Here is a 54,263-nt window from a genome sequence, read left to right as displayed (position 1 = left end):
CCGGCGAGACGATCCGCGCGGAGCACCGGCCGATCGTCATCATCACCTCCAACAACGAGAAGGAATTGCCCGACGCGTTCCTGCGCCGCTGTTTCTTCCACTACATCAAGTTCCCGGACATGGAGACGCTGCAGGCGATCGTCGACGTCCACTATCCCGGCATCAAGCAGAACCTTGTACGCGCCGCGCTGACGCGGTTCTACGAGATCCGCGAGGTCGCCGGGCTGAAGAAGAAACCGTCGACCTCCGAGGCGCTCGACTGGATCCGCCTGCTGGTCGCCGACGACGTCGAACCGGAAGCGCTGCGCACCGACGCCAAGAACGCCCTGCCGAACTTGCATGGCGCCCTCCTGAAGAACGAGCAGGACGTGCACCTGTTCGAGCGGCTGGCATTCCTGGCCCGCCAGCGCGGCGCCTGATCCTTCACTTGCCGGCGGTCACGATCAGCGCCGGATGTGCGAACCGCACCGTGCCGTTTTCCCCGGCGAAGGCCGCCAGCGCTGTCTGCGCCTCGCGTCGCAGCTGCGCGTATTGCGCATCGTCGATCGCGTCCGCCAGCGTCCATCCCCGGATGTCCGTGTGAACCCATTCCGCGATAGAGGGGAATTCCGCCACACTGTCATGCCGAACAATCTGCGCATCGGCCATGCCCGCTTCCGCGAAAAGCGCCCGCAATGCATTCGCGTCACCGAGGCAGTAGGGCGCATTCAGCGCGCTTGCCGTCTCGGCGCCGAACAACCGGTCGAGCAGTTCCACCATCGCCGAATAGCCGGGCGTGTCCTTCAGCGCCCCCCACACGGCGACCGCCATACGCCCGCCCGGCTTCAGCACGCGCCGCATCTCGCGAAGCGCCCCGACACGGTCCTCGAAAAACATCAGGCCGAATTGCGAGACAACGGCATCGAAAGTGGCATCCCGCATCGGCAGGCTCTCGGCCATCCCCTCCACCCAGTCGATATCGCCCGCCTTGGTCCGGGCGACGGCGAGCATCTCCGCATTGCGGTCGAGACCGGTGACGGCGGTGCCACGCCGTTTCGCCTCGAGCGTCAGCGCACCGGTTCCGCAGGCGACATCGAGCACCCTGTCCCCGGCCGCGATCCCCGCAGCCTCCGCCACCGGCGCGGCGCAGCGGGAAAACAGGGCCGGCAGGAAAAACCGGTCGTAGATCTCCGCCGCGCTCGTCGAAACCTGTCCGCGTTCGCTGTCGTTTGTCCCTGGATTGGTCAGGTCGGTCTGCATGTCCCGTCTCCTTTGCCTTGGTCGCCCCGCGACGAAACTAGGAATGCGGATGCTCACGAAATAGTGCAGAAAATGCACTAACCGACCGAAGCCGACCCTTGGTATTCTGACCGAAGGAGGAAGGTGCCATGAAGAGCTACGGCCAGTTCTGCCCCGTCGCCAAGGCGTCCGAACTGTTCTGCGAGCGGTGGACCCCGCTGATCATCCGCGACCTGTCGGCGGGCGCGACGCATTTCTCCGAGATCAGGCGCGGCGTCCCGCTGATGTCGCAGACCATGCTGAGCCGCCGCCTGAAACAGCTCGAGGCCGAGGGTGTCGTGGAGAGGCGGCGCGGTCCCGGCGGAAGGGGAGCGACCTACCACCTGACCGAACAGGGCCGCGAGTTCGTGCCGGTCATCGAATTGCTGGGCCGCTGGGGACAGCGGTGGTCGCGGCGCGAGCTCGCCGAGGGCGAAATCGACCTGAGCCTCCTGATCTGGACCCTCGAGCGCAGCGTCCTCGCCGACGCCTTCGGACCGAGCCGCACCGTCGTCCGCCTGCATGTGACCGACCAGGCCGAAGGCGACGACATCTACTGGTTCGTCAACGAAAACGGCAAATGCGAACTCTGCGTGCGCGATCCCGGCTATGACGTGGACCTCTATCTCGCCTGCACGCTGCCGGACATCATCTACATCGTGCGCGGCGACCTCGCCCTCGAAAGGGCGATCTCGGCCGACCGGCTGGAAGTGATCGGCGACAAAGCCGCCCGCGACCGCTTGCGCCGCTGGCTGAACCTCGGCCCCCTCGCCGCCATCCCGCCGGCGCGGCCGGTAATAACCTGTTGAGCCTCCACAGCTAGGCCAGCATCGCCTCGGCGACACGCAGCGACATGAGAGGCGCCCGCAGATAGCCATCCGACATATGGCCGAGCGAGTAGAAAAGCCCCTCGATACCCGGCGCCGCGCCCGACACGCTGACGTCGCCTTCCAGATAAGGCCGGAAACCGACATTGACTTCCGTCAGGGGAAGCCCCTCCAATGCCGGAACCGCCCGCACCGCGCTTTCCAGGATCGTCCGCACCGCGCCCGCCGCGGGAAGCGGCGTGGTATCGCGGACATGGCGTGTCACGCCAACGATCAACCGGCCGTCATTGCGCGGACAGATCACGCCTTGCGGCGTCTTGACCAGATGTTTGACGAGGGGGCGGTCGGTCTTCAGCGTCAGGATGACGCCCTTAACGCTGTAGGAAGCGGGCAGATCGGCCGGCAGGCCGGCAATATCATTTGTCAGGTGGCCCGAAGCGACCAAAACCCGGTCCGCCGGCATCGGGCCGCCGGATGTCTCGACGCCGCTGACGCGGCCGTCGCGGATGGTCAGACGCTCAACGCGGACACCCTCGACAATTCGTCCGCCACGCGCCTCGATCGCGGCGGCCAGCGCGGCACAGGCCTTGCGGCCATCGACCCATGATACCTGCGGAAGAAGAACGGCGGCGCTCACCTCTTCGGACAGGCCTGGTTCCAGCACACGCGCCTCGCTGCCGCTCAGCACGCGGACCTGCCATCCGAGTTCGCGGCGGCGCGCCGTATCGGCCAGCAGCTCGGCCTCGGTATCCGGATAGGCGATGCGCAACTGGCCATCGGTTCGAAAATCGATCTCGCAGTTGGTCTCGGCCTCGAGTTCCTTCGCCATTTGTGGCCAGAGGCGCAGGCTTTCCCATTCCATGGCGGAGATTTCGTCGGGCTCCAGCCCCGGCTCGCAGTATCCGGCGGCAACACGGCTCGCGCCGTTTCCGGTTTTTCCCGCCTCGACGACGGTGCAGGCGTGCCCTTCCCGGCAAAGCCGCCAGGCGGCAGACAGGCCGGCGATTCCTCCGCCAATGACAATCGTTTCACTCATGCTTCGACGGCCCGCTTCGCCTTCAATTTGGAAAAGTCATCCCTGTCGCGCCGCATTCGGGGAAGACGCGGCCCCCTTTCCGCTGCGCGATGGTTGGAAGGTGACGCTGGTGCCCCCCCGCCCGTCCGCGACCTCCACAGCCGCCACGGCTCCCGCGGCCATGCCATTTCCGGTATCGATTCCTGATACCGGAGAATCCGGGCGACTGGCGAAGAAATCGCACCATCGTCGGATCATCCGAAATTCAGGAACAACTTCGAATAAGGAACCTTGAGCCCCTTCACGGCCGCCGCCGCAGCCTCCGCATCGTCGTCGCGAGCCGCCTTCGTCAGCGCGGCCACGCTGTCCATCATCGCTGAAAGCAGTTTCCCGAAGGCGGGGTCCGACGCTTCAGCCGGCGGATGGCTGGAAATCTGTTCGGCGAGATAGCCGAGCACGGCGGCGTCCTCGCACAACATGCTCATGCCCTTCGCATCGAAGCCGACATAATCCTTGCTGAGGATCTCTTCCATTTTCGCGTGATAGGCATTCATGCGGTCGGAAAAGGAAACGATGTCGTTGCGTTCGTGCAGCGCGCCGATCTCGTTACGAATGGCTTCGAGGGTTTCGTGCGCTTCGGCAAGCTCGCCGTCTTTCGCCTGGTCGCCCGCTGTCTCCGCGATCTCCGAGACCCGTTCCATCGTTGCCGCATAGTCCGGATCGTCGGCATATTGCGGCGGCGGCTGCATGTTGGCGCCCGCAAGCGTATCCCACGTCGCCTTGAAGCCGGCGATCGCACCCGTCGATTTTTCCGCATTGCCGGAATTGGTCGCGAACAGCGCGGCGCGATAATCGCCATAGGCCTGCCGCATCGCCGCCTCGAAATCGCCAACCGGCCCGGCATGTGCCGCGTGAACGAGGCCTCCGATCACACCCAGAGCGATAGCCAGTTTTTTCCAGCCCGTCATTTTCCGTCTCCGATTTGCGGCGATCCTAGCGAACGCACCATCGCCGGCCTTGATTCGCATCAAAGCCGGCCCGCGACCGGATTGACCATGCCCGGTTTCCACCCGTGCATTTTCGCATGCTGGGCCGGACAGGTGGAAAAGATTTCGTGCGACCGAAACCGCGCCGGCAATCAGCCGCAGATACGCCCGTGCGGCACGCCATACATCAGCCGGCCGAACTCGTCGCCCGCGACATGTACGAGGCTCTTGTGGTCGCCGCCCTCGAAATAGATGTCGTCACGGCCCTCGAGCCGTTCGTCCACCACGCAGCTGACCCGGTACGGCACGCCGAGCGGCGGAACCGCGCCGGCATCGCAATCGGGAAACAGCATGCTTGCCTCGTCCTCGGTCGCCAGTTCCACATTGTCGCCGACCATCGAGCGGATTCGCTCAAGATCGATCTGCCGCGACGCAGGCACAACGGCGAGCATATAGCCTTGGTCCCACTTGAGGACCACGCCCTTGGCCAGGTTGTCGCCGGAGATATGGCTGGCTTCCGCCGTCCCGCTGGCGTTTGCCGTCTTGCGATGCTTCATCACCTCGAACGGAATGTGGTTGTCGTCGAGATATTCCTGGATTGTCAAAGCGACTGCCATGGCCGTTCTCCCTTGTTGCGCCTCGTTGCGAGGCCGCCGGATTGACGGATGTGCGGGCCACGGGACGCGGCGCGCGCACGGCCGTCTTGCCGGCCGGTTGGTGCCCTTGCCCCTGGAATGCGAATTGATTTTTTAAAATACACCCGCCGGGAAATCGCGGCAATGACGTATCTAGGTCCGGCGCCGATCCGCATGCGAGTTGACCGCGAAAACGTTCGGGCCTATTGAATTCGGCGTGGTGATTTGGCCGGCCGGCTTGCAGCCACGTTAAACAAGTCGCTAAAAGGGCCGAGGGCAAAATCCCATCCGGACCGGCAGCGGCAAATCCCGTTGGCCGGTTTTGTTTTGGAGTTTCGACAATGCCGATCCGTATTCCCGACCAGCTTCCCGCCCGCGACATCCTCGTGCGCGAGGGCGTGATGGTCATGGACGACACGACGGCGCTGCGCCAGGACATTCGTCCGATGCAGATCGGCCTGCTCAACCTGATGCCGAACAAGATCAAGACCGAGACCCAGATCGCCCGGCTGATCGGCACGACGCCGCTGCAGGTGGAACTGACGCTGGTGCGCATCGGCGGCCACAAGGCCAAGAACACGCCGGAAGATCACCTGATCTCCTTCTATCACACCTGGGACGAGATAAAGCACCGCAAGTTCGACGGCTTCATCATCACCGGCGCGCCGATCGAGACCCTGCCCTTCGAGGACGTCACCTATTGGGACGAGCTGACGCAGATCCTCGACTGGACCAAAACCCATGTCCATTCGACCTTCAACATCTGTTGGGGCGCGATGGCGGCGATCTGGCACTTCCACGGCGTGCCGAAATACACGCTTCCAAAAAAGGCCTTCGGCGTCTATCGCCACCGCAATCTCGCGCCCGCCTCGCCCTATCTGGCGGGCTTTTCCGACGACTTCTCGATCTCGGTCTCGCGCTGGACCGAGGTCCGCGCCGACGACATCTCCCAGGACATGGGGCTTGAGGTGCTGATGGATTCGCCGGAGACCGGCCTTTGCCTTGTCGCCGAGAAGACATGCAACCGGCTCTACATCTTCAACCACGTGGAATACGACTCGACCTCGCTCGCCGAGGAATATTTCCGCGATGTCGCCAACGGCACGCCGATCGAGGTGCCGGCCAATTACTTCCCGGACGACGACCCGGACAACAAGCCGCTGAACCGCTGGCGCAGCCACGCCTTCCTGCTGTTCGGCAACTGGATCAACCAAGTTTACCAGACCACCCCCTATGACCTTGCGGAGATCGGAAAACATCATGACTGACAAGCTGGAGATCCGCCCGTTGCAACGCGGCGACGAGGCCGAATGGCGCCGCCTGTGGACCGCCTATCTGGAATTCTACGAATCCTCGGTGCCCGAGGAGGTCTACAAATCCTCCTTCGAGCGCATGCTGGCCGGCAATGACGGTGCGCCGAACGAGTTCCGCGGTCTGATCGCGACGCTTGGCGGCAAGCCGGTCGGACTGGTGCATTACCTGTTCCACCGCCATGGCTGGCGCATTGAAAATGTCTGCTATTTGCAGGACCTCTATGCCGACCCGGACGTGCGCGGAACAGGCATCGGCCGGGCGCTGATCGAGGCCGTCTATGCCGCCGCCGACAAGGAAGGCTGCCCGAACGTCTACTGGCTGACGCAGGACTTCAACGAAACGGCGCGCAAGCTCTACGACCGCATCGGCAAGCTGACGCCGTTCATCAAATATTCGCGATAGGGCGTCACCCGGGCACGCGCCGGGTCCCCGGCGGCTCACGACGTATCCAGCCGCTGCGCGTCAAACGCCAGCGCGTGGCATTCCCTCAGCACGTCGTCGACCTCGTGAAAGGCCCGCTTGCGGTAGCCCGGCGGCCGGCCCGGACGCATGGGATTGAAGCGGGGCGAGCTGTTGAGGCCGAGATCGCGCTTCGCTTTCCAGCGGGCGAAACGTTTGGCGTGACCGTCGAGATCGTCCAGCGCGCGCTTCAGCGATATCAGCCGGCGGCCGATCGGCGCGGCGTCGATCTCGTCGTCGGGCGAGGGAATCCAGTCGTCGGGAATCGGAGTCGGCTCGGTCAGGCCGATGAAGGTGATGCGCGGGAAGGACCGGGCGCGGCGCCTCCGGGGCCGGAAATCGAAACGCTTGAGCGGATCGATGAGGGGGAGCGCCGGGATGGCGGCGGCGGGTTTGCCTGTTGTGGGTGTTGTTGTGGTTGGCGTGGCGGCTTTTTTGCGGCGCGCCGGCGCCACCACAACAACAAGATCGCGCGCGGCGATGATGACAAGACGCCGGACGGCGGCTTCGGCGGGGCGCAGGATCCGGATCACGCAATTGCGCAGATGGCGCGGCAGCGTCGCGGCCACTTCGCCATCGGCCAGCCCGACCATGGCGAACAGCGCCGCGACGATACGCAAAAGTGCGTCGCGGTTGCGGGCAATAGCCCGCGCCCAGTTGATCGATTGTCCTTGCGCCATCGTCATCGGGCAAGGATAAGGCAAGCGGCGGGGCGGTGGATTACATTTTGCTTTGGCCGCTTCGCGGCGCTTCCGTTTCATCCTTCCCCGCGGGCGGGAGATCGGACGCGCGTATTGCGTTTCTCGGGACCGTCGCGCCGGGAGGAACGACGCTGAAAACGGCAATCAAGCCTCCGCGCTTGTGATGGCGGCATCCGTCGCCGCAATCGCGCTGGCCTGCCGCTGCGGCACCCGGCGTGGACCAGCGGGCCGTCCAGGCGTTGCGCCGATCGCTCGGCAAACGCGCGAACGGGCGCTCCGGGACGGCCCGGACCGCCGATCCGCGTATCTGCTTGAAATTTCCCGGATTTGCGCCTATATACGGCCATCGTTTACTTGGCCAGGTTTGGCTATTCGCGGCGTCACAGGCTTTCGACCCGCCAATATCTTTCCAATTCTCGATAGTGGATCGCGTCCGCAAATCTCGCGGCGCGGCAATTTTCGTCTGAGGACTACTTAAATGCAGACTGGTACAGTGAAGTTTTATAATGGCCAGAAGGGCTTTGGATTTATCCAGCCGGAAGATGGCAGCAAAGACGTTTTCGTCCATATCAGCGCACTCGATCGCGCCGGTCTCGGCGGCCTCGTCGAGGGCCAGAAGGTCGAGTTCGAACTCGAAACCGGCCGTGATGGCCGCACCTCGGCCGCCAATCTCAAGGCGCTCTGATTTCACGCGGATCCGACCGCACCGGACGCTGACGTCCGGCGGGCCCGGGATCCGGCCGAAACCGAAAGCGGGGGCGCTTCCCCGCTTTTTCATTTCCTGGAAAGATGACCATGGCTCTACATCGCTATCCGCTAGGCCAGACTGTCCGGTTCAAGAGCCGGTCCGGAATGCCGCTCAAGACGCCGGATACATTCGAGATCGTCGGGCTGCTGCCGCCGCAAAACGGGACCTGCCAGTACCGCATGCGCAGCGAAGAGGAACGCCATGAGCGCGTCGCCCAGGAAGACGACATAGAAGCTGTCGAAGATACCTCGCCGAAACAGGCGGACAACAGCAACACCCCGGGCACTGCACATCTTCGGTAACGCCCGAACACCAACGAAGTGAGGAAGCCATTGCAAGTTCTCGTCAGAGATAACAACGTCGACCAGGCCCTTCGGGTCCTCAAGAAGAAGATGCAGCGCGAAGGCCTGTTTCGCGAAATGAAGGCGCGCCGCGCCTATGAGAAGCCTTCCGAAAAGCGCGCCCGCGAAAAGGGCGAGGCCGTTCGCCGCAGCCGCAAGGCCGCGCGCAAGCAGGCGCAGCGCGAGGGGCTGATCCCCGGACCGAAGCGCAAGCCGCGCGAAACGGGCGCACGCTGATTGACGGGCGATGACCGGCAGCGGACGGGATTCCCGGCCGCGCCGGCCGATGCCCTGAAAGGAGATCCATGTCGAAACTGACAAAAGACACCTTGTTCAAGCCGTCGACGCGCGCGAACGACAAGTGGGAAGTCACCAACACGGTGGCGCGGTCCATGACCGAGGCCGAAGCGACGGCCCGCGAGAAGAAGACCGAGCGGCTGCGCAAACTGCGCATGGAAGCCGGTCCGCAGGAAGAGGCTCCCAAGCCGAAGCGCGCCTCCCGGAAGCCCTCCGCCGCGAAAAAGACCGCTTCCTCCAAAACCGCCTGAACCGCCTTCGCGAGGGCTCGCGCCCCGCGAATCTCGCCGATTGATCTCGCCCGCCGATTGGCCGATTGTCATGTCGACCATGTCAGGGAGGGTCCGATGCTCGGACGATGCACATGCGGCGAAGTCCGCTACCGGCTCAACGCGAAACCGCTTTTCGTCCACTGCTGCCATTGCCGCTGGTGCCAGCGCGAAACCGGCTCGGCCTTTGCGCTCAATGCGCTGATCGAGGCCGGGGAGGTGGAGCTGCTTGCCGGAACGCCCGCCGAGATCGCGATTCCCAGCGAAAGCGGCAATGGCCAGGTCGTCAGCCGCTGCCCGACCTGCCAGATCGCCCTGTGGAGCGTCTATTCCAGTCCCGCCTTCCGCTTCGTGCGCGTCGGCACGCTGGAGGATCCGGACGCCTGCCCGCCCGATGTCCACATCTACACCGAGAGTAAGCAGCCCTGGGTGGTTCTGCCCCAGGAAACACCGGCCTTCCCGCAATATTACCGCCGGTCGCAGCACTGGCCGGCCGAAAGCCTGAAACGGCGCGAGGCGGCGCTGGCGCTGACCAATCCGGACGGCTAGGACGCGTCAGCGGGAAGGATGACAGAACCCTTTTCGCGCTCTAAGAATGACGTATGTTCATTCCGTTCTTTCTCGAACTGAAAGCCGCCAAGGTTCCAGTCTCGCTGCGCGAATATCTGTCGCTGCTCGAGGGGCTGGAGGCCGATCTCGTCACCTATGACGTCGAGGGCTTCTACTATCTCGCCCGCACCGCGCTGGTGAAGGACGAGCGCCATATCGACCGGTTCGACCAGGTGTTCTCGCATGTCTTCAAGGGCGTCGAGGCGGTCTCCGGCGAGGGCGGCATCGATCCGATGGCGCTGCCGGAGGAATGGCTGCGCAAGCTCGCCGAAAAGCACCTCACCGACGAGGAAAAGAAGCTGGTCGAGGCGCTGGGCGGCTTCGACAAGCTGATGGAGACGCTGAAACAGCGGCTCGAGGAGCAGAAGGACCGCCACCAGGGCGGCTCGAAATGGATCGGCACCGCCGGCACCTCGCCCTTCGGCGCCTATGGCTACAATCCCGAAGGCGTGCGCATCGGCCAGCACGAAAGCCGCCACCGCCGCGCGGTCAAGGTCTGGGACAAGCGCGAGTTCAGGAATTTCGACGACAGCGTCGAGCTCGGCACCCGCAATATCAAGGTCGCGCTGAAACGCCTGCGCCGCTGGGCGCGCCAGGGCGCTCATGACGAGTTCGACCTCGACGGCACGATTCGGTCGACCGCCGAGCACGGCTATCTCGACGTGCAGATGCGCCCCGAGCGCCGCAACGCGGTGAAGCTCTTGATGTTCTTCGATGTCGGCGGCTCGATGGACGACCATATCCGCTCCGTCGAGGAGCTGTTTTCCGCCGCGCGCGCCGAGTTCAAGCACCTCGAATATTACTACTTCCACAACTGCCTTTACGAATCGGTCTGGAAGGACAACCGCCGCCGCCACGGCGAGCGTATCCCGACCTTCGACGTGCTGCACACCTACGGACCGGACTATCGCGTCGTCTTCGTCGGCGACGCCGCGATGAGCCCCTACGAGATTGCCTATCCGGGTGGCTCGGTGGAGCACTGGAACGAGGAGACGGGCGCCGTGTGGATGCAGCGTGTTCTGGAAAAGTTCCCGAAATCCGTCTGGCTCAACCCGGAAAGCCAGGACCGCTGGCGCTATACGCAGTCGACCGCGATGCTGACCGAGATCATGGGCGGGAAGATGTATCCCCTGACGCTGAAGGGGCTGGACGAGGCGACGCGGGAATTGTCGCGGTAGTGTCCGCCTATCCCTCTCCCCGCAAGCAGGCCGGGGAAGTGGCGGTCACCCCAGCAGCAGGACCTGCAAATCGGCCACATTGGTGCCGGTCGCGCCCGTCTTCAGCAGGGCGCCGGCTTCGTTGAGCGCGTGATAGGCGTCGTTGTTTGCGAGATAGGTCTCGACCGACAGACCCTTTGCCTCCAGCGCCGGGATTGTCCGCGCCGTCACCAGACCGCCCGCCGCGTCTGTCGGCCCGTCGCGGCCGTCCGTTCCGCCGGAAAGGAACGCCCAGTCCCCCGGCAGAGAATTGGTTTCGCACAGCGCGGCGAAGCGCAGCGCCATTTCCTGGTTGCGGCCGCCCTTGCCGGAGCCGATGACCTGCACGCTGGTCTCGCCGCCGGCGAGGATCGCGACCGGCTTGCCGGACGGCGCGGTGCCGGCGGCATCGCGGAAGGCCTGGGCGGCATCCTGCACGTCGCCTTCCAGCCATTCCGACAGGATGACGGTGTCGTAGCCCTTATGCTTTGCCGCGCCTTCCATGGCATGCAGGCTGATCGAGTTGGAGCCGACGAGGATGTTCTCCGTCGTCTGCACGAAATCCTGTTTTTGCGCGGAGGCGCGTTTCTCCAGATGCGCCATGACGCTTGCCGGCATCTCACCTTCGAGGCCGAAGGCGCGCACGATCTCCAGCGCTTTTCCCGGCTCCGCCGGATCGGGCACGGTCGGCCCCGAGGCGATGATGGCGAGATCGTCGCCGGGCACGTCGGAAAGGATCAGCGCCAGCCCCTGCGCCGGCACGATCGCCCGCGCCAGCCCGCCGCCCTTCAGCCGCGACAACGCCTTGCGCACTGTGTTCATGGCGACGATGTCGGCGCCGGATTTAAGCAACAGGTCATTGGCGCGGATCTTTTCGGCGAGCGTAATGCCCTCGGGCGGCGCGGGCAGCAGCGCCGAGGCGCCGCCGGATATCAGGCAGAGCACGAGATCGCTGGCGCCGGCCGCATGCGCGATCGCCTCGATCCGCCGCGCGCCCTCCGCGCCGTTTTCGTCGGGCAGCGGATGCGATGCGCCGATGACGGTGACGCCCTCGACGTCGCGGACATTCTCGTAATTGGTGACGGCCAGCGCATCGGCGATCTTGCCGTGCGGCAGGAATTCCAGCGCCGCCTCGATCATCGGAATGGCGCCCTTGCCCGCCGCGATGACGTGCACCCTGGCCGCTTTCGACCATTCGCCGTCGTGGATTTCGAGCGCGTTCAGCACGGCGTGATAGGGATCGGCGGCGGCGACGCCAGCTTGGAAGATCGCGCGCGCATCGCTTGAGAGAGTGTCGGTCGTGTTCATGGGTTTGTCCATGGCCGCTCGTTTCCGCGCGGTCAAGATGCCGCGCAAGGCCGCTCCGTCACGTCGGCAGATGTCAGGAGGGACGCGCGCGCCGGCCCGCGCTGCTTCCCGTCGTCCGGAAATCGACTAGAATTGCGCCATGGCTTACGACGAGGAACTGGCTGCCCGCATGCGCGACCGTTTCGACGGCATGCCCGGCGTGTCGGAAAAGAAGATGATGGGTGGCGTCTGCTTCATGATCGACGGCAACATGCTCGGCGCGGCGCGGCGCATGAAGTCCGGCGACGCCCACTTCATGTTCCGGGTGGGCAAGGACAACGAGGCGGAAGCGCTTCGCCTTCCCGGCACGCGGCCGATGACGCATGGCGGGCGCAAGATGGGCGGCTTCATCTATCTCGACGAGGAGGCCGCCGATGAGGCGGCGATGCGGGCGCTCACCTCGCTGACGCTCGCCTATGTCACCACCCTGCCGCCGAAATAGGAGGGCGCGATGCCGGCACCGGATTTCACCGGCTTCACCGGCCGGACGATTGCCTTCCTGTCCGACCTCGAAGCGAACAACAACCGCGAATGGTTCAACGCCAACCGGCCGCTCTACGAGGCCGCCGTGAAGAAACCGGCAAACGCCTTCGCCGAACTGATGGCCGGCGAGATCGAAAGCCTCACCGGCCTGGCCCAGAAGCCGAAGATATTCCGCATCAACCGCGACATCCGCTTTTCCAGGGACAAGACGCCCTATAACGCCCATATCCACATCGCGTGGACGCCGCTCGACGCCGGTGCCAGCCCGCCTGCCTTCATGTTCGGCCTGTCGACCGGGTACTGCACCGTCGGCTGCGGCGTGTTCGAATTCGCCGTGCCGGCGCTCGAAACCTACCGCCGCAGGATCGCGGGGCCCGAGGGCGACGATCTTGGCCGGATGATCGCCGCGCTGAAGGACAAGGGCTTCCGCCTGCAGGAGCCGGCGCTGAAGCGGATTCCGGCGGGCTTTCCCGCCGACCACGCCTATGTGGAGCTGTCGCTGCACAAGGGCATCGCCGTCTGGCGCGACTTCGAGGGCCCGCAGGCGGCGGCCGGGCCGGACATCATGGCGCGCAGCCTGTCTTGCTTCGAGGAACTCCTGCCGCTGTGGCGGTTCCTGCGCGAACTCGACGGCGCGTGAGACGGGGCGCCGGTTGCCGGTCCGGTGCGAATGGACAACCTCCGGAAAGCTCACACCTAGACGACGTTGCGCTCGCGATAGGTCTGCAGGAAGGAGCGGATGCGGGGATCGGCGGGGTCGGCGCCGAAGATCTCGGGCGGCGGCACGCAGGCGACCAGGCGGCCGTGATCGAGGAAGGCGACGCGGCTGGCGACATGGGCGGCGAAGCCCATTTCGTGGGTGACGACGACCATGGTCATGCCTTCCGTCGCCATCGCCTTCATGACGTTCAGCACCTCGCCGACAAGCTCCGGATCGAGCGCCGAGGTCGGCTCGTCGAACAGGATGACGCGCGGCTCCATGGCGATGGCGCGGGCGATCGCGACGCGCTGCTGCTGCCCGCCGGACAGCGCCGAGGGATAATTGCCGGCCTTGTCCTTGAGATTGACCTTTTCGAGCGCGGCCATCGCGCGGCCGTTCGCCTCGGCCTTCGTCATCCCCTGCACCTGGACGAGGGCCTCGGCGACGTTTTCGAGCGCGGACATGTGCGGCCACAGGTTGAACTGCTGGAAGACCATGCCGATGTGGCGGCGCTGCTCGCGCAGCCGGCGCCCCGGCAGCGGCCGGCGCGGACCGCTGGAGCCCTCCTGCCAGCCGATCAGCTCGCCGTCGAGGCGGACCTCGCCTTCCTCGTAGGCTTCGAGGAAGTTCATGCAGCGCAGAAGCGTGCTCTTGCCCGAGCCGGACGGACCGATCAGGCAGGTGACCTCCGACTTGCGCACGTCGAGGTCGACTCCTGTCAACGCCTGGAAGTCGCCATAGCGCTTGCCGAGGCCGCGCACGGTGATGATGGATTCGGCGGATGTCGCGGTGTCGGGCATGGTCTATTTCCGGTTTGCCGTATCGGGCCGGTCAGGCGCGGCGGAGATGGCGCGTCACGCGCAACTCCACCCGCCGGCCGAGCCAGGAGGTGAATTCCACCATCGCCCAGTAGAAGAGCGACAGCACGAGGAAGGGTTCGACATAGGTGAAGGTTTCGGCGGCCATGGTCTGCGTCTCGTAGAGCAGTTCCGGCACCGTCACGACCGACAGGATCGCCGTTTCCTTGGTGAGGATGATGACGAAATTCGTCAGCGGAGCGGTGATCGAGACCAGCATCTGCGGCAGCACGATACGGCGAACGATGGTCCATTCGGAAAAGCCCATGCAGCGCGCCGCCTCGAACTGGCCCTTCGGCGTCGAAGCGAAGCCCGCGCGGAAGATCTCCGCGAAATAGGGGCTGCCATAGACGACGAAACCGGCGATGCCGGCCTCGACCGGAGACAGCAGCAGGCCGAAATGCGGTCCGCCGTAATAGAGGATGAAGAGCTGGATCATGAACGGCGTGCCGCGCACGATTTCGATATAGGCCTGCAGCAGGCCGCGAATCCAGCGGCCGGACCACTGGTAGATGCAGGCGATCAGGAAACCGAGCGCCATGCCGCCGAGCGATCCGGCGATCCAGCACAGGATGGTGATGCCGAAACCGTGCAGCAGGGCGGGGCCGTAGCGAACGAAGAGGTCGAGTTCCATCGCGCCGTCCCTACGCTCCGCCGACGTTCAGCCGCCGCTCGGCCATTCGCCCCGCATAGGCGAGGATCGCGTTGATGACGAAATAGACGCAGGCCGCCGCGAGATAGATCTCCAGCGGGCGGTAGGTCTGGCCGGTGATGTTCTGGGCGACGCGGGTAAGCTCCCCGATGCCCACCACCGAAGCGAGCGAGGACACCTTCACCAGCAGGATCAGTTCGTTGACATGCGAGGGCAGGCCGATGCGCAGCGCCTGCGGGACGAGGATGCGGCGCCACAGCGCGAAGGGCGCGATGCCGAGCGCATCGGCGGCCTCCTTCTGGCCGGCCGGGATCGCCTGCAGCGAGCCGCGCAGGATCTCCGCGTTATAGGCTGCCGAACACATGCCGATCGAAAGGAAGGCGGCGACCGTGGCGGGCAGATCGATACCGGCGTAGGGCAGGATGTAGAAGAAGGCGAGAAGCTGGACCAGCAGCGGGACGCCGCGGAAGAAGCTGACATAGAGCGCCGCAAACGACGACAGCCAGCGATGGCGCGACAACCGCGCGGCGCAGACAAGGATGCCGAGGCCGAGACCGACCAGCATGCCGGCAAAGGAGATGATCAGCGTCCAGCGTGCCGCCGCCAGCAGATAGGGCAGGTTGTGCGTGATCGTCGAAAAGGAAAAATCCACTCCCGTCTCCCCGGTTCAGGCGATTGGCGGCCGGCCCGGCGCTGTCGCGCCGGGCCGGGATCGTGCGGTTGCGTCAGTTGACGGCCGGCATTTCGGTCGGCAGTTCCGGCGCGGTGCCGAGCCACTTCTCGTTGATGGCGTCGAGGCGGCCGTCCTCGTGCATCTTCAGGAGCGCGTCGTTGATCGCAGCGACGAGACTTGCGCTGTCGTCGCCCTTGCGCGCGACCCATGCGAAATATTTCGGATCGCCGAAAGGCGGGGTGACAAGGGCGAAGGTCTCCGGGCGCTCGACGGCGGCGTAGCCCATCAGCGGCATGGAGTTGGCGACGGCCTGGATGCGGCCGGCGGCGAGGTCGGCGAGCGCCTCGTCGATATTGACATATTCGCGGATGTCGACCGGCTGCGGAAGCTTCGCGGAGAAGGCCTTGAGCTGTTCGAGCTGGGCGGAGCCCTTCTGCGAACCGGCTGCCTTGCCGGCGATGTCCTCGGGCTTCATGATCGTGTCGTCGCCGGCCTTCTTGGCGAGGGCGACGGTGGCGTTGCCCATCGGCAGGGTGAACGAGTAACGCTGCACGCGTTCGGCGGTGATCGTCACCGGCGCGTTGACGATGTCGAACTTGCCGGCTTCGAGGCCCGGCAGGATCGATTGCCAGGGCAGGTCGAGGAACTCGACCTCGACGCCCAGTTCCTTGGCGACCTCGGTGAACAGGTCGTGGCAGATGCCCTCATATTCGCCATCCTTGAGGATGTCGAAGGGAGCGAAATGCATCTCGGTTGCGGCAACGATCTTGCCCTTGGCCTTGATGTCGGCGAGCTGGTCGGCTTGCGCATAGCCGGTCATGCCGAGCGCGACGGCGCCGGCGGCGAGCATTCCAATGATTTTCCGCAGTCTCATGACGTTGTTCCCTCTGTAAGTTGTACTCGGGTTTCGGACCGAGCGACTGTGATGTTTTCCGGGTTCTTGTGCAACGCACAATCCGCCATTGTCAGTTTCCGAGGATCGCGGGGAGCCTCAGACCCTGTTCACGCGCACAGTCGAGCGCGATTTCGTAGCCGGCGTCGGCATGACGCATCACGCCGGTCGCCGGGTCATTCCACAGCACGCGGGCGATGCGTGCGTCGGCTTCCTTCGTGCCGTCGCAGCAGATCACCATGCCGGAGTGCTGCGAGAACCCCATGCCGACGCCGCCGCCATGATGCAGCGACACCCAGGTCGCGCCCGAGGCGCAGTTGAGCAGCGCGTTGAGCAGCGGCCAGTCGGACACGGCGTCGGAGCCGTCCTTCATGGATTCGGTTTCGCGGTTGGGCGAGGCGACTGAGCCGGAATCGAGGTGGTCGCGGCCGATCACGATCGGCGCCGACAATTCGCCGCTGCGCACCATCTCGTTGAAGGCGAGGCCGAGCTTGTCGCGCACCCCGAGGCCGACCCAGCAGATGCGCGCCGGCAGGCCCTGGAAAGCGATGCGCTCGCGCGCCATGTCGAGCCAGTTGTGCAGATGCGGGTCGTCGACCAGTTCCTTCACCTTGGCGTCGGTCTTGTAAATGTCCTCCGGGTCGCCGGACAGCGCGCACCAGCGGAACGGCCCGATGCCGCGGCAGAACAGCGGCCGGATATAGGCGGGAACGAAACCGGGGAAGGCAAAGGCGTTCTCGAAGCCTTCTTCCTTGGCGACCTGGCGGATGTTGTTGCCGTAGTCGAGCGTCGGCACGCCGGCGTTCCAGAAGTCGACCATCGCCTCGACATGGATCTTCATCGAGGCGCGCGCCGCCTTTTCGACCGCCTTGGGGTCGCTTTCCTGCTTTTCGCGCCATTCGCCGACCGTCCAGCCCTGCGGCAGGTAGCCATGGATCGGATCATGCGCGGAGGTCTGGTCGGTGACGATGTCCGGGCGGACGCCGCCGGCCTTCATGCGCGCCACCAGTTCCGGGAAGATGTCCGCCGCGTTGCCGATCAGCGCGACCGATTTCGCCTCTCCGGCCTTGGTCCATCCGTCGATCATCGCCAGCGCCTCGTCGAGCGTGTGCGCCTTGGCGTCGACATAGCGGGTGCGCAGCCGGAAATCGGCGCGGGTCTCGTCGCATTCGACGGCGAGGCAGCAGGCGCCGGCCATCACTGCCGCGAGCGGCTGGGCGCCGCCCATGCCGCCGAGGCCGGCCGTCAGGATCCATTTGCCGGTGAGGTCGCCGCCATAATGCTGGCGGCCGGCCTCGGCGAAGGTCTCGTAGGTGCCCTGAACGATGCCCTGAGAGCCGATATAGATCCACGAGCCGGCCGTCATCTGGCCGTACATGGCGAGGCCTTTTTTATCCAGCTCGTTGAAATGGTCCCACGTCGCCCAGTGCGGCACCAGGTTGGAATTGGCGATCAGCACGCGCGGGGCGTCCGCATGGGTGCGGAAGACGCCGACGGGCTTGCCGGACTGGACCAACAGCGTCTCGTCCTCGTTCAGCGTCTTCAGCGTCGCGACGATGCGGTCGAAATCGTCCCAGGTGCGCGCGGCGCGGCCGATACCGCCATAGACGACCAGTTCGTGCGGGTTCTCGGCGACGTCGGGATGCAGATTGTTCATCAGCATCCGCATCGGTGCCTCGGTGAGCCAGGATTTGGCGGTGATTTCCGGCCCGGTCGGCGGGTAGATGTCGCGCATGTTGTGACGGGGGTTCGTCATGGCGCCTGGTCCTTTCAATGTCGTGCGAGCGCGCCGGAAAGCGCGAGATCGTTCAGGCTCTTCAGGATTTCCTTGAGGTGGACGCGCAGCTTTCGCGCCTTGCCGGCGTCGTAGTCGAAGGGCAGATCCTCCGAAGCGAGGTGGGTTGACTGGGCGAGTTCCATCTGGATGGCGTGGACGCCGTCCGCCGGCCTGCCGTAGTGGCGCGTGGTCCACCCGCCCTTGAACCGGCCGTTGACGACCGAGGTGTAACCCTCGGCGCGCGCGCATATCGACGCGACAGCGTCCTCGATCGCGGGCGCGCAGGTCGTTCCGCCATTGGTGCCGATGTTGAAATCGGGCAGCACGCCGTCGAGCAGGAACGGTATCTCGGACCGGATCGAGTGGCAATCGTAGAGGATCGCGACGCCGTGGCGCTTCTTCACGCGCGCGATCTCTCTTGCCAGCCGGCGGTGATAGACGGCGTGGTAGCTCTCCAGCCGCCGGGCGATCTCGGCCGCGTCTGGCTCCTCCCCGCCGCGATAGAGCGGCGCGCCGTCGAAATCCGTCAGCGGGCAGAGACCGGTCGTGTTCTGGCCCGGATAGAGGCTCTGGCCGGAAGGATCGCGGTTCGCGTCGATGACGTAGCGATGGAACGTCGCCTTGACCGTGGTCGCGCCGGGCAGCAGCGCCGCGTAGAGCCGATGCATGTGCCAGTCGGTGTCGCGAAGCGTCTTTCCTTCATCGTTCAGACGGGAAAGGGCCGACGGATCGATCGCCGTTCCCGCATGCGGGATGGCGAGAATGACCGGACCGGCCCCTTGTGTGACGGAAACCGGGATCATGCGGCTTCTCCGAGCCGGAAATCGCCGAGGCCAGCGACCGGCAGCAGCACGCCGTCGCGCATCATCCCGGCGGCGGCCTCGATGTCGGGCGCCATGTAGCGATCGCTGCCGAGCGCCGGCACGATACCGCGCAGCGCCACGAGCACCGCCTGCAGCCGCCCGCTGGTAACGAGCGGCGTACGAAATTCGATGCCCTGCGCGGCGCAGAGCAGTTCGACGCCGAGAATGACCGACAGGTTGCGGTTCATCTGGATCAGCCGCCGCGCGCCATGCGCCGCCATCGAAACATGGTCTTCCTGATTGGCCGAGGTCGGCGTCGAATCCGTGGTGCATGGATTGGCGAGATGCTTGTTCTCGCTCATCAGCGCGGCGGTCGTCACCTCGGCAATCATGAATCCGGAATTCAGCCCCGGCTCGGGCGTCAGGAACGGCGGCAGATCGAAGGAGAGCGTCGGATCGACCATCAGCGCGACGCGGCGCTGCGCGATGGCGCCGATCTCGGCAACGGCGAGCGCGATCTGGTCGGCGGCGAAGCCGACCGGCTCGGCATGGAAGTTGCCGCCGGAGACGATCCTGTCGGCGTCCATCAGCACCAGCGGATTGTCGGTCACCGCATTGGCCTCGATTTCGAGCGACCGGCCCGCGAAGCGCAGCAGGTCGACCGCGGCGCCGACGACCTGCGGCTGACAGCGGATGCAATAGGGGTCCTGAACGCGACTGTCGCCATCGCGATGGCTCTCGCGGATCTCGGACCCTTCCATCAGGGCGCGCATCGCCGCGGCGACCTCGATCTGGCCGGCATGGCCGCGCAACGCATGGATCTCCGGCAGGAGCGGCGCTGTCGATCCCATGATGGCGTCGGTGGACAGAACGGCGGTCAGGATCGAGTTGGAGGCGTTGCGCCAGGCATCGAACAGGCCGACCAGCGCCAGCGCCGTCGAGAACTGCGTTCCGTTGATCAGCGCCAGCCCTTCCTTCGGCCCGAGCACGACCGGTTGCAGCCCCGCCTTGGCGAGCGCCTCGGCCGCCGGCATGACCGCGCCGCCGGTCTCCACCTCGCCCTCGCCGAGCATCGCGGCGGCCATGTGGGCGAGCGGCGCGAGATCGCCGGACGCGCCGACCGAGCCCTGGCCCGGCACCACCGGCGTCAGGCCCTTGGCGAGCATCGCCTCGATCATCGCGACGATCTCCCAGCGCACGCCCGATGCGCCGCGCCCGAGCGACAGCAGTTTCAACGCCATCATCAGCCGCGTGGTGTTGCGATCGAGCGGGTCGCCGACGCCGCAGCAATGCGACAGGATCAGGTTGCTCTGCAGTGTCTCGGTGTCTTCCGCCGCGATGCGCACCGAAGCGAGTTTTCCGAAACCCGTATTGACCCCGTAGACCGCCGTGCCGCCGGCCGCCGCTTCAAGCACCTTGCGCGCCGCGGCGCGGACCGGCTCGCGCGCCGAAGGATCGAGCGCGACGGGCGCGCCCTCGCGCCAGATCCGTTCGAGATCGGCCAGTGTCGCATGGCCGGGCGTCAGGACGAGCGAGTTCATGCGGCATCTCCGAAAATGCGTTGGTGCAACGGATTGAACCCGATGCGATAGGCGAGTTCCGCCGGGTGTTCGACGTTCCAGACCGCGAGATCGGCGCGCAGTCCCGGGGCGATGCGGCCGGTGTCGGCAAGGCCGAGCGCCTTCGCGGCGTTGACGGTGACGCTGGCGAGCGCCTCCTCCGGCGTCAGGCGGAAAAAGGTGCAGGCCATGTTCATGGCGAGCAGCAACGAGGTCATCGGCGAGGTGCCGGGATTGCAGTCGGTCGCCACCGCCATCGGCACATTGCGGCGGCGGAAGGCGTCGACGGGCGGCATCTTCGTTTCGCGCAAGGCGTAAAAGGCGCCGGGCAGCAAGACGGCGACGCTGCCGGACCGGGCCAGCGCGGCCGCATCGGCGTCGTCGGCATATTCGACATGATCCGCCGACAGCGCGCCGTAGCGCGCGGCAAGCTGCGTTCCGCCGAGATTGGACAGTTGCTCGGCATGCAGCTTGACCGGGATGCCGAGTTCCTTCGCTTTCGCGAACACGCGCCCGATCTGCTTCGGCGAAAACGCGATCCCCTCGCAAAACCCGTCGACCGCATCGGCGAGACCCGCGGCATGCGCGGCTTCCAGCGCGGGCAGGCAGATCTCGTCGATATAGGCGTCGGGCCGGCCGGAATACTCCGGCGGGACGGCGTGGGCGCCGAGGAAAGAGGTGCGGATACGGACCGGCCGGGCCTTTTCGATGGCGCGGGCCGCACGCAGCATGGCGAGTTCGGTGTCGATGTCGAGGCCGTAGCCGGACTTCACCTCGATGGCGGTGACGCCCTCGGCGATCAACGCGTCGACGCGCGGCAGCGCGGTGATGAGCAGCTCTTCCTCGCTCGCGGCGCGCGTGGCGCGGACCGTGGAGACGATGCCGCCGCCGGCGCGCGCCACCTCCTCGTAGCTGGCGCCCTCCAGCCGCATTTCGAATTCGTTGGCGCGGTTGCCGCCATGGACGATGTGAGTGTGGCAGTCGATCAGGCCCGGCGTGACGAGCCGGCCTTCGAGGTCGACGGTTTCGCCGCCCGCACCCGGCGCGTCCGCCATCGGGCCGGCCCATTGTATCGTTCCGGATTCGACGGAGATCGCGCCGCCGCGGATCAGTCCGTAGGGCGCGTCGCCATCCAGCGTGGCTATGGTCGCGTTGGTCAGAAGCACGATTTTTTGCCGTTGTTATGTCTGCATCACTCATCTATAAGTATAGACATATTAACCTGTCAAGAAGCGAATCCATGGCGACAATCTGGGCAAGGAAAGCGTTGCTGGAAAGCGGTTGGAAGGAAGCCGTCCGCATCGGGATCGGCGCGGACGGCACGATCGCGTCGATCACCGAAGGCGCGGAGGCGGAGGGCCACCGGGCCGGCATCCTGCTGCCCGCGCCCGCAAATGTTCACAGCCACGCCTTCCAGCGGGCGATGGCCGGCCTCACCGAACGGCGCGGACCGGACCCGGCGGATTCGTTCTGGACCTGGCGGCAGCTGATGTATCGCTTCCTCGACCGGCTGACGCCCGACCATGTCGAGGCGATCGCCGCCTTCGTGCAGATGGAGATGCTGGAGGCCGGATACGCGACCAATGTCGAGTTTCACTATCTCCACCACCAGCCGGGCGGCGCGCCCTATGCCGAACTCGCGGAACTGTCCGGACGCATCGCGGCCGCGACCGCCGAAACCGGCATCGGCCTGACGCTCCTGCCGGTGCATTACCGTTACGGCGGATGCGACCGGCGCGACTTGGGCGCGGGGCAGATCCGGTTCGGCAATGATTTCGACCGTTTCGCAAGGCTGCACGAGAAGGCGGCAAGGCATGTCGAAAGCCTGCCGGCGGATTGCCGCATCGGCGTCGCGCCGCACAGCCTGCGCGCCGTCCAGCCCGACGACATCCGCGCGGCGCGCGAACTCGCCGATGGCGCGCCGTTCCATATGCATCTCGCCGAGCAGGCGGCCGAGGTCGACGAGGTCAGTGCGGCATACGGCAAGCGGCCGGTCGAATGGGTGCTCGAAACCATGCAACCGGACGAAAGCTGCTGCTTTATCCACTGCACTCAGATGCAGCCGCACGAGACCGAGGGGCTGGCGCGCTCGGGCGCGGTGGCGGGCCTGTGCCCGATCACCGAATCAAGCCTCGGCGACGGCATCTTCGACGCGCTGCGCTGGCTTGGCGCGGACGGCGCGATCGCGGTCGGTTCCGATTCCAACATCCGCATCTCGCTGACCGAGGAATTGCGCACGCTCGACTATTCGCAACGCCTGCGCGACCGCTCGCGCGCCGCGCTGGCGACGCCGGACCGGTCGACCGGACGGCGGATTCTCGATGCCGTTAATGCAGGCGGCGCACGAGCCGCCGGGCGCGACAGCGGCTCGATCGCTGTCGGCAGGCTCGCGGATCTCGTGGCGCTCGACGACGAGGCTGTCGATCTCGCCGGACGCCGGGGCGACACCATCCTCGACTGCTTCATCTTTGCCGGTGACGACCGCATGGTGCGCGACGTCTGGTCCGCGGGCCGCCACATGGTGCGCGGCGGCCGGCATGTCCGGCGCGAAGCGATCGCGGCCCGCTATGCAGGGGTAATGCGGGAACTGGGGGAAGCGATTTGACGGCGCAGGAATTCAACAGCTGGCAATCGGTGCAGGACGAGGTTCTGCGCCGCATCAACAGCCGGGAATGGAAACCGGGCGACCTGATCCCCAACGAGGTGGACCTGTCGCGCGAATTCGGCTGCGCCCGCGCGACCGTCAACCGCGCCCTGCGCGAACTGGCCGGCGCGGGCCTGCTCGAGCGGCGGCGCAAGGCCGGAACCCGGGTCGCCACGCACCCGGTCCGCAGGGCGACGCTGAACATCCCGGTGATCCGCAACGAAATCGAGGGCAAGGGGCAGACCTATCGCTATTCGCTGCTGAGCGCCGAAAGTCTGACGCCGCCGTCCGACGTACGCGCCCGCATGCAGGTCGCGCCCGGCGACGAATTGCTGCATCTCGTTTCCGTCCACCTGGCGGACGGCAAGCCCTATGTTTTCGAGGACCGCTGGATCAATTCGCAGGCCGTGCCGGAAGTCACGGATGTCGATTTCTCGCGCCAGAGCGCGAACGAGTGGTTGGTCGAAAACATCCCGTTCGAGGGCGGCGATATCACGTTTTCGGCGATGACGGCAGGCGCGCGGGAAGCGGAGATCCTGGCCTGCCGCGAGGGCGAAGGCCTTTTCGCGATCAACCGCACCACCTGGAACAAGGTTTCAACCATCACCGCGGTGCGGCTGGTCTTCGCGCCCGGATACCGCATGCACACCGAGATCTGAGCGCAGACCGGGTCCGCGCGGTCGGAAAATCCCGGGCGGTTGGGCAAGATGGTGATCCCGACAGGATTCGAACCTGTGACCCTCAGATTAGGAATCTGATGCTCTATCCTGCTGAGCTACGGGACCGCACCGGCGCGACTGATACCAAACCGCGCCCGGTTTGAAAACTCGGAAAAGGCCGCCGGTCAGGCGGCTTTTCCGTTGGCTTCGGCGAGTGACGCCCAATAGCTGATGCCGAGCGGAATGATCTCGTCGTTGAAATCATAGGCCGGGTGGTGCAGGCTGGCCGAATCTCCATTGCCGATCAGGATCATCGCGCCGGGGCGCGCTTCCATCATGTAGGCGAAATCCTCGCCGCCCATCAGGGCGCGGCAATCCGTCGTCACCGCGTTCTCGCCGACGACGCGCCGCGCGCCCTCGGCCGCGATTTCTGTCTCTTCCTCGTGGTTGACCATCACCGGATAGCCCTTGCGGTACATGACCTCGGCGGTCGCGCCATGCGCGGCGGCGATATTGGCGGCGAGTGTCTTGATCCGCTCCTCGCCGATCTTTCGGTTTTCCGTCGACAGGGTGCGCACGGTCCCCTCGACCGCGGCCTCCTCGGGGATGATGTTGTGGCTGGTGCCGGCATGGAACTGCGTCACCGACACAACGATCGACGACACCGGATCGACATTGCGCGAGGCGATGGTCTGCAGCGCCTGGACGAGTTGCGCGCCGATCACGATCGGATCGATCGTCATGTTCGGCATCGCGGCGTGCCCGCCCCGCCCGGTGATCCGGATGCGGAATTCGTCGGTCGCGGCGAAGAAGGCGCCGGGACGGATCGTGAAGGCGCCGACCGGCAGGGTCGGCATGTTGTGCATGCCGAAGACCCGGGCGATGCCGAACCGCTCCATCAGCCCGTCCTTGACCATCGCGTCGCCGCCGCCGCCGCCCTCCTCGGCCGGCTGGAAGATGACGACGATCGTGCCGGCGAAATTGCGTGTCTCGGCAAGGTATTGCGACGCGCCGAGCAGCATCGCGGTGTGGCCGTCATGGCCGCAGGCATGCATCTTGCCCTTCACCGTCGAGGCATAATCCTTGCCGGTCATCTCCTCGATCGGCAACGCATCCATGTCGGCGCGGAAGCCCAGCGTTTCGCCCTCGCCGCGATTGCCCTTGATGACACCGACGACTCCGGTGCGCCCGATGCCGGTGACGACCTCGTCGCAACCGAAGGCCTTGAGCTTCTCCTCGACGAAGGCGGCGGTCTGGTGCACGTCGAACAGCAGTTCGGGATGACTGTGCAGGTGACGGCGCCACGCGGCGACTTCGGCCTGCATTTCATGGGCGCGATTGAGAATCGGCATGGATGCGTCCTTCAACTGATCCGGTGACCGGGCATGACGGTAAACCGAGGGCTTGTAGAAACGGTAAACCGAAGAGCTTGCAAAAAACTGCGCGCCATCGACAATCCGTCATTCCATCGGCACAATCCCTGTCTAGCCCGCAACCTAAACCATTCCAACCCGGCTTCAATGCCGAGAGATCCGATGCGCACCGCAAACCGATTCACTTTTTTCCGTTTCGCCGCCCTCGCCCTGCTGCTGCTGGTTGCGAATGCGGCCTCGGCCGCCAGCACCATGCCGTCCATCGTCGTCGACGTGACGACCGGCAGGGTGCTGCACGCCCAGCGGGAGTTCGACCGCTGGCGCCCGGCATCGCTGACCAAGCTGATGACGGCCTATGTGACGTTCAAGGCGATCGAATCCGGCGAACTGACGCTGAAATCGCCGGTACGCGTCTCGCTCAACGCCGCGCGCAATCCGCCGAGCCACATGGCCTATCCGATCGGCACCATCGTCACGCTCGACAATGCGCTCAAGATGATGCTGGTCAAGTCGGCCAACGACATCGCCGTCGCCATCGCCGAATCGGTGTCGGGCACGGTCGACGAATTCGCCGGCCGCATGAATGCCGAGGCCGCCCGTCTCGGCATGAGGGACTCGCATTTCGTCAATCCGAACGGGCTCGACGACGACGGTCATTATTCGACCGCGCATGATCTCGCCCTGCTGGCACGGGCGATCCGGCGCGAATTCCCGCAATACGAGCACTATTTCTCGACCGAGGCGCTGAAGGACGGCGACAAGGTCTACAAGAGCTACAATATCCTGCTCGGCCGGTTCAAAGGCGCCGACGGCATGAAGACCGGCTATGTCTGCGAATCCGGCTTCAACCTCGTCGCCTCCGCGACCCGCAACGGCACGACGCTGATCGCCGTCGTGCTCGGCGAGATGAGTTCGAAAAAACGGGCGGAAAGGGCCGCCGACCTGCTCGAACTCGGCTTTGCCAGATTGGACCACATGGAAAGCCTGCCATTGCTCACCGCCATGCAGCCGCCGAAGGACCGTTCCACAAAGGTTGCCGATCTGCGCGCCGCCGTCTGCTCCAAGGAAGCAAACAGCGCGCGCTGGGCGGACCGTTCGCTCGCCAGTTTCGACACTCCTGCGCTCACTCCGCTGACGCGCGCGCTGGTCCCGGTGCCGATCTTCAAGGGTGGCGCGGAAGGTGTCAGCAGGTCGGCGGTCATGTTCGCCGGCCAGTATTTCGACGAACTTCCCGTTCCGGCGATGCGCCCGGTCCCGCTGAACGACGAGGTCGCGGAATCGCGCCGGCAGGCGCAACTCGACGGCAGAGCAGTCGGCGACATCCCGATCCCGGAATCGCGTCCGGACCACGGAGCCTGACCGCGCCATGTCGATACCCGTTCACATCGTCACCGGCTTCCTCGGCGCGGGCAAGACCACGCTGCTCAACCGCCTGCTGAAATCCGGCGCCTTCGCCAACACCGCCGTCATCATCAACGAGTTCGGCGATGTCGGCATCGATCACCTTCTGGTCGAGGCGACCCGCGCCGGCGACACGATGATCGAGCTGTCCGACGGCTGCCTGTGCTGCACGGTGCGCAGCGATCTCGTCGACACGCTTCTCCAGATCGCCGCGCGCATCGACGACGGCGCGGCCCTCGACCGCGTCATCATCGAGACCACGGGGCTTGCCGATCCGGTGCCGGTCCTGCAGGCGGTCATCGCCTCGCCGGGCGTGCGCGAACGTTTCCATGTCGCAAGCGTCGTCGCCGTGGTTTGCGCCGCGACCGGCCTTGCCTCGATCGAGGGCCACGAAGAGGCCCGCCGCCAGGTCGCGCTCGCCGACCGGATCGTCCTGGCCAAGACCGACATCGCGCCCGCCCCGGCAGAGCTGGTCGCCCGCCTCGCGGCGCTCAATCCGCTGGTCACGCCGGTCGACGCGCAGGCGCCGGGCTTCGCCCTCACCCTCGACGACGCCGCGCTGTCCGGCGCGCAGGTCCCCGATGAAAAACCGCATGATCACGCCCACCACCATGACGTGAACCGTCACGACGCGGCGATCGAGGCCTTCACGCTGAAACACGACCGGCCGATCCCGGAAGCGACCGTCGAGATGTTCGCCGACCTGCTGCGTTCCTCCATGCCGCGCGAATTGCTGCGCATGAAGGGCATCGTCTGGACGGTCGAGGACCCGGACCGTCCGCTCGTCGTGCACGGCGTGCAATCGGTCTTCCACCCGCCGGTTCGGCTGGATTCGTGGAACGGGCGCAAGCCCGAAACGCGCCTGGTCGTCATCGCGAAAAACGGCAGCCGCGCCCATATCGAAGGGCTTTTCGGCGCCTTCACCGGCCAGATCGCGCCCGACAGGCCCGATCGCCAGGCGCTGACGGACAATCCGCTGGCAATTCCCGGGATGTGACCGGAAACCGCCGGCGGATCACTGCTTTTTGTTCGGCTGCCTGCGACCGGCTTACTGGGCGCCAAGCGGCGGCCCGGTGAAACTCAACCGGAAGCGGGCGGCGCTTTCCTCGATAGCCGGCATGTCGGCGGGTATCCGGAACTGGCCCGCGGCCATCTCCGCGAAAAATCCCTCGAAACCGCCGGGCGTCAGGATCACCAGGTGGCGCGACGGCCTGTCGCTGACCACCCTGAAGGTGTGTTCCCTGCCGCGCGGGACGAACACGGTCTCGCCGGGCCCGCGCGTGAACCGTTCGCCTTCGAGCCAGAACTCGACGTCGCCGGTCATCAGCACGAAGGCCTCGTCGGCATCGTGATGAACATGGCGCGGCGGCCCTGAATTCGGCGGCGAAACGCTGTCCACGACAGACATCGCACCGCCGCTCTCCTCGGTCGTCATGATGGTCTTGTAATATGTACCCTGCCATTCGATGGCATCGGCGCCCAGAATGGGGTCGTTCATCGTTTCCTCCAGTGTTTCAAGGACAAGAAACGAAAGCGCTTTCGTCGAAATGGAGGCTAATCCGATCCATTATATTTGAAAAATTGCTTGTTTGTATTCATGATATTTACGTCATGAATATAGCGACCTTGGACCTCAACCTGCTTCGCGTGCTCGACGCGCTCCTGCGCGAAGGCTCGACGGTCCGCGCCGGCGCCCGCATCGGGCTGTCGCAGCCCGCGGTGTCGGCGGCGCTTGGCCGCCTGCGCCACGCCCTGGGCGACGAGCTGTTTCTCCGCCGCGGCCAGGGGCTCGAACCGACGGATTATGCACGCGCGCTGGCGATCCCGCTGCGCGAAATCCTCGATGAGCTCGAGTCGCTTCTCAGCGGCCCGAAGGAGTTCGATCCGGCGACCAGCGACGCCGCGTTTAAACTGTCCGGCAGCGATTTCTTCGCAGAGATGCTGATGCCGCGGCTCGCGGAGCAGCTCTCCAAGCGGGCGCCCGGCATGCGCGTGCAACTGGTCGATCTCGTGCCCGAAAACTATATCGACACGCTGGAGCGCTACGAAGTCGATATCGCCCTGATCCCGGCCGCCGATTTCCCGAACTGGGTGGATCACCAGCCGGTGTTCTGGTCGACCTTTTCGGTCATCGCGCGCACCGGCCATCCACGCCTCGAACGCGCCCGACTTCGGCCGGGCGACATTATCCCGATCGATCTGTTTTGCGATCTCGGCCACATCCTGTTTTCGCCGGAGGGCAAGCTGAAGGCTATGGGCGACGCCGCCCTGGCGCGTGTCGGGCGCGAACGGCGCGTGGTCATGACAATGCCGGTCTTTTCCGGCGTCTACCGCGCCGTCAGCGAATCCGATCTCATAGCGCTGATCCCGACGACGCTGGCGCGTCAGATCGGTTCAAAGCTCGGCCTCGACATCTATGAACCGCCGATGCCCGTCGATCCGGCCCTGATCACGATGATCTGGCACAAGCGGTCCACGGCAACGCCGGAACACCGCTGGCTGCGCGAACTGATCTCGGAAATCCTGAGGCCGCTGAACACGATCGACAGACCGCTGCGGGAACATCCGCCAACACCGTCCTGATCGTCACGCCCCGTGTTCGATCAGGAAACGGTGGCCGCCCTCGGCCTTCTCGCTCTCGACGAGGGCATGGCCGCTCTCGCGGCAGAAATTCGGAATGTCGATCACGGCGAGCGGATCGCTCGTATGCACCCAGAGCCGGTCGCCCGGCGCCATCGAGCGCATGCGTTTCTGCGTCTTCAGGACAGGCATCGGGCAGTTGAGGCCGCGCAGGTCGTAGATATCGGCCATTCCGGCGCTATTCCGGTGCCGCCGTTCCGGCCCTTGCGGGCGCCGTCAGAAATCGCGACAGAGGCCGGGTGGCAAGCGACTGCAGCGCCCCGGGTTTCGCCCGCCCTTCCAGCTTCGCCACCGCCTGCTCGAAGGCGTATTCCTGCTGGGTCTGCATTGCCTGGTAGGCGATCGCGAGATTCTCCGGCATGCTCATCGGCGGGCAGGCCTGGCTCGGACTGAACTGGCCTTCCTCCGGCTGCTGGTTGAACACATAGCGGCGGCCGCAGACGTCGACCTTCGGCGGCACCTTGGTCAGTTCGAACTGGTCGTAGCCGACCTTCAGCATCTTCCAGAACTCGAAATTCGGATCGTTGCGATGCTCCGCCATCTTTTCCGGCGTCATCCGGAACGGCAGCGCCTGCACCTGGAAGGCGTCCTGCTTGCCGCCCGACAGCGCCTCGCGCGCCAGAGCGTAGATCTCGGCGATGTTCTCGTCGGTCATCGAGTAGCAGCCCGCCGAGGAGCACGCGCCATGCACCATCAGGTTGGAACCGGTCCGGCCGAGCGAACGGTCGTAGGAATTCGGATAGCCGGTGTTGAAGGCGAGATAGTAGTTCGACTTCGGATTGAGCAGCGACTTCGAGATGAAATAGAAGCCCTCCGGCGCCTGGCGGTCGCCTTCACGAATCTTCGGCCCGAGCTTGCCCGAATAGGCGCAGATCTCGTAGCTCTTCACCAGCGCGTAGCGGCCGGTATCCTTCTGCTTCCAGACCTCGAGAACGGCCTCGTCCTTGAACAGGCGCACGAAGATCGGCGAGGCCGGCGTCATGCCGTTCGCCTTCATGTAGGACAACACCTCCTTGGGAAGCGGAGCATTGGCCTTCATGGAGAGAACATCGCTCGCCTGGCAGCCGGCAAGCGCCACCGCTCCGGCCACCATCATTGCGATTGCATTGCGTCGAAACGCCATCCCGAATTCGCCTCGATACCAGATGTTGGAGCCCGGATTATAGTTGACGGATACTTACCGCAAGGTTTCCCCGGCCGCCCTCACGCAAATGTCAGTACGACGAATCCGGAAAAATTGCGGCATCCATATGGCAAATGGGGCATGTGCGGCGTTACGTCAGCCAAGATTGCGGCCGATGGCGAGGAATTTCTCGCGCCGGTCTTTCTTCAGCCCCGGGCCGTCCAGCTTGCCGAGATCAGCGAGCGCGTCCTTGATCGTCTTGCGCGTCGTCTCCATCACGGCTTCGTGGTCGCGATGCGCCCCGCCGAGCGGCTCCTTGACGATGCCGTCGATCACCTTCAGCGCCAGCAGATCCTGCGCCGTGATCTTCATCGCGGTGGCGACATCCTTGGCGCGCGCGGCGTCGCGCCAGAGGATCGACGCGCCGCCTTCCGGCGAGATCACGGAGTAGATCGCGTGTTCAAGCATGTAGACGCGGTTTGCCGCCGCGATTGCGATGGCGCCGCCCGAACCGCCCTCGCCGATGACGACGGAGACCATCGGAACTTCGAGATTGAGGCAGGTTTCCGTCGAACGGGCGATGGCTTCTGCCTGGCCGCGTTCTTCCGCGCCGATGCCGGGATAGGCGCCGGCGGTGTCGACCAGCGTGATCACCGGCAGGCCGAAACGGTTGGCCATCTCCATGAGCCGAACCGCCTTGCGGTAGCCTTCCGGGCGGGCGCTGCCGAAATTGTGTTTGAGCCGCGACTGCGTGTCGGAACCCTTCTCCTGCCCGATCACCGCGACCGGCTGACCGTTGAAGCGGGCAAACCCGGCGATGATCGCGGCGTCCTCGGCGAATTTCCGGTCGCCGGAAAGCAGCGTGAATTCGTCAAACAGGGCGTCGACGAAATTCAGGCAGTGCGGCCGGTCGGGATGGCGCGCCACCTGCGCCTTCTGCCACGGCGTCAGTTTCTTGTAGATCTCGACCAGCGCCTCGGCCGAGCGCTTTTCCAGCCGCGCCACTTCCTCGGCGACGTCGACGCCGCCGGTCTCGCCTTCGGAAAGCTTCTTCAATTCCATGATCTGCCCGTCCAGATCGGCAATCGGCTTTTCGAATTCGAGATAGCTGTAGGTCGACATGGGGACGCGGTCCGCTCGGGTTTTAAGTTTGGCGTGGAGGTGGAGGCAAACGGGGCCGATGTCAAGCGCCGCGCCGGGCAAGCTCACGGTACGGCAAGCGGATGATGTTCGTTGACCAGCCGGTGAAGCCGCTCTTCCAGCACATGGGTATAAATCTGCGTCGTCGAGATATCGGCATGACCGAGCAGTTGCTGCACGACCCGCAGATCCGCCCCGTTCTGCAGGAGATGGCTGGCAAAGGCGTGCCGCAGCACATGCGGCGACAGTTTCGCCGCGGCGATGCCGCAGCGCGCGCCAAGCGCCTTCAGGTCGCGCGCGAAGACCTGCCGCGCGATGTGATTGGCATGGTTTTCCGACGGAAACAGCCAGATGCAGTCGTCGGCGCGCGGATCGAGATTGCGCGCGGCAAGATGCGCGGCGATCGCTTCGCGCGCCGTCTCGGTCACCGGCACCATGCGCTCCTTGTTGCCCTTGCCCTTGACCATGAAGAACGGCTCGTCGCGCCACGCGACGCTGACCGGTAGCGAGACGAGTTCGCTGACCCGAAGCCCCGTCGCATAAAGCAGTTCCAGAAGCGCCCGGTTGCGCAGCGCCCCGAACCGCACCTTCGGTTCCAGCGACATGTCTTCGGCTTCTTCCCCCGCCCGGTCGAGCAGGCGGCCGACCTCTTCCTCGCTCAGCACCTTCGGCAGCGCGCGCGCCTTTTTCGGTGAGGCGATCACGCCGGTCGGATCGTCGCCGCGCATGCCTTCCGCATAGAGAAAGCGGAAATACTGCCGGAGCGCCGATAGCCGCCGCGCCTGCGAGGAGGCGGCGAAACCGGACGCGTCGAGGCTTTTCAGATAGGCGCTGATATCGGCCGGGACGGCATTGGCGAGTTTCGTCGACCGCGCCGTGCGCACGAAACGCTCCGCGTCCTCCAGGTCGAGCCGGTAGGAGGCGAGCGTGTTGTCGGCCGCGCCGCGTTCGGCGCTCATCATTTCCAGGAATGCGTCGATCATGGCGCGATGATAGCGCCGCGAAGGTTTACCGCCGGTTTCAGAAGTCCGGATTGATCTTGTCGGCGGGGATGCGCACCTGCATCTCGCGCGGCACCGGCTGAACATAGAAGACGAGCGCCCACATGCCGGCATAGACCATCCCGGCAAGTATCCCGATCGTGACCAGAAACCGGATCAGACTTGGCATTGTTACCCCGAACCTCCGAAGCGCCCCGGACCTTTCGCGCAATGGGGGTATGCGATCCTGCGCCTCCAAAATCAAACCCTAAACCGGATTTTATGACAATTCTTGACAGGGTATCGAGGTTCATGCGCTAAGCGAACGCAGACGGGAACGACGGATGACGCCTGAAACCAAAGCCCATTGCGATACGGTTCGCGCACTGCTCGGCACGCGCTCGATCGTGCTTGTCGGCCTGATGGGCGCCGGCAAATCCGCCGTCGGCCGCAAGGTTGCCGCGATGCTCGAACTGCCCTTCAACGACGCCGACACCGAAATCGAAACCGTGTCGAAAATGACGATCCCAGAACTGTTCGAGCAATATGGCGAGCCGGAGTTCCGCTCGCTCGAAAAGCGCGTCGTTTCGCGGCTGTTGAAAACCGGCCCGCAGGTGCTGGCGACCGGCGGCGGCGCCTTCATCAACGATTCCACCCGCCAGGCGATCAAGCGGCGCGGCATCTCGGTCTGGCTGTCCGCCGGCATCGACCTCCTGATGGAGCGCGTCTCGCGGCGCCAGAACCGGCCACTTCTGCGCGATCCCGATCCGCGCGGCGTCATGCAGCGGCTGATGACGGACCGCTACCCGGTTTATGCACTGGCCGATATCGAGGTGGAATCGCAGGACATCTCCAAGGAGGACATGGCCGCCAATGTCGTCGCCGCGCTCGCCAACTGGCTGACACGGGACGGCAAGGAAAAGGCCACGATCGCCGAGACGACAGGAGCATCGGAACAATGACCGCCGCCATTTCCGCCGAGACCGTCAACGTCGCGCTCGGCGACCGCGCCTACGACATCCTGATCGGACCCGGACTTCTCGCCGAGGCCGGGCGTCATGTCGCCGCGGTGTTGCCGGGGACCCGCGCGGCGATCGTCACCGACGAAAACGTCGCCCGCCATCACCTGGCAACCGTCAGGGAAAGCCTAAAGGAGGCCGGCATCGAGGCGACCGAGATCATTGTCGCGCCAGGCGAACCGTCGAAGCGTTTCGAGACGCTGCAGGACGTCGTCTACCGCATTCTCGACGCCCGCCTCGAACGCGGCGACGTGGTGATCGCGCTCGGCGGCGGCGTGATCGGCGATCTCGCCGGCTTCGCGGCGGCGATCGTGCGCCGCGGCATGAACTTCGTACAGATGCCGACGACGCTGCTGGCGCAGGTCGATTCCTCCGTCGGCGGCAAGACCGGCATCAACGCGCCGCACGGCAAGAACCTGATCGGCGCCTTCTACCAGCCGCGCCTCGTCCTCGCCGACACCGGCGCCCTCGACACGCTTCCCGCCCGCGAATTCCGCGCCGGCTACGCCGAAGTCGTCAAATACGGGTTGATCGACCGGCAGGACTTCTTTTCCTGGCTGGAAGAAAACTGGCCGAAAATCGAGGCCGGAGGCCCCGAACGCATCCACGCCATCGCCGAATCCTGCCGCGCCAAGGCGGCCGTCGTCGCCCGCGACGAACGCGAGGCCGGCGACCGCGCGCTGCTCAATCTCGGCCACACATTCGGCCATGCGCTGGAAGCGGCGGCGAAATACGATCCCGAAATCCTCGTCCACGGCGAGGGCGTCGCCATCGGCATGGTGCTGGCGCACGAATTTTCCGCCCGCATGAACCTCGCCAGCCCGGACGACGCCAGGCGCGTCGCCGCGCATCTTGAAACGGCCGGCCTGCCGACAAATCTTAATGCCATGAAGGCGCAACTGCGCGACGCCGACACCATGCTCGGCTTCATCGCGCAGGACAAGAAAGTCACGCGCGGCGCGCTGAACTTCATCCTGACGCACGGCATCGGCCAGGCATTCATCGCCAGGGATGTTCCGGCATCGGAGGTGCGCTCCTTCCTCGTGGAAAAAATCGGACAGTAACCGGAGACCGAAACACCATGGAAATCTGGATTACGGCAGGCGTCGTTCTCGTCCTGGTCGTCCTGTCGGCGTTTTTTTCGGGCTCGGAAACCGCGCTGACGGCGACCTCGCGGGCACGCATGCACCACCTCGAAGGCGCCGGCGACCTGCGCGCCAAGAGCATCAACACGCTGCTGACGCGCCAGGACCGGCTGATCGGCGCGCTGCTGATCGGCAACAACCTCGTCAACATCCTCGGCTCTGCGCTGGCGACCAGCCTCTTCCTGTCGCTGTTCGGCCAGACCGGCGTCGCCTATGCGACCATCGGCATGACGGTGATGCTCGTCCTGTTCGCCGAAGTGCTGCCGAAATCCTGGGCGATCTCGAATCCCGACCGCTTCGCGCTGTTCGTGGCGCCGGTCGTGCGGCGCTTCGTCCTCGTCGTCGGCCCGCTGTCGAGCCTCGTCAACGCCATCGTGCGCCGGATCCTGAAGATCTTCGGCGTCGATCTCGCCGACAATGTCTCGATGCTGAGCGCGCAGGAGGAAATCCGCGGCGCCGTCGAGGTGCTGCACCAGGAGGGCTCGGTGGTGAAGGAGGAGCGCGACCGCCTCGGCGGCCTGCTCGACCTCGCCGAACTCGAGGTCTCCGACATCATGGTCCACCGCACCAGCATGAAGATGGTCAACGCCGACCAGGAGCCGGCGGAGATCGTCTCGGAAGTCCTCGAAAGCCCCTATACGCGCATGCCGGTGTGGCGCGGCGCGACCGACAACATCGTCGGCATCATCCACGCCAAGGACATGCTGCGCGCGCTGCATGCCTCCGGTAACGACCCGTCGAAATTCGACATTCTGAAGGTCGCCAACAAGCCGTGGTTCGTGCCCGACACGACGACCTTGCGCGACCAGCTCGATGCGTTTCTCCGCCGCAAGGCCCATGTCGCCGTCGTGGTCGACGAATATGGCGAGGTGGAAGGTCTTGTCACGCTGGAGGACATCATCGAGGAAATCGTCGGCGACATCGCCGACGAGCACGATGTCGACATCCAGGGCGTGCGCCAAGAGGCCGACGGCTCGATTGTCGTCGACGGTTCGGTGCCGATCCGCGACATCAATCGCGCGCTCGACTGGGACCTTCCCGACGAGGAGGCGACAACGATTGCCGGCCTCGTCATCCACGAGGCGCAAACGATCCCCGCCGAAAAGCAGGCCTTCACCTTCCACGGCAAGCGCTTCATCGTCATGAAGCGCGAGAGAAACCGAATCACCAAGCTGCGCATCCGGCCGGTGTGAGGCATGTCCGCGCCACCCGGCCACTGTCGCTCTCGGTTCCGGCTAAATTCTCGAACGGAAAGGCGGGAAGCACCGCCTTTTGGCTTATCCCTACGCCTTCCGGCCGATGTAAAATATCGCATGCGGCCGGATAAGACGCCTTGAACTCGGCTTCGTTGCAGTGCAACATCGCCCGTAATAACAATCGATTAATATCGAAATTAGCCAATCTGAATCGGGAGGTGTGGTCCGCTCGCGTCAGTTTATGACGAACTGGCGAGAGCAGGCGTGTAGCGCGCAGAAAGGGAAAGAAGAGGAATGTCCGAGCACTCTTCTGTCTGGAATACCCGCGATCTGGCCATTCTCCGAACGAGCAGGATTTTCGGTTATATTTTCGCGCTGACCCTCTTGTTCATCATGGCGCTCGCCATGTTGCCGAACCAGTTCTTCATCGTTTCCAAGCGCGCGCAGATCAATGCGCCGGTCCAGGTCATCACGTCGCCGATTTACGGCCGCGTCAACGATATATCGCTGCAGGTCGGTCAGGTCGTCAGCCCGGGCGAAGTGACCGCTTCGATTTCCAATCCGAACCTTGACGAAACCTCGCTTGTCGGGCTGCGGCTGGATTCCATCGATCTGGATGAACGGCTGCGCAAGAGCATGGATTCACTCCAGCAGCGCCGCGCCCGGCTGAAGTTGCTCGAAGGCCAGATTACCGAGATGAAGCAGGGCGTCCTCGACGAATTGCAGGCGGTGATCACGAATGCGGATGCAATGGCGAGTTCCTACCGGGCTCGCCTCGCCGAGCAGCAAGCCCTGCTGGAGCAGCGCTACGAACTGGTGAAAAAGGGCGTGATTTCCAAGACGAGCCTTGAACCGCTTCGCCAGAAGCGGGATTCCGCGCAATACGAACTCGCGGCGGCCGAAAGCGACCTGCGCCGTCAGACCGTCATCCGCACGCTCATATCGGACGGCATCTACACCAGCAGTTCCGTTGCCGGAAATCTCGCCACGCTGGAACTGCAAAAGAAAGACCTTGCCGCCGAAATCGCTGAACTTGAAGCGGAAGTCGAACAAATCAGCCAACGCAAGAGCGAACTCGGCGACGTGATGGCCCATGAGGAGAAACGCTCCGGCGAGGCCGGCGAAGGAGACGCGGTCGCCCGCCATTTTGGCCAGATCATCAGTGTCGATGCCTCGCGGGGCGACTTCCTCGTCCAGGGCCAGCCGCTGGCGCGGTCCCTCGACTGCGACGAATCCTTCGTGATCGCCGTCTATCCGGGCCGCGACGTGGCAAGCCTCGATATCGGGACGCCCGCGATGGTCAACATCAAGAGCCTCGGCCAGAAGCGCAGCGCCCATATCCAGAAGATCGTCCGCTTCTTCGATTCCGGAAGCGACGACCGCTATTACGAACGCCTGCCCGAAGCCGATCCGCACGAGGTCTATGTGATCCTCAAGATGGACCCGGAAGACGCCTCGGATCAAACCGGCGCCACGTCCGAAAACGACCGCTTCTTCGGCTGCCACGTCGGCGAGGACGTTGTCGTCTCGCTCGGCGAGCCGCTGGTCGCCAAGCTCGGCCGCTACTACTCCTTCGCCGTCAGCCGCGCCTATGCGGAGGTAAAGGAGCCCGAACTGTCGAAGGCCGCCAACACCGTCGCGCGCCCCGGCAGGGAGTTCCCGCCGGCAACGACCGCAACGGACTGAGGAGACAGCCCGTGGCCAGCCTCCCCCGGCCCGGACAGGGCATCGCCAGAACGGTGCGGCAGGGCTGGATGGCCGCAATCGTCACCGCGGTGATCGCCACCTCCGCGACGGCGGCGGAACGCGACGCGGACAACGTCTCTCTCGCCTGCCATGCCTGCCGCGGGCTGCTCGCGCAGATGGCCGATCCGAAGGACGGCCCGGTCTTCCTGCGCAGCTACGAACCGGCGAACGGCGCGTCCGCGCTGCATCCGGCGCTCGAAAACACGGCATTCACCTATGACAACGCGCTCGCCCTGATGGGGCTTGTCGCCTGCGACCGCACGGATGAGGCGAAGCGCGTTGCCGACGCGCTGGTGATCGCGTTGCAGTCCGACCGCTTCTACCACGACGGCCGGCTGCGCAACGCCTACCGGTCCGGCGCCACCGCACCGGCCGGAGAGGCGGTCGAATTGCCCGGCTACTGGGACGCGGCGCGCAATCTCTGGGTCGAGGACGGCTACCAGGTCGGCTCGGCGACCGGCAGCACCGCCTGGGGCGCGCTGGCGCTCCTGACGGCCTACGAGGCGACCGGCACCGGGGCCTATCTCGATTCCGCCCGCGCGATCATGCGCTGGGTCGACGCCAGCACCGCCGACCCGTCCGGCAGCGGCTATTACGGCGGCTTTTTCGGCCATGAACCCACCCCCGAGGGCGTCACGTGGAAATCGACAGAGCACAATGTCGACGTCGCCGCGGCCAATCTCTGGCTCGACCGTATCGAGCCGCGCGAACTGTGGGAGACAGCCGCCGGACGCGCGCAGGCCCTGATAGCGAAGATGTGGGACGCCGCGTCCGGACGCTACTATGTCGGCACGGTTCCCGGTAGCGACCGACCGAACGCCGAGACATCGGGTCTCGACGCGCTGTTGTGGCCGCTTATCGCGATTCCCGGACAGGACGGCAAAGCCGACAAGCTGATGTCCTGGACCGAGCGCAATCATGGCGTGCCCGGCGGCTTCGATTTCAATGACGACCGCGACGGCATCTGGCTGGAGGGGACGGCCCAGGCCGCGCTCATCTACCGCCTGGTCGGGCCGCAGGAAAAGGCCGCGCCGCTATTTGCGACCATGCGGGAGCAGATGAGTCCCGGCGGCCTGGTCTATGCCACCGTCAAGGAAGAGATCACGACCGGCCTCAAGATCGGACCGGGGTCCGATTCGGGCGATTTCAAATATTACCGTCTGCCCCATATTGCCGCCACCGCCTGGGCGATCCTGGCAGCGACACGATGGAACCCCTTCAACGGCGGCATGGAAGCCGAACGACTTGACTGGAACAAGCAGTGTCACCCGAAATCCTGACCCTTGCCGATTCGATGCTGTTTTGCGCAGTCGCGATCACGCTGATCATCGCCTGCGCGAGTTTTCTGGACCAGCGCAAGGCCGGCGACCGCATCATTTTCGGTAGCGTGCTGATCGTCATGCTGCTCAACTACGTAACCTACCGCTTTGCCGAGACGTTGCCCGATTTCGAATGGACGCCCTACGCATTGTGGCCACGGATCTATTTCGGCTTCGAGGTCGTGGTGATCAGCTACACGATCCTGTCGATCCTGTTCTTTTTCCGCCGCAGCGACCACTCGGCCGCCGCCGACGCCAGCGAACGCGCGGTCTCCGGACTGGCCGAGGTGCCGCCGGTCGACGTGTTCATCTGCACCTACAACGAGGATCTCGTGATCCTGGAACGGACAATCCTCGCGGCGAAGGCGATCGATTACGCGAATTTCGACGTCTGGGTGCTGGATGACGGCAACCGCGACTGGCTTCGCGACTACTGCGGCGAACATGGCGTGCGCTATTTGTCCCGCGACAGCAATGAAGGCGCCAAGGCCGGCAATATCAACAACGGCCTGAGGGTGTCCGCCGATCTCACCGACGCGCCCTTCATCCTGATACTCGATGCCGATTTCGCACCGCGCCGGGAGATTCTGAAACGGACGGTCGGCCAGTTCGTCGACCGCTCGATCGGCCTTATCCAGACGCCGCAATTCTATTACAACGCCGATCCGATACAGCACAATCTCCTGGCAGACCACGCATGGGTCGACGACCAGCGCATTTTCTTCGACGTCATGCAGCCGTCCAAGGACGCCTGGGGCGTCGCCTTCTGCGTCGGGACGTCCTGCGTTGTGCGCCGGGACGCGCTCGACGCCATCGGGGGCATGCCGCAGGAAACGGTGACCGAGGACATCCACCTGACCTACCGGCTGCTGCAAAAGGGATTGAAGACGCGCTGGCTCAATGAGCGGCTGAGTGTCGGCCTGTCGGCAGAAAGCCTGTCCGGATACATCACCCAGCGCTGCCGCTGGTGCCTCGGCACGATCCAGGTGGCCCTGTTGCGCGACGGGCCGTTTTTCGGCCGCGGCTTCACCTTGATGCAGCGCGTGCACTATTTTCACGGCTTGCTGTTCTGGTTCTGCCGGCCGTTCATCCTGCTGATGCTGGCCGCGCCGATCCTCTATTACTTCATGGGCCTGCCGGCGATCCTGATGGAACCCGCCGCCTTTTTCTTCTACGCCATGCCGATGGTCGGCGGGATGTGGGTGTTTCACAGCTGGGTGTCGGAACGGCGCAGCCTGCCGCTCTTTACCGAGGTGTCGCAGATGGTCGCCGCCGTTCCGATCACGCTGGCGATCGCCCAGGCGATCACGACCCCTTTCGGCCGCCCCTTCAAGGTGACGGCGAAGGGCGAGGACCGTTCGCGGGTCCAGGTACTCTACCCGATGGCGGGATTTTTCATGGCGATTATCGTGCTGACCCTGACGGGCATGGTGAACGGGCCCCTTCTGCGCACCTACAACGATCTCGACGCCTTCTCCATCGCATGGGGCCTGATCGTGATGGTCTACGCCTTCGTCGCCATGCTGGTCTGCATCGAATTGCCGCGCCCGCATGTCGACGAGGTCCATTTCGGGATCGACACCCCGGCGTCGCTGTTTCACAACGGCGTCTCCCGGCCCTGTCACGTCCAGAAGATGTCCGTGCGCGAGGCTCTGGTCACGTTTTCGCAGAACAGTGACCGTGAGGCCGTGAAATCCGGCCACGTGGTCGGGTTCCGCCTGCCCGACGGATTGGCGGTCGCCGGCGTCGTCGCCGGACCGGGCACGGACGGGTCCGCGATCCGTGTCGGCATCCGGCGACTCAGGGATCACAGGGGCGCGGGGACGGTTGTCACCGTCCCGGAAGAAATCCGCCGCCTTCTGGTCGCGAGACTGTTCGGCGGAGCGTCTCCGATGATCGCGCCGCGCGCTGCCCCGCGTCTGGCCGTCTCCGCCTTGCTCCGCCGGGTCTTCGGCAATCCCCTGCAGGTCATGAGCGCCGGAGGCAGGAAAACAGGCGTCTGAAGCGCGGTTCGATAACCGTTGTTCTTTTGCCTTGCATATCGGATACCGCCGATGCAGCGATCCGGCTTCCGGCCAAAGACACCTCCGGTTCTGCGAACCGCACGAGCAATGAACGCAAAGACAATGATAGCCAGTCCCGCATCCGCCCTCGCCCGCAAGGGCATGCTCGCCGATCCAGGGGATCATTTCAAAGGACGCTACGAAGTCGAGCGCAAATACGCGGTCGACGACCTGACGGAGATCACCGTCCGGATCGAAGCTGATGGCGCCATTCCCTTCACGCTCGGCAATCGCGAGACCGATGTCTTCCTCGACTGGCCGGACGGCCGGCTCGCTGCGCTGGGAAAGCAGCAAGTGATCCGTTCGATGCAGCCGTCGGGCCGCGTGCTGTGGTTCGTCAAGGGACCTCAGCCCGACGAATGCATCGCCACCGACATGGAGGATTTCGACAAGGCCCTGGCGATGCTGGCGGCGCTCGGTTGCGTCGAGGCCGACCGCGTTTCAAAGCAGCGCGACATCTGGTTTCTCGGCGATTTCCACCTGACGCTGGACCGCGTGCCCGGCCTTGGCGATTTCGTCGAACTGGCAATCATGACCGACGACGAGGAAAGCCTGGCTGGCTGGGCGGAGAAGATCGAGGCATTCGCCGCCGATCTCGGCCTCCGGGCCGGGGCGCTGCAAACGCGCTCCTATCGCGCCATGCTGGCGGACCGGCGCTGACGTCCTACCAGCGGACGTTTTCACCCGGCGCGGCCGGCTCCAGCGCCAGCGCGTGCACGCCGTCGGCGATCTCGGCGGAGAGCAATTCGTTGAGCATGCGGTGGCGCTCGATCCGGCTCATGCCGGCAAAGGCGCCCGAGACGACGCGGACGCGGAAATGCGTTTCGCCGGAACCGTCCATCGCGCCGCCGTGATGGCCGGCATGCAGGTGGCTCTCGTTGATCACCGCGAGGCGCTCCGGCGCGAATGCCTCCTCGATTTTTTTCACGATGCGTTCTTCAATCGGGCCCATTTGCTTCTTACCTTGCCAGTATGCGGTTTGACGGCTAAACCAATGCGTCCTTTTTGTAAGGACGGCAGGCACGCTTTGCCGCGTCAAATCTTCCGATGTCAATGCTTGTATGTGGCGCATCGCCGCCCCATAACCGTGGTCAAATGAAAACCAATTCAAAATATTTCGATTCCATCCGGATCAATCCCGGCGGGAAAAAGAAGAAACGGCAGCAAGAAGAGGCTGCCGCGCAAACCTGCCAGTGGGCCGGGTGCGAGAAGCCCGGCGGCCACAAGGCACCGGCGGGCCGCGATCGCGAGGGGCAGTATTTCAATTTCTGCATCGACCACGTGCGCGAATACAACAAGAACTACAATTACTTCTCGGGCCTCGGCGACGACGAGATCGCGAAGTTCCAGAAGGATTCGCTCGTCGGCAACCGGCCGACCTGGAAAATGGGCACCGCCCATGTCGAGGACCCGACGGCCGCGCCCGTCTTCTCCGATATGAAGTCCGGCTCGGCGCGCTCGATGCGCATGCGCGATCCCAACTGGCGCGCCACCGCGGTGCAGCAGGTCCGCAAGCTCAAGCCGCTGGAAGCCAAGGCCATGACGACGCTCGGCCTGAAGGCCTCGGCCTCCGCCGAGGACATCAAGACGCAGTACAAGGCACTGGTCAAGAAGCACCATCCCGATGCAAATGGCGGCGACCGCACCTCCGAGGAACGATTCCGCGAAGTGGTGCAAGCCTACCAATTGTTGAAAACCGCCGGGCTGTGCTAGTCCGGAATCCAATCCCGTAAACACCCCGGCATGCGGCCTCCGCCCGCATCGAGGAGGCAAAATGAACAAGATGGAAATCGACATCGCAAACATGCCTGACACCACGGTCAATGTCCGCGAGGTGTTCGGCATCGATGTCGACATGCAAGTACCCGCCTATTCCAGCGCCGACGCCTATGTGCCGGAAATCGATCCCGACTATATTTTCGACCGCGCGACCACGATGGCGATTCTCGCGGGCTTCGCCCACAACCGCCGCGTCATGGTCTCCGGCTATCACGGCACCGGCAAGTCGACCCATATCGAACAGGTCGCCGCGCGGCTGAACTGGCCCTGCGTGCGCATCAACCTCGACAGCCATGTCAGCCGTATCGACCTCGTCGGCAAGGACGCCATCGTCGTCCATGAAGGCAAGCAGGTCACCGAATTCCGCGACGGCATCCTGCCCTGGGCCTATCAGCACAATGTCGCGCTCGTCTTCGACGAATACGACGCCGGCCGCCCGGACGTGATGTTCGTGATCCAGCGCGTGCTCGAATCGTCGGGCCGCCTGACGCTGCTCGACCAGAGCCGCGTCATCCGCCCGCACCCGGCCTTCCGCCTCTTCGCCACGGCCAACACCGTCGGCCTCGGCGACACGACCGGCCTCTATCACGGCACGCAGCAGATCAACCAGGCGCAGATGGACCGCTGGTCCATCGTCACGACGCTCAACTACCTGCCGCATGACAAGGAAGTCGAGATCGTGCTGGCCAAGGCCAAGCATTACCAGGACGCCAAGGGCCGCGAGATCGTCAACAACATGGTTCGGCTTGCCGACATGACCCGCCAGGCCTTCATGAACGGCGACCTGTCGACCGTCATGAGCCCGCGTACCGTGCTGACCTGGGCAGAGAACGCCGACATCTTCAAGGACGTCGGTTTCGCCTTCCGGCTGACCTTCCTCAACAAGTGCGACGATCTCGAACGCACGCTCGTCGCCGAGTTCTACCAGCGCTGCTTCGGCGAAGAGCTGGCGGAAAGCGCCGCGAACGTCGTGCTGAGCTAAGGGGCAGACAGCGCAGAAGGCGATGGCAGGTCCCGGCGACAACATCCGCAAGAAGCCGGCCAAGCCGGTCGACACCGAGCCCTTCAAGCGCGCGGTGACGGCCTGCATGCGCGCCATGGCGGGCGAGCCTGAACTCGAGGTCGTCTTCGCCGCCGACAAGCCGGCCTTCGCCGGCAAGCATGCCCGCCTGCCCGAGCTGCCGAAGCGCATTTCGAAAAACGACGTGATGGTGACCCGCGGCGTCGGCGATTCCATGGCGCTGAGAACCGCCTGCCACAATCCGCGTATCCACGCGGCGACGGCGCCCGAGGGCGCGGACGCCCGCGCCGTCTTCGACGCGGTCGAACAGGCCCGCGTGGAAGCGATCGGCGCGCGCCGCATGACCGGCGTCGGCGACAACATCACGGCGATGATCGACGACAAGTTCACCCGCGCCAATCTCGCCACCGTCACCGAACGCGACCAGGCGCCGCTTGCCGATGCCATCGCGCTGGTCGTGCGCGAAAGGCTGACCGGCCGCCCGACCCCGCCGGGCGCCTCCGCCGTCGCCGATCTGTGGCGCGACTGGATCGACGACAAGACAGGCGGCGACTTCGCCAATCTGGAAGCCTCCATCGACGACCAGAACGCCTTCGCGCGCGCCGTGCGCGACATGCTCGTCTCGATGGAGCTCGCCGACGAGATGGACGGCGACGAGACCGACGAGAACGAGGACGAGGAAGGCGAGGAGCCGGAGGCCGAGGAGGACACCGAAGGCGGCAGCCAGGACGAAACCGGCGACGAACAGTCCGAGACCGAGGAAAGCCAGGCCGAGAGCGAACAGCCCGAAGCGGGCGAGATGGACGCCTCCCAGGCAACGTCGGAAGACATGCAGGAGGACATGGACGCCGACACCGAGGAGCCGGGCGAGGCGATCCGCCCCGACCAGCCCTTCAACGACATCCTGTCCGGCATCGACTACAAGGTCTACACCACCGAGTTCGACGAAACGGTCGCCGCCGAGGAACTGTGCGACGAGGCCGAGCTCGAGCGCCTGCGCGCCTTTCTCGACAAGCAGCTCGCCAATCTCCAGGGCGTTGTCGGCCGTCTCGCCAACCGGCTTCAGCGCCGCCTGATGGCGCAGCAGAACCGCTCCTGGGACTTCGACCTCGAGGAAGGCTATCTCGATCCCGCGCGCCTGCCGCGCATCATCATCGACGAGATGGCCGGCACTTTCGCGCCGCTTTCCTTCAAGCGCGAGCGCGACACGACCTTCCGCGACACCGTCGTCACGCTGCTGCTCGACAATTCCGGCTCGATGCGCGGCCGCCCGATCACCGTCGCCGCGACCTGCGCCGACATTCTGGCGCGCACGCTGGAGCGCTGCGGCGTCAAGGTCGAGATCCTCGGCTTCACGACCCGCGCCTGGAAGGGCGGCCAGGCGCGCGAAGCCTGGCTGAAGGGCGGCAAGCCCGCCGAGCCCGGCCGCCTCAACGACCTGCGCCACATCATCTACAAGAGCGCCGACGCCCCCTGGCGCCGCTCGCGCCGCAATCTCGGCCTGATGATGCGCGAGGGGCTCTTGAAGGAGAACATCGACGGCGAGGCGCTGACATGGGCCTACCGCCGGCTGGCGGCGCGGCCCGAGCAGCGCAAGATCCTGATGATGATCTCCGACGGCGCGCCCGTCGACGATTCGACCCTGTCGGTCAATCCGGGCAATTACCTCGAACGCCATCTGCGCGCCGTGATCGAGGAAATCGAGACGCGCTCGGCCGTCGAACTGCTCGCCATCGGCATCGGCCACGACGTCACCCGCTATTATCGGCGCGCGGTCACCATCGTCGACGCCGAGGAACTGGCCGGCGCCATGACCGAACAGCTTGCAGGGCTGTTCGAGGAGCAGAAGGCGCGCGATACCAAGCGGCGCAGGGCAAGCTGAGCGTGCAAACGCCGGCTCCCGTCATCCGCGGTATCGCCGTCGCCGCGTTTGGCGTTGCCGCCCTGTTCCCGGCCGCCGGCGCCGTTGCCACGCCGGACATCATCCCCATGACCGTGACGAGCAGCCCGATCACGAATTTCCGCATCGGCACCGACCAGCAACGTTTCGGCGAGCTGGAATTCGCCGGCGGACTGGAGATGACGGCCTCGTCGCGTCATTTCGGCGCCCTGTCGGCGCTGCACGTCTTTCCCGACCGGTCGCGCATTCTCGGCGTTGCCGACACCGGCCTGTGGTTTGCCGGCCACATCGACCGCGACAAGACCGGCCGGCCGACCGGCCTTTCGGGCGCGAGCATGTGGCGAATGGTGCCGGGAAGCATCGCCAAATGGAAAACCGACGCCGAAGGCATGACGGTTGCGGGCGGCACCGTTTTTGTCAGCTTCGAGCAGAGACACCGCATTGCCGAATACGAGCTTCCCAAAGACGGTCATCCGGTCCTGCTGCGCGAACAGAAGCCGCCGGTGCCGATATATGAGTTGCGCGACAACAAGGGATTCGAGACCGTAGCGGTAGCGCCGAACAGTTTGCCGATAGCCGGCGCGCTGGTGGGCGTCACCGAACGCAGTCTCGACAAGAACGGCAACATGATGGCCTTCGTCCGTTGGCCGGACGGTAGCAGTTACGAGTTCTCGGTCAAACGCTCCGACGAATTCGACATCACCGACGGGCAGTTCCTGCCCGATGGCGATCTCATCCTCCTGGAGCGCCGTTTCAACATGATCGACGGCGTCGCAATGCGCATCCGCCGGATCCCGGGCAAAGACATCGCCGAGGGCGCGACCGTCGACGGCAAGGTGCTTCTAGAAGCCAACATGCTTTACCAGATCGACAACATGGAAGGCCTCTCGATTTCGATCGACCCGGACGGCACGCCGCGGCTGACCCTCGTCTCCGACGACAACCACTCGATCCTGCAACGCAATCTGCTGCTCGAATTCCGTCTCGTCGGCGACATGCCCGAACAGGGTTGACCCGCGTCAACGCGCATCGGAATGTTGCGCGGTTTTATGGCCTCGCCAACGAACCGGAAGCCACCGCCCATGAACCAGCCGGACGAGGAAAGCGCCCCAGCCAGACTGGTGGCCAGGATGGAGAAAAACGACCTGAGCAAGCCGTTTCTCGCCGTCATCACGATCGCCGGGCTGTTCGCCTGCGGCTGGATTGCGACTCCCTTTCTCGGCGCGCTGATCGGCGCGCTGGTGATGGCGATCCTCGCCGTCCCGCTCCAGAGAAGAATCGAGCGCATGCTTTCCCATCGCGGTCTCGCCGCCATGGTCTCCATATTCGCCATCGCGCTTGTGGTGGTTCCGCTGTTGCTGTTCCTCGGCAACACGCTGTTCGACGAGGCCGCGCGGGGCGTGGCGACCGTCCAGTCCCGCATCGCTGACGGCGAGCTGCAGCGCCTCCTGACGTCGCATCCGGCCATCGCCCCCGTCGGACGGTGGATCAGCGAGCGGTTCGATCTGCAGGCGATGCTGTCGGCGCTGGCGGCCTGGCTGAGCAATATCGGCGCGGTGTTCGTCCGCGGATCGATCGCCCAGATCACCGAAACCGTCATCAGTTTCTACCTGTTGTTCTACTTCCTGCGCGATCGCGACAAGGCAGTCAGGCTGATGCACGACTGGCTGCCGCTGCCCAATGACGAGATCGACCGGATCGCGCGGCGCGCCATCGACGCGGTCCACGCGACCGCCTACGGAACGCTGGCAGTGGCCGCGATTCAGGGCGCCCTCGGCGGCGTGATGTTCTGGATTCTCGGCTTGCCGACGCCGCTCTTCTGGGGCGTGATCATGGGAATCCTGTCGATCATGCCCTTCCTGGGCGCGTTTGTCGTCTGGCTTCCGGCGGTGGCGCTGTTGATCCTGAGCGGGAACGTGGCGAAAGCCGTTATCCTTGCCTTGTGGGGGAGCGTCGTGGTCGGCAGCATCGACAATGTCGTGCGCCCGATCCTGATGGGCAACCAGCTCAAGCTACACACCGTGCCGACATTCATATCGATGCTCGGAGGGCTGTATCTGTTCGGCATGGCAGGCTTCTTCCTCGGCCCGATCCTCGTCACCGTGACGATCGCGATGGTCGAGATGTGGCAGCCGGGCCGGGCGGTGGACGATACGGTGGCGCCGGCCGCGCCCGACGACCGCGCGCCGCCGATCCGCTAGTCTTCCTTCTTTGCGCCCATGAGCTTGCGCAGCACACCGAGGATCGCGAGGCCGACGGATACGGTGCTGCCAAGCCCGGAGATGCCGTGCCCGGAAAATGCGTGCAGGATGTCGCGCGATTCGGCCGTGGCGGTTTCCAGCGCCGCGGCCTCCATCTCGGCCAGTGCCTCCAGTTCCGGCGAATGCGGCTCGTGCAGCGTATAGGCGAGCAGGATGATTGCGACGACGAGATAGATGCCCGCCAGAACCAGCACCGCGCCGAGTTGGCCGAGCGACGGGACGATCGCCAGATAGAGCGCGTAGGTCGCAAGCCCCGCCGCGACGATCAGCGCGGCCACGGCCAGCGCTCCGGCCAGCGCCCGGCTGATGGCCTGGCGAAGCAGCACCCGGCGGCGCAGCAGCGCCATCCGGACATAGAGTTTGGCGGAAGTCACGGTGGACATGGTTGAAATCCTCGTATCGGCGAATGGGACGTTGAAGCCTGACTAGCGAACCTGTCGGCCGATGGCGTAACCAAGCGCCAGCCCCACGGCGAGCGAGGTCATGGCGGCGATGCGGGGATACTTCTCGATCTCCTCGCTGAAGTCCTCGACCGCGGCGTTGACCGCGCCCAACAGGGCATCGAGACCTTCCGGCTGTTCGATGCCGGCATCCGCTTGCGGCACGGCTTCGGCATCCGCGGCCCGTTCCCCTGGTTCCGCTTTCGACTGCTTGCGCCGCACCTCGTCGAGGTCTTTTCGCAGCGCGTTGATTTCGTCCATCAATGTCATTGATTGCCCCGTTTAACGGCCAGTACCCATACCGTTCCGCGGGGTCGCCCGCGGAATTGCGCTGGATGGCCGGATAGTACTGTCCGGGCCGAAGCGTGTCCATTGCGCGGGACCATGGCATTGACGGCCGTCATCGCGGCGGCCGCGCATGCGCGGTTTCATGAAGAAATACGAGCGAAGGAGAAGGGCATGCCGAAATTCGTGCATATCGATATCGCCGCCGACGACCCCGAGCGCGCCAGCCGGTTCTACGGCAACGTGTTCGGCTGGAACATCCGCAAGCTCGAGGGGCCGATCCCCTACTGGCTGGTGAGCACGTCCGACGACCCGGCTGCGGTCGGCGCGGGCATCGCCAAACGCGGCGAAGCCTGGCAGTCCGCGACACCGACGATCGAGGTCCCGTCCGCCGACGACTATGCCGCGCGCATCGAGAAAGAGGGCGGAACCATCGTCGTGCCGAAGGTTCTCATTCCCGGCGTGGGCTATCTGGTGACCTTCAGGGACACGGAAAACAACGTCTTCGCCATCCTCGAACCGGTCGAGGACAATCCTTTCGCGGCGGAAACCGGTCAGGCCGGAGCATAGCCCCGGCCGAAACGCGCCATCACCAGCCGGTAGGGGATCAGCGCGACCACGGCAATCAGCAGCTTGACCGAGAGGTCGCCGACCGCCCAGGACACCCAGCGCGGGACCTCGACGCCGAGCGAACCGAACAAGGGCGCGGCTTCCGAGGCGAACCCGTCGCCCGGACCGGCAAAGGCGAAAACGGCGGCAAATGCGATGGAGAAGAAGATCGCCGTGTCGATCACCGAACCGGCGACCGACGAGATCACCGGCGCGCGCCACCAGCTCTGCCGGCGCAGGCGGTTGAACACCGTCACGTCGAGAAGCTGGGCGACAAGAAAGGCCGAGCCGGAAGCCGCGGCGATTCGCGCAAGACGTCCCTGCTCCGTCTCGAAGCCGATCAGCCCCTGCGAATAGAGCAGGTTCGGCACCGTCATCGAGCAGATCACCGCGACGATGAAGCCCGTCACGACGACAGCGCGGGCGAAGCCCGGACCGAAACGCCGGTTGGCGAGATCCGTGACGAGAAAGGCGAAGGGATAGGTGAACGCGCCCCAAGTCAGGATATCGGCGAGCGCGAGCGGGCCGACTTGTCCCTCGACGGGAAACTGGACGAGCACGTTGGACGCCACGACGACGGTCGCCATGGCGAGGACGAAAGGCAATACGGCAGAGAGCTTGAGCATTTTTTTATCCTGGGTGATGCCACCAGTTGAGGAACGAAAACAGGCCGGTCGCCCGGCCTGTGGTCAGATTGCCGTCGGATACCTGAAATCAGGCAGCGACTTCGACGGACTTCTTGGCGATCTGGCGCTTCAGCAGGCGGGCGCGCTGCGACAGCTCGGCCTCTTTCGCCTTGGCCAGAAACGCGTCGAGACCGCCGCGGTGTTCCACGGTGCGCAGCGCCGCAGCCGAAACGCGGAAACGGTAGCTCTGGCCGAGCGCCTCCGACATCAGCGTGACCTGGCAGAGATTGGGAAGGAACCGGCGCCGGGTCTTGTTGTTGGCGTGGCTCACATTGTTACCGGACTGGACTGCCTTGCCGGTCAGTTCGCATGCGCGTGACATGATGATCACCTTCGAATTCGGTTTCTGGCTCCGCAAACCCAACACAGTCTCATGTCGCGCCAGCAAGGGCGTCGTCACCGGACAACTGCGGCTTCTGCGGAAAAGTCAGGGTCCTATAGTGACAACCGGCATTTTCGTCAACCGTCTCGACCGATTTTGAGGCCGTTCGCAGAGCCCTATCATAGAATTGACGAGATTCGGCGCGATTGCGAGGTCGCTGGGACGCATTATTGGAGTAAAACCATGCGCAAGATGGTTGCCGCCAGGCGGATTGCCGCGCTGACGATCCTCCTCGGCGCCCCGGGCATTGCGAGCGCCGGGGCCGAAATCCGTTCCTACAGGTCCGAATATTCGGTCGCCGCGCTCGGCATCCCCATCGGCGTCACCAGTTTCGAGACCACGATCACGCCGCAATCCTACAAATTGAGCGGCACATTGCGCGCCCGCGGGCTGGTCGCCCTGTTCCAGCCGACGAGCGGCAACCTGACCGCGACCGGCCGGATCGGTCCCGGCCGGGTCGAGGCGCGTGCCTTCCGGCTCGACTATGTCAGCGGCAGCGACAAGCAGCATACCGAGATCGGATTTTCCGGCGGCGCGGTAACCCGCACCGTCAATGCGCCCGAAGTCAAGAAACGCAGCGGCTGGATCGAGGTTGCCGCGTCGCATCTGAAGGACACGCTCGATCCGATCAGCGCGATGCTGGTGCCCGCGACCTCCTGGCGCGACGTCTGCAACCGCACGATCCGCGTATTCGACGGCGCCATGCGCGCCGACATGAAGCTGTCCTTTCTGCGCGTCGTGCCGTTTTCCGCCAAGGGCTACAAGGGCGACGCGATCACCTGCCGCGCAAGGTTCGTGCCGGTTTCCGGCTATCCGGAAGGCAAGAAGGAAGTGACATGGATGCGCGACAAGGGCGTCATCGACATCGCCTTCGCCCCGATCGAGGGCACGTCGCTCTTCGCGCCGGTCAAGGCGAAGATCACCACCCAGATCGGCCTGTTCACGATCTACGCGACGCGGTTCGAGACGGTTGCCGAGTAGCCCCGCCGCCCGGCTGCTTGACAAAACCCTCGCATGCGGCAACGGATCGGCATGTCCAGCGTGTCCGCAAGTCCCGCCGCACCCGACCGCAAACGCTTCGTCGCCACCCTGATCGGTTTCGGCGCGGTGCTGATGTGGGCCTTGCTCGCTCTGTTCACCGCAGCCTCCGGCAACGTGCCGCCGTTCCAGTTGTCCGCCATGTGCTTCGCGATCGGCGCGGCCATCGGCTTTGCCGCGACGGCCGGGCGGCGCAAGCGCGAGCGTCCGCAGGGGCGGATCCCCTGGCAGGCCTATCTGCTCGGCATCGGCGGGCTTTTCGGCTATCATTTCCTCTATTTCACGGCGCTGCGCCACGCGCCGGCGGTGGAGGCGAGCCTGATCTGCTATCTCTGGCCAATGCTGATCGTGACGGGAAGCGCGCTGATGCCGGGCGAACGGCTTGGCTGGCACCATCTCGTCGGCGTCGCCTGCGGCTTCGCCGGCACCGCGCTGATCGTCACCGGCGGCGAGGGCTTCGCGCTCAAGGCCGAATACGCCTATGGCTACGCGGTGGCGATTGCCGCCGCCTTCACATGGTCGGGCTATTCGCTGCTGTCACGCCGCTTTTCGGCGGTGCCGACCGAGATCGTCGCGGTCTATTGCCTGGCGACAGCCGTCCTGTCGCTTTTCGCCCATCTGGCATTGGAGACGACCGTCTGGCCGCAGGGAATCGTCGAGTGGCTCGCCGTCGCGGGTCTCGGCATCCTGCCCGTCGGCGCGGCCTTCTATGTCTGGGACTACGGCGTCAAGCATGGCGACATCCAGGTGCTCGGCGCCTCGAGCTATGCCGCGCCGCTGATCTCGACCGTCATCCTGATCGCCGCCGGCCAGGCTGCGCCGACATGGGCGATCGCGATCGCATGCCTGCTGATCACCGGCGGCGCGGCGATCGCGGCCAAGGATCTTTTTTTAACGAGGAGGAAGCGCCATGTTGCCGTTTGAAGGGGGACTGTCGGGAACCGAAAACGGGACGCTGCTCTTCGCGGTCCTGCTCGCGATCATCTATCTCCTGTACGGGTCGCGACGGGCGTCATGGCTGAAGGTCGCCGCCAAGACGCTCTCCGTCGTGCTGCTGGCGGTTCTCTCCGTCATCCAGAACGCGCCGTGGCTGCTGACGCTCGGCCTTGCGCTTTGCGCGGCGGGCGATTTCTTTCTCGCCGTCGAGGACCGCAGCGAGCGTTTCTTTTTGGCCGGACTCGTCGCCTTCCTTCTCGGCCACATCGCCTATATCGTCCTGTTTTCGATGCTGCCGGAGACCGCGGCGACGCTGCCGGTCTGGCTCAGAACGGCGATCATCGCGGTGGTGATCTTCGTCGCGCTGGCGATGGCGGCGATGCTGTGGCAGGCGGCGGGCAACCTGCGCTGGCCGGTGATGATCTACATCATGGCGGTCGTCGCCATGGCCAGTTCCGCCGTGACCAATGGCGGCGGGCTGATCACCGCCGGCGCGTTGAGCTTCATGGCGTCCGACACGATCCTCGCCACCGAGCGCTTCATGATGAAACCCGACGCCCCCGGCCGCGCCTTCACCGGACCGGCGGTCTGGATCACCTATTTCGCGGCTCAACTGCTGATCCTGTTCGGCGTGCTCGCCGCCTGATATCCGTGTTCCGCACATTCCCGTGTTGACAAAGTCAACACCGTGTTGATTGATTGCGGCATGCAACGGAAGCCGCCCCAATTCCCGGTGCCGTCCGAACGCATCGACGCGGTGCGCGGCTTCAACCGGTTTCATACCCGCCTCGTCGGCGCGCTGAACGAACATCTGCTCGATTCCGATTATTCCCTGCCGCAGGCACGCGTCATCTACGAACTCGGCCGCGCCCGCGCCCCGCTTTCCGCGACCGATATCGGCCGCGCGCTCGGCATGGATGCCGGCTATCTGAGCCGGCTCATCGCGGGGCTGGAAAAAGACGGCATCCTCGAACGCCGCCCCGCGCCGCAAAACGCCAAGCGCTTGCTGATCGCGTTGACGGACAGGGGCCGCGAACTATTCCGCTCGCTCGAGGCCGCGTCGACGCGCGAGGTCGCCAGCCTGCTTTCGCCGCTGTCGGACCGCGAACAGGCGGAACTCGTCGGCGCGATGGCGCGCATCGAGTGGCTGCTCGGCAATTCGCCGTCGGAATCCATGATCATTCTGCGCGAACCGGAACCCGGCGATCTCGGCTGGGTCGTCCACCGCCAGGGATTTCTCTACGGCAAGGAATATGGCTGGGACTGGACCTTCGAGGGTCTGCTCGGCGAGATCGTCGGCAAGTTCGTCGAGACCTATGATCCGGGGCGCGAGCGCTGCTGGATCGCCGAGCGCGACGGCGAAATCGCCGGTTCGGTCTTCGTCGTGCGCGAGGACGACGACACCGCGAAACTGCGCATGCTCTATGTCGAACCGTCGGCGCGCGGCCACGGGCTCGGCCGCCGCCTCGTCGAGGAAGCGGCGCGTTTCGCCCGGGCGCGCGGCTACAAGAAAATGGTGTTGTGGACCAACGATATCCTCGTCGCCGCGCGACGGATCTACGAGGCGACCGGTTTCGAACTGGTCAGCGAGGAACCGCACCACTCCTACGGCAAGGATCTCGTCGGCCAGTACTGGGCGCGCGAGCTCTAGGCGCCCTTCGGCTGGCGCGGCACCGGTTTCCAGTCCGGCGGGGCGAGTTCGAAACTGGCGAAATCGAAACCCGGCGCCACCGTGCAGCCGACCAGCGTCCACGCGCCGAGCGACGTCGCCGTCTGCCACCAGTTGGCCGGCACGACGATCTGCGGCCGTTCCCCGGCGGCGAGATTGGCGCCCAGCCGGTGCGCCTCGGCGTCGTGGCCGTTCGACGACATCGTCAGGACCAGCGGCGAACCGGCATAGAAGTGCCAGACCTCGGCCGCGTCGGTGACCCGGTGCCAGTGCGACACGTCGCCGGCCTCGAGCAGGAAATAGATCGCCGTCGAGTGGCCGCGCGCATTCGCCTGCCCGCCGGCATCGCGAAAGGTTTCCGCATACCAGCCGCCCTCCGGATGCGGCTTCAGGCCGAGTTCCTTCTTGATCC

General features: G+C 65.0%; 61 protein-coding genes, 1 tRNA gene and 1 riboswitch (2 of these 63 only partly in view). Of the genes, 34 read left to right on the top strand and 28 right to left on the bottom strand.

From position 1 onward, the window contains the following. Positions 1-419 carry the final stretch of an AAA family ATPase gene (locus tag IG169_RS03335; RefSeq protein ID WP_193174739.1) on the top strand. The gene continues 424 nt to the left of window position 1, outside the view, so only the last 419 of its 843 coding nucleotides appear in the window; its start codon lies beyond the left edge, outside the window; the stop codon is at positions 417-419. Positions 420-423: 4 nt separating this feature from the next. Here IG169_RS03335 and IG169_RS03330 read toward each other — a convergent pair whose 3' ends face one another. After that, on the bottom strand, positions 424-1,239 hold the full coding sequence (locus IG169_RS03330; protein ID WP_193174738.1) for a class I SAM-dependent methyltransferase: 816 nt from the start codon (positions 1,237-1,239) through the stop codon (positions 424-426). A gap of 128 nt (positions 1,240-1,367) precedes the next feature. On the opposite strand from IG169_RS03330, the gene IG169_RS03325 reads away from it, so the two are divergent. Then, complete coding sequence (locus IG169_RS03325; protein WP_193174737.1) at positions 1,368-2,066, top strand: winged helix-turn-helix transcriptional regulator; 699 nt, start codon at positions 1,368-1,370, stop codon at positions 2,064-2,066. A gap of 10 nt (positions 2,067-2,076) precedes the next feature. Here the strand turns inward: IG169_RS03325 and IG169_RS03320 are convergent, their stop codons facing one another. The 3 genes from IG169_RS03320 to IG169_RS03310 form a co-directional block, all read right to left on the bottom strand. Then, positions 2,077-3,120, bottom strand: a complete 1,044-nt coding sequence (locus IG169_RS03320; protein ID WP_193174736.1) for an NAD(P)/FAD-dependent oxidoreductase — start codon at positions 3,118-3,120, stop codon at positions 2,077-2,079. Between the two features lie 233 nt (positions 3,121-3,353). Further along, entirely contained in the window at positions 3,354-4,067 is a 714-nt protein-coding gene (locus IG169_RS03315; RefSeq protein WP_193174735.1) for a hypothetical protein, read from the bottom strand. Positions 4,068-4,237: 170 nt separating this feature from the next. Further along, the gene (locus IG169_RS03310; RefSeq protein ID WP_193174734.1) at positions 4,238-4,702 is read right to left on the bottom strand and encodes an aminoacyl-tRNA deacylase; all 465 of its coding nucleotides are present in this window, start codon (positions 4,700-4,702) and stop codon (positions 4,238-4,240) included. Between the two features lie 225 nt (positions 4,703-4,927). Next, positions 4,928-5,006: riboswitch (SAM riboswitch) on the top strand. A 55-nt stretch (positions 5,007-5,061) separates the two neighbouring features. Here IG169_RS03310 and metA point away from each other — a divergent pair. Both metA and IG169_RS03300 read left to right on the top strand, forming a co-directional pair. After that, positions 5,062-5,988, top strand: a complete 927-nt coding sequence (gene metA / locus IG169_RS03305; protein WP_193174733.1) for a homoserine O-acetyltransferase MetA — start codon at positions 5,062-5,064, stop codon at positions 5,986-5,988. Then, positions 5,981-6,436, top strand: coding sequence for a GNAT family N-acetyltransferase (locus tag IG169_RS03300; protein ID WP_246717092.1), 456 nt, complete (start codon positions 5,981-5,983; stop codon positions 6,434-6,436). The genes metA and IG169_RS03300 overlap by 8 nt, the downstream gene beginning before the upstream one ends. 35 nt (positions 6,437-6,471) lie before the next feature. Here IG169_RS03300 and IG169_RS03295 read toward each other — a convergent pair whose 3' ends face one another. Continuing rightward, on the bottom strand, positions 6,472-7,338 hold the full coding sequence (locus tag IG169_RS03295; protein WP_246717091.1) for a hypothetical protein: 867 nt from the start codon (positions 7,336-7,338) through the stop codon (positions 6,472-6,474). Positions 7,339-7,672: 334 nt separating this feature from the next. Between IG169_RS03295 and IG169_RS03290 the strand changes: the two genes are divergently transcribed. From IG169_RS03290 to IG169_RS03265, 6 genes are all read left to right on the top strand, one after another. Further along, positions 7,673-7,879: a cold-shock protein gene (locus IG169_RS03290; RefSeq protein WP_193174731.1), complete on the top strand. Its 207-nt coding sequence runs from the start codon at positions 7,673-7,675 to the stop codon at positions 7,877-7,879. Positions 7,880-7,989: 110 nt separating this feature from the next. Then, positions 7,990-8,244 (top strand): hypothetical protein, encoded by a 255-nt coding sequence (locus IG169_RS03285; RefSeq protein WP_193174730.1) that lies wholly within the window; start codon positions 7,990-7,992, stop codon positions 8,242-8,244. Positions 8,245-8,274: 30 nt separating this feature from the next. After that, a complete protein-coding gene (rpsU, locus tag IG169_RS03280; protein WP_193174729.1) occupies positions 8,275-8,520 on the top strand; it encodes a 30S ribosomal protein S21 in 246 nt (81 codons plus the stop codon). Between the two features lie 68 nt (positions 8,521-8,588). Further along, positions 8,589-8,831 (top strand): hypothetical protein, encoded by a 243-nt coding sequence (locus IG169_RS03275; protein WP_193174728.1) that lies wholly within the window; start codon positions 8,589-8,591, stop codon positions 8,829-8,831. 96 nt (positions 8,832-8,927) lie between these two features. Beyond that, positions 8,928-9,398: a GFA family protein gene (locus tag IG169_RS03270; RefSeq protein WP_193174727.1), complete on the top strand. Its 471-nt coding sequence runs from the start codon at positions 8,928-8,930 to the stop codon at positions 9,396-9,398. Positions 9,399-9,451: 53 nt separating this feature from the next. Then, a complete protein-coding gene (locus IG169_RS03265; RefSeq protein ID WP_193174726.1) occupies positions 9,452-10,636 on the top strand; it encodes a vWA domain-containing protein in 1,185 nt (394 codons plus the stop codon). A 45-nt stretch (positions 10,637-10,681) separates the two neighbouring features. On the opposite strand, the gene IG169_RS03260 is transcribed toward IG169_RS03265, so the two are convergent. Next, positions 10,682-11,974, bottom strand: coding sequence for a glycerate kinase type-2 family protein (locus IG169_RS03260; RefSeq protein ID WP_193174725.1), 1,293 nt, complete (start codon positions 11,972-11,974; stop codon positions 10,682-10,684). A 127-nt stretch (positions 11,975-12,101) separates the two neighbouring features. On the opposite strand from IG169_RS03260, the gene IG169_RS03255 reads away from it, so the two are divergent. Together IG169_RS03255 and IG169_RS03250 are read left to right on the top strand one after the other, a co-directional pair. After that, entirely contained in the window at positions 12,102-12,443 is a 342-nt protein-coding gene (locus IG169_RS03255) for a TfoX/Sxy family protein (RefSeq protein ID WP_193174724.1), read from the top strand. Between the two features lie 9 nt (positions 12,444-12,452). Continuing rightward, on the top strand, positions 12,453-13,124 hold the full coding sequence (locus tag IG169_RS03250; protein ID WP_193174723.1) for a DUF2461 domain-containing protein: 672 nt from the start codon (positions 12,453-12,455) through the stop codon (positions 13,122-13,124). A 56-nt stretch (positions 13,125-13,180) separates the two neighbouring features. Here IG169_RS03250 and IG169_RS03245 read toward each other — a convergent pair whose 3' ends face one another. The 8 genes from IG169_RS03245 to hutI all read right to left on the bottom strand — a co-directional run bounded on the left by IG169_RS03245 (position 13,181) and on the right by hutI (position 21,563). Continuing rightward, entirely contained in the window at positions 13,181-13,984 is an 804-nt protein-coding gene (locus IG169_RS03245; protein ID WP_210325834.1) for an amino acid ABC transporter ATP-binding protein, read from the bottom strand. Positions 13,985-14,015: 31 nt separating this feature from the next. Further along, complete coding sequence (locus tag IG169_RS03240; RefSeq protein WP_193174722.1) at positions 14,016-14,675, bottom strand: amino acid ABC transporter permease; 660 nt, start codon at positions 14,673-14,675, stop codon at positions 14,016-14,018. Between the two features lie 10 nt (positions 14,676-14,685). After that, positions 14,686-15,345, bottom strand: coding sequence for an amino acid ABC transporter permease (locus tag IG169_RS03235; protein WP_343225562.1), 660 nt, complete (start codon positions 15,343-15,345; stop codon positions 14,686-14,688). Between the two features lie 73 nt (positions 15,346-15,418). After that, the gene (locus IG169_RS03230; protein WP_193174721.1) at positions 15,419-16,240 is read right to left on the bottom strand and encodes a transporter substrate-binding domain-containing protein; all 822 of its coding nucleotides are present in this window, start codon (positions 16,238-16,240) and stop codon (positions 15,419-15,421) included. A 91-nt stretch (positions 16,241-16,331) separates the two neighbouring features. Then, the gene (gene hutU, locus IG169_RS03225; protein WP_193174720.1) at positions 16,332-18,014 is read right to left on the bottom strand and encodes a urocanate hydratase; all 1,683 of its coding nucleotides are present in this window, start codon (positions 18,012-18,014) and stop codon (positions 16,332-16,334) included. Positions 18,015-18,028: 14 nt separating this feature from the next. Further along, on the bottom strand, positions 18,029-18,838 hold the full coding sequence (gene hutG, locus IG169_RS03220; protein WP_193174719.1) for an N-formylglutamate deformylase: 810 nt from the start codon (positions 18,836-18,838) through the stop codon (positions 18,029-18,031). Beyond that, a complete protein-coding gene (hutH, locus tag IG169_RS03215) occupies positions 18,835-20,379 on the bottom strand; it encodes a histidine ammonia-lyase (protein WP_193174718.1) in 1,545 nt (514 codons plus the stop codon). The genes hutG and hutH overlap by 4 nt, the downstream gene beginning before the upstream one ends. Next, complete coding sequence (gene hutI, locus IG169_RS03210; protein WP_193174717.1) at positions 20,376-21,563, bottom strand: imidazolonepropionase; 1,188 nt, start codon at positions 21,561-21,563, stop codon at positions 20,376-20,378. Before hutI ends, hutH begins: the two co-directional genes overlap by 4 nt. A 74-nt stretch (positions 21,564-21,637) precedes the next feature. Between hutI and IG169_RS03205 the strand changes: the two genes are divergently transcribed. Both IG169_RS03205 and hutC read left to right on the top strand, forming a co-directional pair. Continuing rightward, positions 21,638-23,002 carry a formimidoylglutamate deiminase gene (locus IG169_RS03205; protein ID WP_193174716.1) on the top strand — a complete coding sequence of 455 codons (1,365 nt, stop codon included), beginning with the start codon at positions 21,638-21,640 and terminating at the stop codon, positions 23,000-23,002. Continuing rightward, positions 22,999-23,700, top strand: coding sequence for a histidine utilization transcriptional repressor HutC (gene hutC, locus IG169_RS03200; protein ID WP_210325833.1), 702 nt, complete (start codon positions 22,999-23,001; stop codon positions 23,698-23,700). The genes IG169_RS03205 and hutC overlap by 4 nt, the downstream gene beginning before the upstream one ends. Positions 23,701-23,749: 49 nt before the next feature. Here hutC and IG169_RS03195 read toward each other — a convergent pair. Both IG169_RS03195 and IG169_RS03190 read right to left on the bottom strand, forming a co-directional pair. After that, positions 23,750-23,826, bottom strand: a tRNA-Arg gene (locus tag IG169_RS03195). A 59-nt stretch (positions 23,827-23,885) separates the two neighbouring features. Continuing rightward, a complete protein-coding gene (locus IG169_RS03190; protein WP_193174715.1) occupies positions 23,886-25,052 on the bottom strand; it encodes a M20 aminoacylase family protein in 1,167 nt (388 codons plus the stop codon). A 183-nt stretch (positions 25,053-25,235) separates the two neighbouring features. Here IG169_RS03190 and IG169_RS03185 point away from each other — a divergent pair, with 183 nt between their 5' ends. Beyond that, positions 25,236-26,432 (top strand): D-alanyl-D-alanine carboxypeptidase family protein, encoded by a 1,197-nt coding sequence (locus IG169_RS03185; RefSeq protein ID WP_193174714.1) that lies wholly within the window; start codon positions 25,236-25,238, stop codon positions 26,430-26,432. Positions 26,433-26,439: 7 nt separating this feature from the next. Next, complete coding sequence (locus IG169_RS03180; protein WP_193174713.1) at positions 26,440-27,471, top strand: CobW family GTP-binding protein; 1,032 nt, start codon at positions 26,440-26,442, stop codon at positions 27,469-27,471. Positions 27,472-27,522: 51 nt separating this feature from the next. Here the strand turns inward: IG169_RS03180 and IG169_RS03175 are convergent, their stop codons facing one another. Beyond that, positions 27,523-27,972, bottom strand: a complete 450-nt coding sequence (locus tag IG169_RS03175) for a cupin domain-containing protein (protein ID WP_193174712.1) — start codon at positions 27,970-27,972, stop codon at positions 27,523-27,525. Between the two features lie 113 nt (positions 27,973-28,085). Here IG169_RS03175 and IG169_RS03170 point away from each other — a divergent pair, with 113 nt between their 5' ends. Then, positions 28,086-29,057, top strand: a complete 972-nt coding sequence (locus IG169_RS03170; protein WP_193174711.1) for a LysR family transcriptional regulator — start codon at positions 28,086-28,088, stop codon at positions 29,055-29,057. A 3-nt stretch (positions 29,058-29,060) separates the two neighbouring features. On the opposite strand, the gene IG169_RS03165 is transcribed toward IG169_RS03170, so the two are convergent. The 5 genes from IG169_RS03165 to IG169_RS03145 all read right to left on the bottom strand — a co-directional run bounded on the left by IG169_RS03165 (position 29,061) and on the right by IG169_RS03145 (position 32,547). Next, positions 29,061-29,285, bottom strand: coding sequence for a sulfurtransferase TusA family protein (locus IG169_RS03165; RefSeq protein ID WP_193174710.1), 225 nt, complete (start codon positions 29,283-29,285; stop codon positions 29,061-29,063). A 7-nt stretch (positions 29,286-29,292) separates the two neighbouring features. Further along, positions 29,293-30,237, bottom strand: a complete 945-nt coding sequence (locus tag IG169_RS03160; RefSeq protein WP_193174709.1) for a L,D-transpeptidase family protein — start codon at positions 30,235-30,237, stop codon at positions 29,293-29,295. 156 nt (positions 30,238-30,393) lie between these two features. Continuing rightward, on the bottom strand, positions 30,394-31,359 hold the full coding sequence (locus IG169_RS03155) for an acetyl-CoA carboxylase carboxyltransferase subunit alpha (protein ID WP_193174708.1): 966 nt from the start codon (positions 31,357-31,359) through the stop codon (positions 30,394-30,396). Between the two features lie 83 nt (positions 31,360-31,442). Continuing rightward, on the bottom strand, positions 31,443-32,360 hold the full coding sequence (gene xerD / locus IG169_RS03150; protein WP_193174707.1) for a site-specific tyrosine recombinase XerD: 918 nt from the start codon (positions 32,358-32,360) through the stop codon (positions 31,443-31,445). 37 nt (positions 32,361-32,397) lie between these two features. Beyond that, positions 32,398-32,547, bottom strand: a complete 150-nt coding sequence (locus IG169_RS03145) for a histidine kinase (RefSeq protein ID WP_193174706.1) — start codon at positions 32,545-32,547, stop codon at positions 32,398-32,400. Between the two features lie 154 nt (positions 32,548-32,701). Here IG169_RS03145 and IG169_RS03140 point away from each other — a divergent pair, with 154 nt between their 5' ends. The 7 genes from IG169_RS03140 (at position 32,702) to IG169_RS03110 (ending at position 41,505) form a co-directional block, all read left to right on the top strand. Next, complete coding sequence (locus tag IG169_RS03140) at positions 32,702-33,319, top strand: shikimate kinase (RefSeq protein WP_193174705.1); 618 nt, start codon at positions 32,702-32,704, stop codon at positions 33,317-33,319. After that, positions 33,316-34,440 carry a 3-dehydroquinate synthase gene (gene aroB, locus IG169_RS03135; protein WP_193174704.1) on the top strand — a complete coding sequence of 375 codons (1,125 nt, stop codon included), beginning with the start codon at positions 33,316-33,318 and terminating at the stop codon, positions 34,438-34,440. The genes IG169_RS03140 and aroB overlap by 4 nt, the downstream gene beginning before the upstream one ends. Positions 34,441-34,457: 17 nt before the next feature. Next, positions 34,458-35,714, top strand: coding sequence for an HlyC/CorC family transporter (locus IG169_RS03130; protein WP_193174703.1), 1,257 nt, complete (start codon positions 34,458-34,460; stop codon positions 35,712-35,714). Between the two features lie 297 nt (positions 35,715-36,011). Then, positions 36,012-37,403, top strand: a complete 1,392-nt coding sequence (locus IG169_RS03125; protein WP_193174702.1) for an HlyD family secretion protein — start codon at positions 36,012-36,014, stop codon at positions 37,401-37,403. Between the two features lie 11 nt (positions 37,404-37,414). Beyond that, a complete protein-coding gene (locus IG169_RS03120) occupies positions 37,415-38,743 on the top strand; it encodes a hypothetical protein (RefSeq protein ID WP_343225561.1) in 1,329 nt (442 codons plus the stop codon). Next, positions 38,725-40,785 (top strand): glycosyltransferase, encoded by a 2,061-nt coding sequence (locus IG169_RS03115; RefSeq protein ID WP_193174701.1) that lies wholly within the window; start codon positions 38,725-38,727, stop codon positions 40,783-40,785. The genes IG169_RS03120 and IG169_RS03115 overlap by 19 nt, the downstream gene beginning before the upstream one ends. A 108-nt stretch (positions 40,786-40,893) precedes the next feature. Continuing rightward, positions 40,894-41,505 (top strand): class IV adenylate cyclase, encoded by a 612-nt coding sequence (locus IG169_RS03110; RefSeq protein ID WP_210325832.1) that lies wholly within the window; start codon positions 40,894-40,896, stop codon positions 41,503-41,505. A gap of 4 nt (positions 41,506-41,509) precedes the next feature. On the opposite strand, the gene IG169_RS03105 is transcribed toward IG169_RS03110, so the two are convergent. Beyond that, positions 41,510-41,797 (bottom strand): BolA family protein, encoded by a 288-nt coding sequence (locus tag IG169_RS03105; protein WP_193174700.1) that lies wholly within the window; start codon positions 41,795-41,797, stop codon positions 41,510-41,512. A gap of 143 nt (positions 41,798-41,940) precedes the next feature. Between IG169_RS03105 and IG169_RS03100 the strand changes: the two genes are divergently transcribed. From IG169_RS03100 to IG169_RS03080, 5 genes are all read left to right on the top strand, one after another. Next, on the top strand, positions 41,941-42,558 hold the full coding sequence (locus tag IG169_RS03100; RefSeq protein WP_193174699.1) for a J domain-containing protein: 618 nt from the start codon (positions 41,941-41,943) through the stop codon (positions 42,556-42,558). Between the two features lie 61 nt (positions 42,559-42,619). Continuing rightward, positions 42,620-43,606, top strand: coding sequence for a cobaltochelatase subunit CobS (cobS, locus tag IG169_RS03095; protein WP_193174698.1), 987 nt, complete (start codon positions 42,620-42,622; stop codon positions 43,604-43,606). Between the two features lie 22 nt (positions 43,607-43,628). Then, positions 43,629-45,527, top strand: coding sequence for a cobaltochelatase subunit CobT (gene cobT / locus IG169_RS03090; protein WP_193174697.1), 1,899 nt, complete (start codon positions 43,629-43,631; stop codon positions 45,525-45,527). A gap of 2 nt (positions 45,528-45,529) precedes the next feature. Continuing rightward, positions 45,530-46,558, top strand: a complete 1,029-nt coding sequence (locus IG169_RS03085; RefSeq protein WP_343225559.1) for an esterase-like activity of phytase family protein — start codon at positions 45,530-45,532, stop codon at positions 46,556-46,558. A 69-nt stretch (positions 46,559-46,627) separates the two neighbouring features. Continuing rightward, entirely contained in the window at positions 46,628-47,746 is a 1,119-nt protein-coding gene (locus IG169_RS03080) for an AI-2E family transporter (RefSeq protein ID WP_193174696.1), read from the top strand. Here IG169_RS03080 and IG169_RS03075 read toward each other — a convergent pair. Beyond that, the gene (locus IG169_RS03075; RefSeq protein ID WP_193174695.1) at positions 47,743-48,189 is read right to left on the bottom strand and encodes a hypothetical protein; all 447 of its coding nucleotides are present in this window, start codon (positions 48,187-48,189) and stop codon (positions 47,743-47,745) included. The genes IG169_RS03080 and IG169_RS03075 overlap by 4 nt on opposite strands. Positions 48,190-48,231: 42 nt before the next feature. Continuing rightward, positions 48,232-48,516, bottom strand: a complete 285-nt coding sequence (locus IG169_RS03070; protein WP_193174694.1) for a hypothetical protein — start codon at positions 48,514-48,516, stop codon at positions 48,232-48,234. Positions 48,517-48,705: 189 nt separating this feature from the next. Here IG169_RS03070 and IG169_RS03065 point away from each other — a divergent pair, with 189 nt between their 5' ends. After that, on the top strand, positions 48,706-49,101 hold the full coding sequence (locus IG169_RS03065) for a VOC family protein (RefSeq protein ID WP_193174693.1): 396 nt from the start codon (positions 48,706-48,708) through the stop codon (positions 49,099-49,101). On the opposite strand, the gene IG169_RS03060 is transcribed toward IG169_RS03065, so the two are convergent. Both IG169_RS03060 and rpmB read right to left on the bottom strand, forming a co-directional pair. Further along, positions 49,086-49,766 (bottom strand): queuosine precursor transporter, encoded by a 681-nt coding sequence (locus IG169_RS03060; protein WP_246717090.1) that lies wholly within the window; start codon positions 49,764-49,766, stop codon positions 49,086-49,088. The genes IG169_RS03065 and IG169_RS03060 overlap by 16 nt on opposite strands. Before the next feature lie 88 nt (positions 49,767-49,854). After that, a complete protein-coding gene (gene rpmB, locus IG169_RS03055; RefSeq protein WP_193174692.1) occupies positions 49,855-50,148 on the bottom strand; it encodes a 50S ribosomal protein L28 in 294 nt (97 codons plus the stop codon). 243 nt (positions 50,149-50,391) lie between these two features. On the opposite strand from rpmB, the gene IG169_RS03050 reads away from it, so the two are divergent. The 4 genes from IG169_RS03050 to IG169_RS03035 are packed head-to-tail and all read left to right on the top strand — an operon-like array spanning position 50,392 to position 53,833. Next, complete coding sequence (locus IG169_RS03050) at positions 50,392-51,189, top strand: DUF3108 domain-containing protein (protein ID WP_193174691.1); 798 nt, start codon at positions 50,392-50,394, stop codon at positions 51,187-51,189. A 51-nt stretch (positions 51,190-51,240) separates the two neighbouring features. Beyond that, positions 51,241-52,170: an aromatic amino acid exporter YddG gene (gene yddG / locus IG169_RS03045; RefSeq protein ID WP_193174690.1), complete on the top strand. Its 930-nt coding sequence runs from the start codon at positions 51,241-51,243 to the stop codon at positions 52,168-52,170. Next, the gene (locus IG169_RS03040; RefSeq protein WP_193174689.1) at positions 52,157-52,828 is read left to right on the top strand and encodes a lysoplasmalogenase; all 672 of its coding nucleotides are present in this window, start codon (positions 52,157-52,159) and stop codon (positions 52,826-52,828) included. The genes yddG and IG169_RS03040 overlap by 14 nt, the downstream gene beginning before the upstream one ends. 60 nt (positions 52,829-52,888) lie before the next feature. After that, entirely contained in the window at positions 52,889-53,833 is a 945-nt protein-coding gene (locus IG169_RS03035; RefSeq protein WP_193174688.1) for a bifunctional helix-turn-helix transcriptional regulator/GNAT family N-acetyltransferase, read from the top strand. Here IG169_RS03035 and IG169_RS03030 read toward each other — a convergent pair. Beyond that, positions 53,830-54,263, bottom strand: the 3' portion of a protein-coding gene (locus tag IG169_RS03030) for a cupin domain-containing protein (RefSeq protein ID WP_193174687.1). The gene runs 22 nt beyond the window's last position; 434 of the gene's 456 nt are visible here — the last part of the coding sequence; the start codon falls outside the window, past its right edge; it ends in the stop codon at positions 53,830-53,832. The two genes, IG169_RS03035 and IG169_RS03030, sit on opposite strands and share 4 nt — an antisense overlap.

Source organism: Oricola nitratireducens, from assembly GCF_014904745.1.
Lineage (GTDB): Bacteria > Pseudomonadota > Alphaproteobacteria > Rhizobiales > Rhizobiaceae > Oricola > Oricola nitratireducens.
Note: the sequence above shows the minus strand (reverse complement) of the source record. Positions and strands in the feature narration are given on the sequence as shown.

What these genes read in the sequence shown, in the direction of transcription:
- IG169_RS03180 (WP_193174713.1), top strand. Translation starts at nt 26,440, where the DNA reads ATGTCGATACCCGTTCACATCGTCACCGGCTTCCTCGGCGCGGGCAAG.
- IG169_RS03275 (WP_193174728.1), top strand. Translation starts at nt 8,589, where the DNA reads ATGTCGAAACTGACAAAAGACACCTTGTTCAAGCCGTCGACGCGCGCG.
- IG169_RS03035 (WP_193174688.1), top strand. Translation starts at nt 52,889, where the DNA reads ATGCAACGGAAGCCGCCCCAATTCCCGGTGCCGTCCGAACGCATCGAC.
- IG169_RS03065 (WP_193174693.1), top strand. Translation starts at nt 48,706, where the DNA reads ATGCCGAAATTCGTGCATATCGATATCGCCGCCGACGACCCCGAGCGC.
- IG169_RS03070 (WP_193174694.1), bottom strand. Translation starts at nt 48,516, where the DNA reads ATGACATTGATGGACGAAATCAACGCGCTGCGAAAAGACCTCGACGAG.
- IG169_RS03110 (WP_210325832.1), top strand. Translation starts at nt 40,894, where the DNA reads ATGAACGCAAAGACAATGATAGCCAGTCCCGCATCCGCCCTCGCCCGC.
- IG169_RS03165 (WP_193174710.1), bottom strand. Translation starts at nt 29,285, where the DNA reads ATGGCCGATATCTACGACCTGCGCGGCCTCAACTGCCCGATGCCTGTC.
- hutU (WP_193174720.1), bottom strand. Translation starts at nt 18,014, where the DNA reads ATGACGAACCCCCGTCACAACATGCGCGACATCTACCCGCCGACCGGG.
- aroB (WP_193174704.1), top strand. Translation starts at nt 33,316, where the DNA reads ATGACCGCCGCCATTTCCGCCGAGACCGTCAACGTCGCGCTCGGCGAC.
- IG169_RS03310 (WP_193174734.1), bottom strand. Translation starts at nt 4,702, where the DNA reads ATGGCAGTCGCTTTGACAATCCAGGAATATCTCGACGACAACCACATT.
- IG169_RS03270 (WP_193174727.1), top strand. Translation starts at nt 8,928, where the DNA reads ATGCTCGGACGATGCACATGCGGCGAAGTCCGCTACCGGCTCAACGCG.
- rpmB (WP_193174692.1), bottom strand. Translation starts at nt 50,148, where the DNA reads ATGTCACGCGCATGCGAACTGACCGGCAAGGCAGTCCAGTCCGGTAAC.
- IG169_RS03300 (WP_246717092.1), top strand. Translation starts at nt 5,981, where the DNA reads ATGACTGACAAGCTGGAGATCCGCCCGTTGCAACGCGGCGACGAGGCC.
- IG169_RS03185 (WP_193174714.1), top strand. Translation starts at nt 25,236, where the DNA reads ATGCGCACCGCAAACCGATTCACTTTTTTCCGTTTCGCCGCCCTCGCC.
- IG169_RS03290 (WP_193174731.1), top strand. Translation starts at nt 7,673, where the DNA reads ATGCAGACTGGTACAGTGAAGTTTTATAATGGCCAGAAGGGCTTTGGA.
- IG169_RS03320 (WP_193174736.1), bottom strand. Translation starts at nt 3,120, where the DNA reads ATGAGTGAAACGATTGTCATTGGCGGAGGAATCGCCGGCCTGTCTGCC.
- IG169_RS03315 (WP_193174735.1), bottom strand. Translation starts at nt 4,067, where the DNA reads ATGACGGGCTGGAAAAAACTGGCTATCGCTCTGGGTGTGATCGGAGGC.
- IG169_RS03130 (WP_193174703.1), top strand. Translation starts at nt 34,458, where the DNA reads ATGGAAATCTGGATTACGGCAGGCGTCGTTCTCGTCCTGGTCGTCCTG.
- IG169_RS03160 (WP_193174709.1), bottom strand. Translation starts at nt 30,237, where the DNA reads ATGGCGTTTCGACGCAATGCAATCGCAATGATGGTGGCCGGAGCGGTG.
- IG169_RS03285 (WP_193174730.1), top strand. Translation starts at nt 7,990, where the DNA reads ATGGCTCTACATCGCTATCCGCTAGGCCAGACTGTCCGGTTCAAGAGC.
- cobS (WP_193174698.1), top strand. Translation starts at nt 42,620, where the DNA reads ATGAACAAGATGGAAATCGACATCGCAAACATGCCTGACACCACGGTC.
- IG169_RS03155 (WP_193174708.1), bottom strand. Translation starts at nt 31,359, where the DNA reads ATGTCGACCTACAGCTATCTCGAATTCGAAAAGCCGATTGCCGATCTG.
- cobT (WP_193174697.1), top strand. Translation starts at nt 43,629, where the DNA reads ATGGCAGGTCCCGGCGACAACATCCGCAAGAAGCCGGCCAAGCCGGTC.
- IG169_RS03205 (WP_193174716.1), top strand. Translation starts at nt 21,638, where the DNA reads ATGGCGACAATCTGGGCAAGGAAAGCGTTGCTGGAAAGCGGTTGGAAG.
- hutH (WP_193174718.1), bottom strand. Translation starts at nt 20,379, where the DNA reads ATGAACTCGCTCGTCCTGACGCCCGGCCATGCGACACTGGCCGATCTC.
- IG169_RS03145 (WP_193174706.1), bottom strand. Translation starts at nt 32,547, where the DNA reads ATGCCAAGTCTGATCCGGTTTCTGGTCACGATCGGGATACTTGCCGGG.
- metA (WP_193174733.1), top strand. Translation starts at nt 5,062, where the DNA reads ATGCCGATCCGTATTCCCGACCAGCTTCCCGCCCGCGACATCCTCGTG.
- IG169_RS03255 (WP_193174724.1), top strand. Translation starts at nt 12,102, where the DNA reads ATGGCTTACGACGAGGAACTGGCTGCCCGCATGCGCGACCGTTTCGAC.
- IG169_RS03175 (WP_193174712.1), bottom strand. Translation starts at nt 27,972, where the DNA reads ATGAACGACCCCATTCTGGGCGCCGATGCCATCGAATGGCAGGGTACA.
- IG169_RS03240 (WP_193174722.1), bottom strand. Translation starts at nt 14,675, where the DNA reads ATGGAACTCGACCTCTTCGTTCGCTACGGCCCCGCCCTGCTGCACGGT.
- IG169_RS03060 (WP_246717090.1), bottom strand. Translation starts at nt 49,766, where the DNA reads ATGCTCAAGCTCTCTGCCGTATTGCCTTTCGTCCTCGCCATGGCGACC.
- IG169_RS03190 (WP_193174715.1), bottom strand. Translation starts at nt 25,052, where the DNA reads ATGCCGATTCTCAATCGCGCCCATGAAATGCAGGCCGAAGTCGCCGCG.
- IG169_RS03125 (WP_193174702.1), top strand. Translation starts at nt 36,012, where the DNA reads ATGTCCGAGCACTCTTCTGTCTGGAATACCCGCGATCTGGCCATTCTC.
- IG169_RS03040 (WP_193174689.1), top strand. Translation starts at nt 52,157, where the DNA reads ATGTTGCCGTTTGAAGGGGGACTGTCGGGAACCGAAAACGGGACGCTG.
- IG169_RS03325 (WP_193174737.1), top strand. Translation starts at nt 1,368, where the DNA reads ATGAAGAGCTACGGCCAGTTCTGCCCCGTCGCCAAGGCGTCCGAACTG.
- yddG (WP_193174690.1), top strand. Translation starts at nt 51,241, where the DNA reads ATGTCCAGCGTGTCCGCAAGTCCCGCCGCACCCGACCGCAAACGCTTC.
- xerD (WP_193174707.1), bottom strand. Translation starts at nt 32,360, where the DNA reads ATGATCGACGCATTCCTGGAAATGATGAGCGCCGAACGCGGCGCGGCC.
- IG169_RS03330 (WP_193174738.1), bottom strand. Translation starts at nt 1,239, where the DNA reads ATGCAGACCGACCTGACCAATCCAGGGACAAACGACAGCGAACGCGGA.
- IG169_RS03170 (WP_193174711.1), top strand. Translation starts at nt 28,086, where the DNA reads ATGAATATAGCGACCTTGGACCTCAACCTGCTTCGCGTGCTCGACGCG.
- IG169_RS03265 (WP_193174726.1), top strand. Translation starts at nt 9,452, where the DNA reads ATGTTCATTCCGTTCTTTCTCGAACTGAAAGCCGCCAAGGTTCCAGTC.
- IG169_RS03100 (WP_193174699.1), top strand. Translation starts at nt 41,941, where the DNA reads ATGAAAACCAATTCAAAATATTTCGATTCCATCCGGATCAATCCCGGC.
- IG169_RS03050 (WP_193174691.1), top strand. Translation starts at nt 50,392, where the DNA reads ATGCGCAAGATGGTTGCCGCCAGGCGGATTGCCGCGCTGACGATCCTC.
- hutG (WP_193174719.1), bottom strand. Translation starts at nt 18,838, where the DNA reads ATGATCCCGGTTTCCGTCACACAAGGGGCCGGTCCGGTCATTCTCGCC.
- IG169_RS03250 (WP_193174723.1), top strand. Translation starts at nt 12,453, where the DNA reads ATGCCGGCACCGGATTTCACCGGCTTCACCGGCCGGACGATTGCCTTC.
- IG169_RS03105 (WP_193174700.1), bottom strand. Translation starts at nt 41,797, where the DNA reads ATGGGCCCGATTGAAGAACGCATCGTGAAAAAAATCGAGGAGGCATTC.
- IG169_RS03080 (WP_193174696.1), top strand. Translation starts at nt 46,628, where the DNA reads ATGAACCAGCCGGACGAGGAAAGCGCCCCAGCCAGACTGGTGGCCAGG.
- IG169_RS03230 (WP_193174721.1), bottom strand. Translation starts at nt 16,240, where the DNA reads ATGAGACTGCGGAAAATCATTGGAATGCTCGCCGCCGGCGCCGTCGCG.
- IG169_RS03140 (WP_193174705.1), top strand. Translation starts at nt 32,702, where the DNA reads ATGACGCCTGAAACCAAAGCCCATTGCGATACGGTTCGCGCACTGCTC.
- IG169_RS03245 (WP_210325834.1), bottom strand. Translation starts at nt 13,984, where the DNA reads ATGCCCGACACCGCGACATCCGCCGAATCCATCATCACCGTGCGCGGC.
- IG169_RS03260 (WP_193174725.1), bottom strand. Translation starts at nt 11,974, where the DNA reads ATGGACAAACCCATGAACACGACCGACACTCTCTCAAGCGATGCGCGC.
- IG169_RS03075 (WP_193174695.1), bottom strand. Translation starts at nt 48,189, where the DNA reads ATGTCCACCGTGACTTCCGCCAAACTCTATGTCCGGATGGCGCTGCTG.